This is a genomic window from uncultured Phocaeicola sp. (assembly GCF_948499155.1).
GTDB classification, from domain to species: Bacteria; Bacteroidota; Bacteroidia; order Bacteroidales; family Bacteroidaceae; genus Phocaeicola; species Phocaeicola faecalis.
The window spans coordinates 1-57671 of sequence record NZ_CAOOSE010000025.1 but is presented as its reverse complement, the minus strand read 5'-3'; the positions used below and the strand labels follow the sequence as shown (position 1 = coordinate 57671).

Sequence of the window (57671 nt, the reverse complement as noted above, 5' to 3'; positions counted from 1 at the left end):
AGTTTACTTGAGATATACAGGTTATCCCGGTGGACAGAGAGAAATGACTCCTGCCGAGCTGATGAAGAAACCTAACGGTGAAGAAAAACTGTTGAAGAGAGTAGTAAAAGGAATGCTTCCCAAAAACCGTCTGGGAGCACAGTTGCTGGGCAACTTGTATGTTTACGCTGGTAGCGAACACAAGCACGAAGCTCAGAGCCCGAAAACAATTGATATAAACTTACTTAAATAATAAAGAATGGAAGTAGTAAATGCATTAGGCAGACGTAAACGCGCAATCGCACGCGTATTCGTAAGCGAAGGTACTGGAAAGATTACTATTAACAAGAGAGACCTTGCAGAGTACTTTCCATCAACTATTCTTCAGTACGTTGTAAAACAGCCTCTGGCTAAGGTCGAAGCTGCTGAAAAATATGATATTAAGGTAAATCTTTGTGGTGGTGGTTTCACCGGTCAGTCACAGGCTTTGCGTTTGGCTATCGCTCGTGCTTTGGTGAAAATTAATCCTGAAGATAAGAAGGCACTCCGTGCAGAAGGCTTCATGACACGTGATCCTCGTTCTGTTGAACGTAAGAAACCGGGTCGTCCGAAAGCACGTCGCAGATTCCAGTTCAGTAAACGTTAATATCCGGTTTTACTTAGAACTGGTTAAGAAGCGTTTAGTATCTAAACTGCCGGGACTCTACTTTGTAGCAGACTACCCGATGGTTGGTTGAGATAAACAAAAAAGAAAGTAAACGATTTTAAAGAATAACAAAAATGTCTAGAACTAATTTCGATACATTATTGGAAGCCGGTTGCCACTTCGGACACCTTAAGAGAAAGTGGAACCCTGCAATGGCTCCTTATATCTTCATGGAACGCAATGGTATCCATATCATTGACCTCCACAAAACAGTTGCTAAAGTAGATGAAGCTGCTGACGCACTGAAACAAATTGCAAAATCAGGAAAGAAAGTCCTGTTCGTTGCTACTAAGAAACAAGCTAAGCAGGTAGTAGCTGAGAAAGCTGCTTCTGTAAATATGCCTTATGTAATCGAGCGCTGGCCGGGTGGTATGTTGACCAACTTCCCGACTATCCGTAAGGCTGTGAAGAAAATGGCTACTATCGATAAGTTGACTAACGATGGTACCTATTCAAATCTTTCAAAGAGAGAAGTTCTGCAGATTTCTCGTCAGCGTGCTAAATTGGAAAAGAACTTAGGTTCTATTTCTGACCTTACTCGTCTGCCGTCTGCATTGTTTGTTATCGATGTATTGAAAGAAAACATTGCAATCCGCGAAGCTAACCGTTTGGGTATTCCTGTATTTGCTATCGTTGATACAAACTCAGATCCTTCAAATGTAGATTTCGTAATCCCTGCTAATGATGACGCTACTAAGTCAATCGAAGTTATCTTGGATGCTTGTTGCGCTGCTATGGCAGAAGGATTGGAAGAAAGAAAAGCTGAAAAAGTAGATATGGAAGCTGCCGGTGAAAATGCGCCTAAGAATGCTGCCGGTAAGAAGAAAGCTACTAAAGCTCGCATGGACAAAGCCGAAGAAGAAGCTATCAACGCTGCTAAGGCTGCCGCTTTCATGAAAGACGAAGAAGAAGCTTAATATACTATAGTTGAGAGTTGAGAGTTGAAAGTTGAGAGTTACGATATGCAATTCTCAACTCTCTGTTCTCAACTCTCAACTGCTTTTAAAGACATTATTAACAAATTAAAATAAAGGAATATTATGGCTGTAACTATGGCTGAAATTACCAAGCTTCGTAAAATCAGTGGAGCTGGTATGATGGACTGCAAAAACGCTTTGACTGAAGCTAATGGCGATATCGATAAAGCAATGGAAATTATCCGTAAAAAAGGACAGGCTGTTGCTGCAAAACGTTCTGACCGTGAAGCATCAGAAGGTTGTGTATTGGCTAAATCAACAGGTGAATTCGCTGCAATCATTGCATTGAAGTGTGAAACTGACTTTGTTGCCAAGAATGCTGATTTCGTTGCTTTGACTCAGGCTATTCTGGACGCTGCTGTGGCTAACAAATGTAAGACTTTGGACGAAGTAAAGGCATTGCCGTTGGGCAACGGTACTGTACAGGATGCAGTAACTGACCGTAGCGGTATCACCGGTGAGAAAATGGAGTTGGACGGCTACAATGTAGTTGAAGGAGCTTATACTTCTATCTATAACCACCAGGGAAACAACCAACTTTGTACTATTGTGGCTATGAACAAGGAAGCTGAGGCTGCAGCTCACGGAGTAGCTATGCAGATTGCAGCTATGAACCCTATCGCAATTGACGAAGCCGGTGTTCCTGAATCAGTGAAGGAAGCTGAAATTCAGGTAGCTATCGATAAGACTAAGAAAGAACAAGTGGACAAGGCTGTGGAAGCTGCTTTGAAGAAAGCCGGCATCAACCCTGCACATGTAGACAGTGAAGATCACATGGAAAGCAACAAGGCTAAGGGATGGATAACTGACGAAGACATTGCCAAGGCTAAGGAAATCATTGCTACTGTTTCTGCAGAGAAGGCTGCTAACCTGCCCGAAGCTATGATTCAGAACATTGCTAAAGGTCGTTTGGGCAAGTTCTTGAAGGAAGTTTGCTTGTTGAATCAGGAAGATATCATGGATGGCAAGAAGACTGTAAGAGAAGTGTTGAAAGAAATCGATCCTGAATTGCAGATTGTTGATTTCAAACGTTTCACTTTGCGTGCTGAGTAATATTTATGAGAAAGCCCTTGGCTCAGGTTTCTGTGACGAGGGTTATATGGTAGGAAAGAGGGTGCGCACCCTCTTTCCTTTTTTTTATTTCGTCTGTGTATATCCTTCCGCCTTCAACAACTCGATAACCCGCTGTTTGAACTCTCCTTGAATGATGATTTCTCCATCCTTCACAGAACCGCCCACACCGCATTTGGTTTTGAGCAACTTGCCCAATTCCTTCCGGTCATCTTCGGAACCGATAAATCCATTGACGAGGGTGACAGTTTTACCGCCCCGGCCTTTCTTCTCTATACTGACGCGCAATTTTTGCTGCTTTTTATCCGGAGTGGCTGTCTCTTCTTCTTCCTCCTGCTCATAGTTGAAATCGGGATTCGTCGAGTACACCACATTCAGACGCTCTTTCCAATCGTTATTTTTCATGTGAATTTTGCTTAAATGAGTGCTCAAAGATACTACATTTTTTATTCTCAAAAGGCAGTGGTAACAAATAAAAGTGTACTTTTGCACATTACCTAATGATAATGCCAATAGAAACAGATGGATATACGTATGCATAAATTCTCAGATAAAGTGCCTGAGCCTACTTTGCGCAGACTCCCTTGGTATCTTTCTAATGTAAAGCTGATGAAAGAGAGAGGAGAAACGTATGTGTCTTCTACCCAGATATCCAAGCAGATTAATATAGATGCGTCTCAGATAGCGAAAGACCTTTCGTATGTCAATATATCCGGTCGTACTCGTGTGGGCTATGAAATAGATGCGCTTATCGAAGTGCTGGAACGTTTTCTGGGCTTTACGCACATGCATAAAGCATTCCTGTTTGGGGTAGGTAGCCTGGGAGGAGCGTTGTTGCGCGATTCGGGTCTTCACCATTTCGGGTTGGAGATAGTAGGTGCTTTTGATGTGAACCCTGACATTGTGGGAACTGAAATTAATGGTATCCCCATCTATCATTCCGATGCCTTTGAACAGATGATGGAGGAATGTAATGTCAATATAGGAGTATTGACTGTGCCTATCAATATAGCACAGGAGATAACGGATAAGATGGTGGCGGGTGGAATTAAAGCTGTTTGGAACTTTACTCCGTTCCGTATTCGTGTTCCCGAAGATATTGTAGTGCAGAATACTTCACTGTATGCTCATCTGGCTGTGATGTTTAACCGTTTAAATGTAAATCAGGACTAAAATTATATGAAGATATTAGCCGTAGGTATGAATTATGTGGCTCATTGCCACGAGTTGCATGCCGATGAAAACTTACCGAAGGAACCGGTCATTTTTATGAAGCCCGATTCTGCGTTGCTTAAAGATAGCAAGCCTTTCTTTATCCCGGATTTCTCTCAACAGGTAGATTATGAAACAGAACTGGTGGTTCGTATCAACCGTCTGGGAAAAAACATAGCCGAACGGTTTGCACATCGTTATTATGATGCGGTGACGGTGGGGATTGACTTTACGGCACGCGATCTTCAGCGCCGGTTTCGCGAAGAGGGCAAACCGTGGGAGTTATGCAAGGGGTTTGATAATTCGGCTGTTATCGGAGACTTTGTATCGGTGGATAAGTTCAAGGATATTCAGAATTTGAAGTTCCATTTGGATATTGACGGTAACACGGTTCAGCAGGGCAATACGGCAGATATGCTTTTTAAGGTAGACGAAATCATTGCTTATGTCAGCCGTTTCTTTACGTTAAAAATAGGAGATTTACTGTTTACCGGCACACCGGTGGGAGTAGGGCCAGTCAGCGTCGGCCAGCATTTGCAAGGCTACCTGGAAGAAGAAAAACTATTAGATTTCTATGTAAGATGAAAATAAGAGTAGGATTTGGATTTGACGTACATCAGTTGGTGGCAGGCCGTGAGTTGTGGCTGGGAGGAATAAAGTTTGAACATGAATTGGGCCTGTTGGGACATTCGGATGCCGACGTGCTGATTCATGCCATTTGCGATGCATTGCTCGGAGCGGCCAATATGCGTGACATCGGCTATCATTTTCCCGATACGGCAGGTGAGTTTAAGAATATAGACAGCAAGATTCTGTTAGCCAAAACAGTTGATTTGATTGCGGCCAAAGGCTATAAGGTAGGCAACATAGACGCGACCGTCTGTGCTGAACGCCCGAAACTGAAAGCACGTATACCCGAGATGCAGGAAGTCTTGGCACATCTGATGAAAATAGATACGGACGATGTTTCCATCAAAGCAACTACGACGGAGAAGCTGGGCTTTACGGGGCGCGAAGAGGGTATTTCGGCTTATGCCACCGTACTGATAGAAAAGTGATTTTCACACGTACGTGTGCCGTTATACATACGTACGTGTAGCCTTATGCGGATATATGTATGAGCCTATACTGACGTACGTGTGAGGCGATGCATACTAACGTGTTTTTCTTTGTCTTATAAACTCAATCCTAAAGTCAGTAATATCCCGAACAATAGCATATTGCGTGAGGTCTCTCCCAATATGCTGTTCAGTTCTTTGCCTTTGTTGATTCTCACCATCCGTTGCCAAGTCAGGAAATGGGGAAGAATATAGATTTGTGGCAGTATTGCTGCCCATATATGTCCGCTGACGGCAAACAAGAGGCATAACCATGCGGCTGCCAATCCTAAAAACAGATAGAGCATACGCCCTGTTGCCGCGCCCCATCTTACGACCAGCGTTTTCTTGCCGCTTAACGCATCCTGTTCCCGGTCGCGATAATTGTTTACCATTAACAAGGTATCGATAATCATGCCACATACCACAGAGGCGATAGTGACATTCCATGTCCAGTCATGGCACATTACATAATAAGTGCATCCCACAGGCACAAAACCGAAGAATACTATGACCAACACATCTCCCCAGCCATGATAAGCCAAAGGATAGGGACCGGCAGTATATAAAAAGGCGAACAGAATACACAGCAGTCCGACCGGAATCATCTCTGCTCCACTGTAGAAAAGCAGAAGGACTCCAACCGCACATGCCAACATGGTGGTCAGCGCGATACCCCGTTTCATGGCTTGCAATGTAATCCATCCCTGTGCACATGCCCGTTCGGGGCCCAACCGGTCTTCGCGGTCACTTCCTTTTAAATAGTCAAAAAAGTCATTGATAAAGTTGGCATCTATCTGCATCAGAAAAGCAAAGAGAAAACAGAGCGTGGCAGGTATGATTTGAAACCATCCGTCTGATGCTGCCAAGGCACATCCCAGCATGACGGGAACAGCGGCACCTGCCAATGTCTTGGGGCGTGCAGCCAATAGCCATGCTTTTATAGAATTTGTTTTAACAGTTTCCATCCATTTCATATTAAAGATGTGCAAAGATAAACAATTAATTCTCTATCTTTACTTCTCATTAAAAAGAAAAAGACATGAAGAAAGCCGTTCTCTATTTGTTGCTTGCCGCAGCTCTGTTTACTTCCTGCGCCACTGCTTCTCTGTCAAAGTATCGTGGAGTGGGGCGCGTCAAGCAGTATGATTTTTATAGTTATGACGTTCCGTCGGCATTCGACGGATTCCGTATTGGTTTTGCATCGGATTTCCATTATGAAAGTCGCTTCACACGCAAGCGTCTTGACAATGCGATACGTGCATTACAATCTTTAAATGCCGATGTATTATTATTGGGCGGAGACTACGGCAGTCCGAAAGGGGGAAATCTGGACACGTTGTTCACCGCATTGGGAAAAGTGCTTACACCGTATGGCACCTATGGTGTGATGGGAAACCATGATTACAGTTATTGCTATGCGGAGGTGGCGGAGGCCATGAAAAAGAACAATGTGCACTTAATGGAGCATAAAAGCTATAAGTTACTGAAGGACGGGCAACACATTATCATCAGTGGTGTGCGCAATCCTTTTGACCTGAAAAAGAATGGTGATTCACCTTCACAACACTTTTCTGCCGATGATTTTATCCTCTTGCTGACGCATACTCCCGATTATGCCGAAGATACGGACGTATCTAACGCCAACTTGGTTTTGGCCGGACATACCCATGGCGGTCAAGTGAGTCTGTTTAAAAAGTTCTCTCCGGTAAAGCATTCCATTTATGGTAACCGTTTTCTGACCGGCCGGAAAGAAAATAGCGCCGGTGTTCCTATTATTATAACGAACGGATTGGGTACTTCGAGAGTGAATGTTCGTCTGTTTACCCCCAGTGAGGTGGTTGTGGTGGTACTTCATCGGGTAGAGAAAAAATAATCTGAAAAAAGACAGATTCCGATGCAACGTTTTGAAGGGTGTTTGCGTCTAATAGATAAAGAACACAAGATAGAACGCGAAAGCAAACACAAAATAGAACGCGAAAAACGAACACAAGTAAAACACGAAGTACAAACATTAAAAATAAAACAGTATGAAAACTACAGGATTTTTTAAAGTAATGATGGTTATTGTATTTGCCATGGCAAGTGTATTGACAATGAATGCGGCGGAATCTGAGAAGATTACTAATGTGGAGATGGACAATGGTCGAATAAGTGCGAAGGTGGTGTATCAGCAGGAAGGCAACTATCTGACTCCTGATTTCCGCTTTGAGTATGCTTATAATGACAAGAATCAGATTATCGAAAAGAAGGCCTTGAAATGGGATGGCTCGAAATGGATGAATTATTATTGCATCACCGTGACGTATACGGATGCCGAAGCGCATATCCAATATTCCATGTGGGATAAAAAGTCCCGGCACTTCCAACCGACAGAGAAGTATGTTTACGGACTTGAGGAAGCCGGCAAGTTCCTTGCATAGTGTCTTTTAGAATGACTTATCGTATTTGAAATTAGTTATTATACCGAGAATTGTGTGTTTCCCCGTAAGGTATTACAGTGTAATATCCTTGCGGGGTTTTTCCGTTTAAGCGGCTAAACGGACTGTTTAACCACTGAATTGTTCGGTTCAAGGCGGCTCATCTGGAGGAAATGGGAGAATCGATTACATTTGTCTCCCAATAAAAAGTATAAAACATGTTCAACGCTATCCTTCGATTCTCAGTAAAAAAGAAACTCTTTGTGGGGCTGACCACTTTGTTTCTTCTGATTGGTGGAATTTATTCCATGTTGACGCTTCCCATAGATGCAGTGCCCGATATTACCAATAATCAGGTGCAGATAGTGACGGTGTCGCCCACTTTGGCACCTCAGGAAGTGGAGCAACTCATCACGATGCCCGTGGAAATTGCCATGAGTAACATTATGAATGTGACGGAAATCCGTTCTGTATCGCGTTTCGGACTTTCTGTGGTTACGGTCGTCTTTAAAGAAAATGTGCCTACACTGGATGCCCGGCAGTTGGTCAATGAACAGATACAGACTGTGTCGGGAGAGATTCCATCCGAACTGGGTGCACCCGAGCTGATGCCCATTACTACGGGGCTTGGCGAAATTTATCAGTATGTGCTGAAAGTGGCTCCGGGATATGAAGACAAGTATGATGCGATGGAGCTTCGCACCATTCAGGATTGGATTGTGAAGCGGCAATTGTCCGGCATTCCGGGCATTGTGGAAATCAATAGTTTCGGCGGCTATCTGAAACAATATGAGGTAGCGGTAGACCCGGATGTCCTTTTCTCTTTGAATATCACAATCGGAGAGGTTTTTGAAGCTCTGAACAAGAATAATCAGAACACCGGAGGCAGCTATATAGAAAAGGTGAACCGTGCTTATTATATTCGTTCCGAGGGTATGATAAACCGTATTAAGGATATTGAACAGGTAGTCGTAGCCAACCGTAACGGGATTCCCATTCATATAAGTGATATCGGAGCAGTGCGGTTTGGCGCGCCCAAGCGCTTCGGTGCCATGACGATGGACGGTGAAGGAGAGTGTGTGGGCGGCATTGCCATGATGCTTAAAGGGGCCAATGCCAATGTAGTGACCGGAGAGTTGGAGAAAAGGGTGGAGAAAATACAGAAGATATTGCCGGAAGGTGTCAGTATTGAACCTTATTTGAACCGTTCGGCTTTGGTCAATCGAAATATCTCGACTGTCATACATAATCTGATAGAGGGGGCTATTATCGTATTTATCGTACTGATTATATTCTTGGGCAATGTGCGCGCGGGGCTTATTGTCGCTTCTGTCATTCCGTTGGCCATGCTGTTTGCTTTTATTATGATGCGGCTGTTCAATGTCTCTGCTAACCTGATGAGTCTGGGAGCGATAGACTTTGGTATTGTTGTCGACGGCTCCATTGTGATACTCGAAGGTATCTTGGCCCATCTATACGGACGGAAGTTCCGTGGGCGTACCTTGTCCGCCGAAGAAATGGATGCAGAGGTGGAGAGGGGGGCCTCGGGTGTAGTGCGTTCGGCTACTTTTGCCGTGTTTATCATCCTTATCGTATTCTTCCCTTTATTGACGCTGACCGGTATCGAGGGTAAATATTTCACTCCGATGGCTAAGACATTGGTATTCTGTATTATCGGTGCATTGTTGCTGTCGCTTACTTATGTGCCTATGATGGCTTCTTTGTTTCTGAAACATCATATTGTAACGAAACCGACTTTTGCCGACCGTTTCTTTGAGAGGCTGAATAAGCTCTATTCCCGGGCTTTGCATGTTTGTCTGAAGTTTAAATGGGGGACGGTGGCGGCTGCTTTTGCAGCATTGGCTTTTTCATTGTTCCTGTTTACCCGGTTGGGGGCGGAATTCATTCCTACTTTGGATGAAGGGGATTTTGCGATGCAGATGACCTTGCCGGCAGGCAGCTCGTTGAGCGAAAGTATTGCCGTATCCGATGAGGCAGAGAAAGTTTTGAAGGAAAAGTTTCCCGAAATAAAACATGTGGTGGCAAAGATTGGTACGGCCGAAGTGCCTACCGACCCGATGGCGGTTGAAGATGCCGATGTGATGATTATCATGAAGCCGTTCAAGGAATGGACAAGTGCTTCGAGCCGTGCCGAGATGGTGGAAAAGATGAAGGAGGCGTTGGAACCTTTGTCAGAACGGGCCGAATTTAATTTCTCACAACCCATCCAACTTCGTTTCAATGAATTGATGACGGGGGCGAAGGCTGATATTGCAGTGAAACTGTATGGCGAGGATACACATGAACTTTATGAGAAGGCCAAGGAAGCGGCGAAGTATGTGGAACAAGTGCCCGGAGCGTCTGATGTCATTGTGGAGCAAACAATGGGACTTCCGCAGTTGGTTGTGAAGTATAATCGCGGAAAGATAGCCCGTTACGGCATCAATATAGAAGAACTGAATACCATTATCCGTACGGCGTATGCCGGAGAAGCGAGTGGGGTGGTATTTGAAAATGAGAGGCGTTTTGACTTGGTTGTCCGGCTGGATCAGGAGAAGGTGGCTGATTTGAACTTGGATAAACTGTTTGTGCGTTCGGGTGAGGGCATCCAGATACCGGTCAGTGAAGTGGCTACCATCGATTTGGTAAACGGGCCGTTACAGATAAACAGGGATGCGACCAAACGACGTATTGTCATCGGGGTCAATGTGCGCGGTGCTGATATCCAGCAGGTGGTGCAGGAGATACAAAAGACGTTGGACCGGAATATCAAGTTGAAGCCGGGATATTATTTTGATTATGGCGGACAGTTTGAGAACTTGCAGAATGCTATTAACACCCTGTTAATAGTGGTTCCGGTGGCATTAATGCTTATCCTGCTGCTTTTGTTCTTTGCTTTCAAGAGTGTAACTTATACGCTGGTGGTCTTTTCTACGGTTCCTCTTTCGTTGATTGGCGGCATATTGGCGTTGTGGCTACGCGGACTGCCTTTCAGCATTTCGGCAGGAGTGGGCTTTATTGCCTTGTTCGGTGTTGCCGTGCTGAATGGTATATTGATGATTAACCATTTTAATGATATACACAAACAGACCATGTATCCTTTATCTACCAACAGAGTCATTGCTCGGGGCACGCCTCATTTGCTGAGACCTGTTTTTCTGACGGGCTTGGTGGCTTCGTTGGGTTTTGTACCGATGGCGGTTGCTACTTCGGCCGGTGCGGAAGTACAGCGGCCGTTGGCGACGGTTGTCATTGGCGGGCTGATTGTTTCTACGGTATTGACGTTGCTTGTCATTCCGGTCTTTTATAAGATTGTAGGAAGTGCCGCCGCCTGGAAACGCGCTTGTGCCGGCAAGAAGTTTTTCTTTTTCCTGCTGTTACTGGCTCTGCTTCCCATTCCGATGAGAGCGCAGCAAGTGGTCACTTTGGAGCAAGCCATCGAATTGGCTAAGCAGAATCATCCCCGGTTGAAGACGGCTGCCGCGGCTATCCGTCAGGCCAAGGCAGGGAGGGGCGAAGTGCTGGAACTGGCTCCTACCGAGTTCTGTTATTCTTGGGGACAACTGAATGGAGAGATTAAAAAAGACAAGCAGTGGGAGGTAAGTCAGAATCTGGGTTCATTGCTGACACCCTTTTATAAGAATGTATTAGTCAACCGACAAATAGCGACAGGCACTTTTTATCGCCGGATTGTAGAGAAGGAAGTAGTGGCTGAAGTGAAGCGTGCGTGGGCCTATTATCTTTATGCCTATAATCTTCGTTCCTTGTACAATGACCAGAATAAATGGGCTGAACAGTTGCAGCGCATCGGCGAGTTGCGTTATCAACAGGGCGAAATTACGTTGCTGGAAAAGAATATGGCCACCACGATGGCTGCCGATTTAAAGAACCGGCTTTTTCAGTCTCAGGAAGAAGAAAAGTTGGCTTTGGCACGTTTGAATTGGGCATGTTATGCCGATTTGTCCATTGTGCCGGCAGATACCGCTTTGGTACAATTCCCGGCAGATATTGAGGCTCCGACTTACTCGGAGGCGCATTTGAGATATTTTCAGAGTCAGGCAGGTGAAGCGAAAGCACAACTCAATATAGAGCGCAGCCGTTTCTTCCCCGAACTTTCTTTGGGATATGTGCGTCAGGATATCTTGCCTTTGAAGGGGTTGAACTCATGGATGGTCGGTGTGTCGTTTCCCATTTATTTTTTACCTCATCACAGCAAGGTGAAGCAGGCAAAGGCGGCTGCTTTCATTGCCCGGACGGAGGCGGAGGCAAATACGCGTAACCTATATAATAAGGTATCTGAGGCGATAGCTAACCTGCGCCGCCAGTCCGAGAGTCTCCGTTATTATACTTCTTCTGCTTTAAAGGAGGCGGATGAACTGATGAAAGTGGCAAGCTTGCAGCTCCGCCACAGCGAAACGGATATCACGGAATTTATTCAGGCCGTCAATGTGGCGCGGGACATTCGTCGCGGATATATTGAAACGGTCTATCAATATAATATAGCAGCTTTGGAATACGAACTATTTAAATAAGAGATAACAATGAAAAAGATAACATTTCCCATCATGCTGGTTTTGCTGGCGGCATGTAGTTCAAACAATGAATCCCGGCAAATGGAAGAAACGCTTACCACGGTGGTAACTGCCGATGAAGTGGTGCCCGACACTGTGCAGGTGGATGCGGTCACTTCTGCCACTTCCAAGCCCAATCAAGTCTCCTTTAACGGTACGATGGTTATTCCTCCGCAACGCATGGCCACGGTTTCGCTTACAATGGGCGGAGTAGTGAAAAGCACTTCTTTGTTGCCAGGTGAGTCGGTGGGTAAGGGGACAGTTCTCGCCACTTTGGAGAACCCGGAATTCATAGCCTTACAGCAGACTTATTTGGACAGTCATGCCCAGACTGAGTATCTGGAAGCCGAATACCGCCGTCAGAAAGCTCTTTCGGCCGAACAAGCGGCTTCTCAAAAGAAGTTTCAACAGAGTAAGGCCGATTATTTGTCTATGAAGAGCCGGATGGAAGCTGCTGCGGCCCAGTTGGAATTATTGGGTGTGAGCCCCTCAACGTTGTTGGATGGCGGTATCCGTCCTTATCTACAAGTCAAGGCTCCCATTGCCGGCTATGTGGCAGATGTGGAAATGAATGTGGGCAAGTATATGAATGCCGGCGATGCTCTGTGCGAGATAGTCGATAAGAGCCATACGCTGTTGAGGCTGACTACTTATGAGAAAGATTTGGCGGATATGAAAATCGGAAGTCCCGTCCAGTTCCATGTCAACGGCATGGGAAAGACAGTCTTTAAAGCCACTTTGATTTCTATCGGTCAGAAAGTGGACGAGGATACGCGTTCGGTGGAAGTCTATGCGCGGGTAGATACGGTGAACAGTCAGTTCCGGCCGGGTATGTATGTGACGGCAAGGATTATGAAATGAATGAATTAACTTGTATCTTTGCAGTATAAAGGCAGAAAGAATGAAGAATCGCTATACATTATTTATAATTGTGGTGTCCATCTCCGTGGCAGTCCTTATCCACTTCCCGGAGTTGGTTTCCCTTCTTGATATTCTTGAAGGGGCAACGCTGTTCCCGGAAATGGAACCCATTGATGTGGCGAGTGAAGTGTGTTTCACTTTCATCTCCCTCATTATTCTGTTTGAAGTAAATACATTGCTTTTCCACTTTAACCAGCCGGCGATAAAGATTACATGGCAGAAAATGCTTTTTTCGCTTGTACTTACTTGGATACTGAGCAGTCTGTTGGGCAAATGCTTTGTCTTTCTGCATCACACGTTCGATATTCCTGCCATCGATGCCATGGTGCATCACTATCTTCATCCGTTGCGCGATTTCATGATGACCTGTACAGTGTCGGGCAGTTGCTATATTGCTTATCTCATTCGCCGCCAACAAGAGGTAGTGGTCGAGAACCAACAGTTGCAGGCAGAGAATATCCTCAATCAATACGAAGTTCTGAAAAACCAGTTGAATCCGCACATGCTCTTCAACTCACTCAACACGCTTCGTTCGCTGGTGCGTGAGGATCAGGACAAAGCACAGGAATATATCCAGGAACTTTCCCGTGTCCTGCGTTATACACTGCAGGGCAATGAATCGAAGAGTGTAAGTCTGAGAGATGAAATGGAGTTTGTTTCCGCTTATATCTTCTTGTTGAAAATGCGTTTTGAAGACAATCTTTCTTTCGATATCCGTATCGACAGACAATATGATAATCACCGGCTCCCTCCCATGGCGGTGCAAATGCTGATAGAAAATGCCGTGAAGCATAACGAGATAAGCGACCGTCGTCCTTTGGCCATTCATGTATATACCGAAGGAGAGGAATTAGTCGTTACCAATCCGGTGCAGCCCAAACTGACCGCCACTGCCGGAACAGGTGTCGGGCTGGCTAATCTGGCAAAACGCTATCATCTGCTTTATAAATGCGAAATACAAATCACGGAGAATGAATATTTCACAGTGCGTATTCCCTTAATTCCGAATGCTTTATGAGAGCTATCATTATCGAAGACGAAAAAGCGGCAGTCCGAAACCTGAAAGCACTGCTGCAGGAGGTGAATCCCGGGATAGAGGTGGAGACTTCGCTCGACAGTATTGCATCGTCATTGGACTGGTTTCATACTCACCCCATGCCCGACTTACTGTTTATGGACATCCATTTGGCCGATGGTTCGGCTTTCGAGATATTCGACCGTTTCGAGATTACTTGTCCCATCATCTTTACCACAGCGTATGACGAATATGCGCTACGTGCTTTTAAAGTAAACAGTGTGGATTACTTGTTGAAACCTATCGGTAAAAACGATGTGGAGCAAGCTCTCCATAAGTTGGAACATCTGCATACCCCCGAACATGGAAGTGCAACCGGAGAGAGTTCCTTGTTGCAGTTAATCCGTTCGTTGAAAAGACAGGAAAGTTATAAAACCCATTTCCTTGTTCCGATAAAGGGTGATAAATTGCTGCCCATATCCATTGATATGATTCTGCTTTTCTATATTCAGGACTGTAAGGTGAAAGTGGTGTTGGCGGATGGCAAGGAGTACAATTTTCCCAAAACGCTGGATGAAGTGGCGGAGTGTGTCAATCCTTCTTTATTCTTTCGGGTGAACCGTCAGTTTCTTGTTTCGCGTGAGGCAATAAAGGATATTGATTTATGGTTTAACAATCGTCTGTCTCTCAATCTGCGTTGCAACGTTTCGGAAGAGAGGGTGTTGGTAAGCAAAGCCAGAGTGCAAGAATTCAAGGATTGGTTTTCGAGCATTTAGGTCATCCGAAGAATAGGTGGGGAGGGTAACCCCAAACAATGCCCATTGTTTGCGAAAGTTGTTACTACAGTTTGAAGAAACTGTCACTACTGTTTTAGAAAGTTCTCTTGAGGTTTTTGATGGCTCGTAATCCGTTCATTGACCGTATCCGAGTTGGAATAGTTTATTTTAGGTATGAGGGCATGAGAACATCAGCGTATCAAACTTTTTATTGATTGAAGACAGATGCTTATCCCCGCTAATTTTCTATTGTAGGTAACTTATAAACTCGTCCGGATAAAACACATATATATGTATAGGCTTACGCGTATATACGTGTAGCCGGATGCCTACGTGCACATTTAAAAAACAGACAGTTCACGCTGGATGCTGCCAAAAGACCTTGAGGTTCTCAAAAAAGCTCGGTATGTTTTCAAAAAACCTCACCATCTTTTTAAAAAAGCTCGGTGTGTTTTTCACGTAGGGACAAATTGCATCCCCCTCCCCTCACTAATCCGGTCATTCCTTCTTCTCCGTTCATCCTTACATTTTAATTGGAATATACAGATAATCAACTGCTTAAGAATGACAGGACATCCCTTCATCCTCATTTCAGCCGTGCTTTCCACGTCCCTTCACAATCTGCCTTCAGTAATTCCCTGTGTATTTTTTACACATCTTTTGAGCCTACCGCTTTCTGTAGGGGCAGACCCGTGTGTCTGTCTGAGAACAGTTCACTTTAAGCTATCGGGCGGACACATGGGTCCGCCCCTACAGTAAATGAAGGCGTTATAGAAAAAGTTAAGTGTCCGTTTTTACAAACGAAAGGAGGCAGAAGGGGCGGTTCCGGGATGCCCGTTCACTGCCGTAAGTTGCATCAGTAGGGCGTTTCAACGACTAATGAAAGGAGGAAGAAAGAAACAGATTTCTGCTTGTAGGGCGAAAAAGCGCAGTCGCTTTTTATGGATTCAGTTATTGAGAGACAAGTCATTTGTTACTTTTTATCTTGTCAGCTGTTCATCGACCGCCGGATAGAGGAAATACCTTACATCTTTTCCTTCCGTCAAAGCCCGGCGGATAAAAGTAGAACAGATGAAATGATATTCATTTATTAGGAAAAATGGTAGATATTTTGTTTCTTTGTAAAAGAGATAAAGACTGAATTATGAAAAAGAACAAGGAAATAGTGTTGAATGCAATTAGAAGTACTTTGAGGCAGATAGCTCCTGTGGGAACAAAAGTTGTTCTTTTTGGTTCGCGGGCTCGTGGAGATGCTCGCGATGATTCAGATTGGGATATTTTAATCATACTCGACAAAACAAAATTGGAGGCGGACGACTATGATAATATTTCATATCCACTCAGAGAATTGGGGTGGAGATTAAAGGAATGCATTAATCCGGTGATGTATACTCTTAAAGACTGGATGAAGTATAGTTTCTCGCCTTTTTATCACAATGTAACCAATGAAGGAATAATATTACTATGAGTATGAACATGGATGACATAGAAGCGATTGTTTTTTATCGTAAGCAGAAGTCTCGTACGACACTGAAAGAAGCAGAAGATATGATAGATAGTTCTCATTGGAATTTAGCTATCCAACGGTTGTATTATGCATCATTTTATATGGCATCTGCTTTATTGCTGAAGAATAAGATTTCTGCTCAAAGTCATAATGGTGTGGTTAGCCAATTAGGTTTCCATTTTGTGACTACGGGAAAGTTGGATAAAAGTGAAGGTCGATTATATTCACGTTTGTTACAAAATAGAATAACCGGTGATTATAATGATTTTTTTGACTTTACAGAAGAGGATGCTGTTGCATTGTTAGAACCAACCCGAAAACTTATAAATAAACTCGAAAAATTAATAGAAGAGAGCGAGTAGAACCATTATAGTTATTGTGTTTCTATCTCGTAATCCGTTCATTGACCGCCGGATGCAGGAAATACCTTACATCTTTCCCTTCCGCCAAAGCCCGGCGGATAAAAGTAGAACTTATTTCCAATAAAGGAGTATCGACCAGCTGTACCGAGGGAGGAAGCAGGGAGGAATCAATCGTGTATCCGGGGCGCGGATAAATCATAATCCGATGGCGTTGTACTATTTCGTCGGAGTGATACCAACGCGGAAAGATAGCCCAATTATCAGCCCCGATAATAAGCGTAAACTCACGCTCGGGATGGGCGGACTGTAAAGCATCGAGCGTATGTATCATATAAGAAGGGCGGGGAAGATGGAACTCAAAATCAGAAGCGCGGAATTTGGGATAATCTGCGATGGCAAGTTGCACTAACTCCAGCCGCAGACTGTCATCCCATAAATCCGTTTGTTCCTTTAAAGGATTGTGTGGAGAAACCAGAAACCATATTTCGTCCAGTTCACCATATTCACAAAGGTAATTGGCCAAAGCTAAATGCCCGATGTGAATAGGATTGAATGAACCTCCGAATATTCCTGTTCTTATTTTGTTCTCTTTTGCCATACTTTAAAGTTCCAAATCTGTATGATGGCAACGATAACCATAATGCCGGCAATGATATGTTTCTGCATGGAGATGGCCATTACAGCCACGGCCAAGGCGGTCAGCCCGATAATGACACAGAGTATCATCATCCGTAGGGCTAATCTTTTGGGGTCTTTGATTATCATCTGTTTATTTTGCAATAAAGTCTTGAATTACTTTCAATGTCTCTGCTTTGGCTTTCTCCAACTCGTCGTTTACGATTACCACATCAAACTTGTCGGCAAAGCTCAGTTCAAACTCTGCTTTGGCAATGCGGCTTTCAATCACTTCCGGTGCGTCTGTCCCCCGGCCTACCAGTCTGTTGCGAAGTTCTTCTATGCCGGGAGGTTGGATGAAAAGTGATAAAGCCTGTTCACCGTAAAACTTTTTAATGTTGCAACCGCCTACTACATCTACATCGAAAACCACATTTTGTCCGGCTTCCAACTGCTTCTCCACCTGCGCTTTCAGTGTGCCGTAAAAACGGTTCTCGTACACTTCTTCGTATTCCAGAAACTCATTGTTGGCAATGCGCTGCTTGAACTCTTCGGGGGTGAGGAAAAAGTACTCCACTCCGTGCTGCTCTGTGCCGCGGGGCGGACGGCTGGTGGCAGAGATAGAAAATGCCAGATTCAGGTCCTGTGTCAGCAAATAATTGATAATCGTCGATTTGCCGGAACCGGAAGGGGCTGAAAATATGATAAGCTTACCTTTTCTCATTTACATAACGTTTAATACTTGTTCTTTGATTTGTTCCAACTCGTCCTTCATCTGCACTACGATGTTCTGCATCTCTGCATGGTTGGACTTGCTGCCCGTGGTGTTTATTTCACGTCCCATTTCTTGGGCGATGAAACCGAGCTTTTTGCCTTGTCCGTGGCCGCCTGCCATTGTCTCGCGGAAATAATTCAGGTGGTTGGACAGACGCTGTTTCTCTTCGTTGATATCAAGTTTCTCAATATAGTAAATCAACTCTTGTTCCAGGCGGTTCTTGTCATAGTCCACGTTGATGGTCTTTTCGAGTGCATCCGTAATGCGCTCACGGATTTTTGTCACACGCTCCGTCTCATACGGCTCGATAGACTTCAACAAACGTTCGATGTTGTCGATTTTCTCATTGAATTTCTTTTCGAGTGCCGCACCTTCCTGCTTGCGGAAATCTACCAGATGAGCGATAGCTTCTTCCACCACCTTGCGCACCGCTTCCCATTCTTCTTCAGACAGTTCCTGTGCATCGTCTTTGCTCATGATGTCCGGCATACGGAGCAAGGTAGACATGTAATCTGTCGGCGGGTATGTGTATCCGAGTGCTTCGGCTAAGGTTCTCATCTGTTTGTCATAGCTCTGTGCCAGTCCGATATTGATTTGTGCAGCTGTATCGGACACCTCTTTCTCTATCCATAAACTGAAATCCACCTTTCCCCGTTCCAGTGATTTGGAAATCATGTTGCGAATTTCTATTTCCTTTTCGCGGTACAGTGGTGCAATGCGTGTTGATAAATCCATAGCCTTGCTATTCAGTGATTTAATCTCTACGTTAATTTTTTTATCTCCGAATGCGACAGTTGCTTTGCCGTATCCGGTCATTGATTGTATCATAACTAATGTGTTTTTTTGCAAAAGTAGTGTTTTTATGGAAATGAAGTATAAATAAAAGTGTATATTTGCACATTATATTATATAAGTATAGCATTATGTCGTGTATTTTGCATATTGAAACATCAACAGAGGCCTGCTCTGTTGCCGTTAGCGAAGATGGGCTGGCGGTGTTCTCCAAAGAGGACTTGAAGGGACCTTCACATGCTGTTCAGTTGGGCGTGTTTGTAGATGAGGCGTTATCGTTTGTGGACAGCCGCGGTCTGCCGTTGGATGCAGTAGCCGTCAGTTGCGGTCCCGGTTCATACACCGGTCTGCGCATCGGCGTCTCTATGGCGAAGGGTGTTTGTTACGGACGTAATCTGCCACTCGTAGGGCTTCATACGTTGGAGGTGTTGTGTGTACCGGTCTTGTTGTATCATGACTTGCCCGAAGACGCATTGCTTTGTCCGATGATAGACGCACGCCGCATGGAAGTGTATGCCGCCGTTTATGACCGTGCACTGGAAGTGAAGCGTGAAATAGCGGCCGACATAGTAGATGAGAATTCCTATCTGGAGTTCCTGGATGAACATCCTGTTTATTTCTTCGGCAACGGAGCCGCCAAGTGCCGTGAGAAGATTACACACCCCAATGCACACTTTATCGATGAAATCTACCCATTGGCAAAATGGATGTTCCCATTGGCTGAGAAAGCGATTGCGAAACAGGACTTCGAGGATGTGGCATACTTTGAACCTTTCTATTTGAAAGAGTTTGTTGCTTCTAAACCCAAGAAGCTTTTATAATTTATAAATCAAAATCATATATTTATATACATGGAGTATAATACCCAACAACGAAGATTACCCCTTCCCGAATATGGAAGAAGTGTGCAGAACATGGTAGACCATGCTCTTACCATCGAAAATAAAGCTGAACGCCAGCGTTGCGCCAATACAATTATTAATATCATGGGCGGTATGTTTCCGCATCTGCGCGATGTGCCCGATTTTAAACATAAGCTGTGGGACCATTTGGCTATCATGTCCGATTTCAAACTGGATATTGATTATCCTTACGAAATAGTGAAGAAAGAAAGCCTTGAAGTGAAACCGGAGGTATTGGCTTATCCGCAGAAACGCATCCGTTACCGCCATTATGGACACATATTGGAGAATATGGTGAAAAAAGCGGTGGAGTATCCCGAAGGGGAAGATAGAAAGCATCTGATTTCATTGATTGCCAATCAAATGAAAAAGTGCTTTGTCAACTGGAATAAAGATAGTGTGGAAGACCAGAAGATACTGGACGATCTTCGTGAATATTCCCAGGGAGCTATCAACCTGTCTCCCGATGACTTGCAGCTGTGCGGACAACGCACGTATGTTCAGCGCAGGCCACAGCAAAACAACGGACAGCGCAGAATGCAACAGAATAATAATCAGAGAAGAAAATATTAATTCTTAAAACTTCGATATCATGGCTTCGTTTGTAATAGAAGGTGGACATAAGCTACACGGCGAAATTCATCCGCAAGGCGCTAAGAATGAGGTTCTGCAAATTCTTTGTGCCACATTATTGACTTCTGAAGAAGTTACAGTGAATAACATTCCCGACATTCTGGACGTGAATAACTTGATTCAGTTATTGCGTGAAATGGGGGTCAAGGTATCGAAAACAGGGATTGATTCTTATACTTTCAAGGCCGACTCGGTGGATTTGAACTATCTGGAGAGTGATGACTTTCTGAAAAAGTGCTCCAGCTTGCGTGGATCGGTCATGCTGGTTGGTCCGTTAGTGGCGCGTTTCGGCAAAGCACTGATATCAAAACCCGGAGGGGATAAGATAGGCCGCCGCCGTCTGGATACTCACTTTATCGGCATTCAGAAGTTGGGGGCCTGCTTTGATTATGACGACGAACGCAGCATTTTTACTATCGGAGCTAAAGAACTGAAAGGGGCGTCTATGCTGCTGGATGAGGCTTCGGTGACCGGTACTGCCAATATTGTGATGGCAGCGGTTCTGGCAAAAGGCAAGACTACTATCTATAATGCCGCTTGTGAACCTTATGTGCAACAACTTTGCCGTATGCTGAACTGCATGGGGGCAAAGATAACGGGCATCGCTTCTAATTTGCTCACCATCGAGGGAGTGGAATCATTGCATGGATGCAGTCATACGGTGTTGCCTGATATGATTGAAGTAGGCAGTTTTATTGGTATGGCGGCCATGACCGGCAGTGAACTTACCATAAAGAATGTATCTCATGAAAACCTGGGTATCATTCCCGAGAGTTTCCGCCGTTTGGGTATTAGGGTAGAGCAGCGTGGGGATGATTTGTTTATTCCCGAACAGGAGCACTATCAGATAGAGTCGTTTATCGACGGTTCCATCATGACGATTGCCGATGCTACTTGGCCCGGACTGACACCCGACTTGCTGAGTGTGATGCTGGTAGTGGCTACGCAGGCAAAAGGCAGTGTGCTGATTCACCAGAAGATGTTCGAAAGTCGATTGTTCTTTGTAGATAAACTGATAGATATGGGGGCTCAGATTATATTGTGTGACCCTCACCGTGCAGTGGTTATCGGCCATGACCGTGGTTTTCAGTTGCGCGGCGGAAACATGACTTCGCCTGATATACGTGCGGGTATCGCTTTGTTGATTGCGGCAATGAGTGCCGACGGTATCAGCCGCATTCACAATATAGAACAGATAGACCGGGGATATCAGAATATAGAACAGCGATTGAATGCCTTGGGAGCGCGAATCACAAGAATTTAAAGTTATGATTAAGAAAAACGAAGTTTTTAAGATAGGGCTTTTTAATAAACCTCACGGAGTAAAGGGAGAACTTTCTTTTACCTTTACGGACGATATATTCGACCGTGTGGATTGTGAATATCTGGTATGCCTGCTTGATGGCATTTTCGTTCCGTTCTTTATCGAAGAATACCGTTTCCGCTCCGACACTACCGCTTTGGTGAAACTGGAGGGAGTGGATACATCCGAAAAGGCCCGTATGTTTACGAATGTGGAAGTTTATTTTCCCAAGAAATATGTGGAGGAGGACGATGAGACGGACGATATCCCCACTTGGAACTTCTTTATCGGATTTAAGGTGAAGGATGTCCGTCATGGCGATTTGGGTGAGATTGTGGCGGTGGATGACAGTACAATGAATGTGCTTTTTGCGATAGAAAAGGATGGAGAGGAAATTCTGCTTCCTGCCCACGAAGAATTTATTCGCAAACTGGATAAGAAGAAAAGACTCCTGACGGTGGATGTACCCGACGGACTGCTATAATATATATTAAGGTACGCGCGCGTAATAATGAAGAAAAAGAGAAGAAAAGCATTTTGGCATAATATTAAGTTTAAGTATAAACTGACTATTACCAATGAAAATACGCTGGAGGAAGTGGTGGGTATCCACGTTTCCAAGCTGAATGGTTTGTCATGGTTGCTTTCTGCCGTGACGGTTATCTTTCTGGTTGCCGCCATTATTATTGCCTTTACCCCGCTGCGTAACTACCTGCCCGGATATATGAACAGTGAGGTGCGAGCCCAGATAGTAAGCAATGCCTTGCGTGCCGATTCTTTACAGAAGATGCTGGAACGGCAGCAGTTGTATATCATGAATATTCAGGATATCTTTAGCGGAAAGGTACAGGTGGACACGGTGCAATCCATTGATTCGCTGACAGCTATCCGTTCGGACTCATTGATGGAACGTACCCGCCAGGAAGAGGAATTCCGTAAGCAATATGAAGAATCGGAACGTTATAACCTGACGGCTGTCAATAATAACCCCACAGCTTCGGGCTTGATATTCTATCGTCCTACACGCGGTATGATGTCTTCCAACTTTGACCCCGATAACAAACATTATGGAGTAGACATAGCGGCCAATCCCGATGAAAGTGTGCTTGCCACATTAGACGGAACGGTGATTCTCTCGACCTATACGGCAGAGACGGGTTATGTGATACAAATACAGCACGGACAGGATTTTGTATCCGTGTATAAACATTGCGGTTCGTTACTGAAGAAAGAGGGGGATACGGTGAAAGGGGGCGAAGCCATTGCCTTGGTAGGCAATACAGGTGAAAAAACAACCGGCCCGCATCTTCATTTCGAATTGTGGAACAAAGGGCGTGCCGTCGACCCTTCGAAATACATTGTATTTTAACAGATTATGAAAAAACAAATAGCTATATTAGGCTCAACGGGCTCTATCGGTACGCAGGCTTTGCAAGTGATAGAGGAACATCCCGATTTATACGAAGTTTATGCTTTGACAGCCAATAACCGGGTAGACTTGCTCGTCGAACAGGCCCGTAAGTTTCTGCCGGAAGCAGTAGTGATAGCCAATGAGGAAAAATATACCCAGCTGAAAGAGGCATTAAGCGATTTGCCTATCAAGGTATATGCCGGTGCAGATGCGCTTTGCCAGATAGTAGAGTCGCAACCTATTGACATCGTTCTGGCTTCGATGGTGGGGTATGCGGGTTTGCGGCCTACCATGAACGCCATAAAGTCGGGGAAGACCATCGCTTTGGCCAATAAGGAAACTTTGGTTGTGGCCGGTGAACTGATTAATGCATTGGCCAATCAATACAGGACACCGATTCTTCCTGTCGATTCAGAGCATTCGGCCATTTTCCAATGTCTGGAAATGAATACTCCGGTGGAGAAGGTGATATTGACCGCTTCCGGAGGACCGTTCCGCACTTATACGATGGAGCAGTTACAACAAGTGACTAAAGTGCAGGCCCTGAAGCACCCCAACTGGGAAATGGGGGCGAAAATAACCATTGACTCTGCTTCGATGATGAACAAAGGTTTCGAAGTGATTGAAGCGAAATGGCTCTTTGGAGTCCGCCCGGAACAAATAGAAGTAGTGGTTCATCCACAGTCGGTTATCCACTCTATGGTACAGTTTGAAGATGGCGCAGTGAAAGCCCAACTGGGTATGCCTGATATGCGCCTGCCCATTCAGTATGCTTTTTCATATCCGGAGCGTGTGAAGTCGTCTTTTGAACGTCTGGACTTTGCCAAAGTTACCGACTTGACATTTGAACAGCCCGATACCAAACGCTTCCGCAATTTGGCCTTGGCGTATGAGGCTCTGCATCAGGCAGGAAATATGCCCTGTATCGTTAATGCGGCAAATGAAGTGGTGGTGGCTGCATTCCTGAAAGATAATATTTCTTTCTTGGGCATGAGTGATGTTATCGAGAAGACAATGGGAAGAGTGGCTTATATCAAGGAACCTTCTTATGAGGACTATGTGGCAACCGATGCAGAGGCACGCCGCATAGCCGAAGAACTGATTATAAATAGTAAATAATAAAACAATAAATAAAATTAGATGGAAACATTTTTAATTCGTGCTCTCCAACTGGTAATGAGTTTGTCGTTACTGGTCATTATCCACGAGGGGGGACATTTCCTTTTTTCGCGCCTTTTTAAAGTAAGAGTAGAGAAGTTCTACATATTCTTTGACCCGTGGTTCTCTTTGTTTAAGTTTAAACCCAAGAACAGTGATACCGAATATGGTATCGGATGGGTACCTTTGGGCGGTTATGTGAAAATTTCAGGTATGATAGACGAGTCTATGGATACCGAACAGATGAAGCAACCGGCACAACCGTGGGAATTCCGTTCCAAACCGGCATGGCAGCGTTTGCTTATTATGATTGGCGGGGTGCTGATGAACTTCCTCTTGGCTATCTTCATTTATTCTATGATTCTGTTCCATTGGGGAGACTCTTATATTTCATTACAGGATATGACTTATGGTATGAAGTTTAACGAACGCGCTCAGGAAATCGGCTTCCGCGATGGTGATATCTTGCTGCGTGCCGACGAACAGCCATTAGAACGCTTCGGTATGGATATGTTGCGTAGTGTGGCCGAAGCGCGTACGGTGACTGTGCTTCGTGACGGGCAGGAAAAAGAAATCTATATGCCCGAAATCAGCCTTTTGGATATTGCTAAAGAAGAACCGATGTTTCTTGATATATTGCGACCGAATGTGGTGGATTCTGTGATTGCCGGTGGTCCGTTGGCGATGGCTGGAGTGCAGAAAGGAGACACCATTTTAGCTGTTGATAATATGCCTGTCGGCAGCTGGAATGAATTTACTGAAAAATTGGAAGGCTTCCGTTCGGATGCCGAAACCAGCGGAGCGGAATATGCCGAGTTTTCCTTGGTTTATTCGCACGGAGGGGTGCGTGATACAGCTGCAGTCCGTACGGATTCTTTGTTTATGGTAAGAGCAATTTCCACGCCGCTTGATTATAAGGTCACTACCCGTCAGTTTAATTTCTTTGAGTCCTTCCCGGCAGGAGTCAAATTGGGAGTGAATACGTTGAAAGGTTATGTGAACGACATGAAATATGTCTTCACCAAGGAAGGTGCGAAGAGTGTAGGTGGTTTCGGAACGATTGGAAGTATCTTTCCCACGGTATGGGATTGGCATCGTTTTTGGGAGATGACAGCTTTCTTGTCTATCATTCTGGCTTTTATGAACATCCTTCCTATTCCGGCTTTGGACGGCGGGCACGTTTTGTTCTTGCTTTATGAGATAGTGGCACGTCGCAAGCCGAGTGATAAGTTTATGGAATATGCACAGATGGTGGGTATGTTCTTGTTATTTGCATTGCTTATTTGGGCTAATTTCAATGACATCATGCGCTTCGTGTTTTAAACAGGGCGAAGACTTTCCTCATACATCCCCCGGTGGTTGGGTTTAACCTGACGGCCGGGGGATTATTTTTTATCCTGATAGAAGGGCCATATAAGGGGGGTACCTCCGCATACGTTTCGAACTTCCTAACTCGTTTCATTAGCCGGACTAAGCCTTTTCGTCCTTTCGATTATGCCTGTCCGTAAGTCGAATTACTACAGTCTCCGGCAGTGGACTGTATAGTCCATTGTAGTGGACCGTACAGCCCATTACGGTAGACTGTAGAGCCCACTGCCGCAGTCTGTAATAATCTTCCGTTTAAAAGGCCTTGGCTGAGCCTATGACACGGCTTACTCTTCCCTTTGTTTTGATATGATTGTTAAGGAATTGTGAATCAACCTGAAAGCCCTGTGGGTGATAAGCGTGAACTGTGAGTTACAATGCCGGTACCAGGTCAAGTGGTCGCCTGATATACTTCATTTACAATGCCTTGAAAGAATCTGTATTTTTACATTGTAATATTGGAATTTTCTCACAATATGGAGCCCACACACTTTTTGACTTGAGTCGGGACTAATGCATTTGCAGAATCATTCAACGTCAAAATCAAAGCGTTCAGAGGAGTGAGGGATATTCCATTCTTTATTTTTAGATTATGCAAACTATCTGCTTGGATTTGACATGCCCACAGGGGGCGGATTGACCCGAAAGGAGGAGGAAATGGAAGAGGGGATAAAATAAAAAAAGAGCGATAGTTCTTTATTTCGAACCCGCCCACGTCTTGAAGAACCCCCCTCATAAAATATGGGGTTCTTTTCATCTTTCTCGTCGTTGTCGTTGTTGTTATCCCTCTGCTCTTTTACTTAAAAAACAACTCTTTTAATACCTATAAAACTAAATTCCTGAAAACTTGCAATTCTTTCAAACCTTAAATTAATCTCTAATACCTTTTTTAGTATCCTTGTTTAAAACAATCTCTTTTTATTTACCTAAATCTAATACCTTTTCTAATCTTTACCTTATTACTTAATACCTTAAAAGAATTCATTATTAACTTAACTGGTAGTTTCACAACCACATTGCAAAGGTACGGCTTTTCTTGAAAATAGCAAGCATACGCATGCCGAAAAACATAAAACGGCCCATTTTCATGATATAAATCAAGAAAATGGGCCATTTAGGTTTCTTTTGTGTTATCGTACACAGATGATACGTTGGTTGCTGCTGCCCCTGAATTCTAAGTAAGGAGAGTATAAATCCTGCTCGAAACGCCCGTCTACCAATACATCGATAAAGTCTATTGCTGATTTTAACAAAGGTGAGGCTTCTATTTGTTCAATCGTGTAGCCTGTGTAGCACCAAATGTTTAATCCGGTAGCTTCTTTTATTTGTTGGGACAAAGCACGGAATTCTTTTGGAGAATAGAGGGGGTCGCCTCCCGAAAATGTAACGCCGTCCAACAATGGGTTGGCATTAATCTCGCAGATGATTGCTTCTATCTTTTCCTGGGTCAATGGGGTGCCGGCTTCTGGAGCCCATGATTCCGGGTTTTGGCATCCCGGACAGCGGTGCCGGCATCCGGCCAAATAAATGGAGTAGCGGATGCCTTCACCGTCGACTATGGTTTCGGGGTAAGTAAATAGCAAGTTCATATCAGGTTATCCGTGTTTCACGCGGTCACGTTCCTCTGCGCGTTTGGCTGAGTTCCAAGTGCTGAGGTCGCCCGTCAGGTATCCGGTAATGCGGCGCATACGCAGAATGTTTTCGCTTTGGCAAACCGGACATTTGTCATAAATCACTCCTTTGTAGCCGCAGGCATGACAAGTATCTACCGGATGGTTGATAGAGCCATAGCCGATGCCTTCGTCATGCATTACTTTTACTATCTTGGTAATGGCTTTGATATTTTTCTGTGCTTCACCGTCCAACTCTACATAGGTGATATGGCCGCCGCGTGTGATGGCATGGAACGGAGCTTCCCGCTTGATTTTATCAACAATGGTAATGGGCTCTTTTACGTCTACGTGGAAAGAGTTTACGTAATAATCATTGTCTGTTACGCCGGGGATATTACCGTATTTGCGTCTGTCCATGCGGGTGAAGCGTCCGGAAAGCCCTTCGGCCGGAGTTGCAAGAACAGAAAAGTTCAGTTGGTACTTTGCTTTATAGGCGTCAGCCACTTCGTTAATTTCCGATACAGCTTCGTATAGTGTATCCCATGCTTGTTGGCTGTGCCCGTGACTTTCACCGTAAAGAGCCATCATTGCATTGTGTCCGCCGATAAATCCAATGCCTAATGTACCTTGTCGCAATACATCGCCCACTTGGTCGTTGGGAGCGAGTTTTCCTCCTCCTTTCCACACATCGTTGCCCATCATAAATGGGAATTGACGTGCCAGGGCGGTGCGCTGGTATTGGTAACGACTGTAAAGTTGTTCGGCGATAAGCTCGGCCATTTGGTGAACGCTTTGTATAAACAGTTCTTTAGCCGTACGTTCGATGGCTTCTTTCTTTCCGGATTCTTCCATGCTTTCTGCTTTGATACGCGCTTCGATAGCCAATCGGGGCATGTTCATCGTTGTAAACGACAGGTTTCCGCGTCCCAAAGATGTTTTCTCTCCGGCTACATTTTCATATACGCGTGTGCGGCATCCCATGGTTGCGAGCTCATAGCGATAGCGTTTCGGGTCATTGGCGTCCCATTTCTCATTCTGATTATAAGGGGCATCCAAAAACATGAAGTTTGGGAAGAGTGCTTTTGCCGTGGTACGGCAAGCCTTTAGAAATAAGTCGAAGTTAGGTGCCTCGAATTGGATGTTGCCGGCTATGGCATCGTCGAAGTTGGCCATTGCCTTTTTGTAATCTTCTTCCGAATAAGAAACGCCATCCTTTATCTTAAAAATCTGGATGGGGAATACCGGCACTTCTCCCCGGCTGCCGAGGCCTTCAATTGTAGCTTTCAATAGTTCTTCTATTACCATACGCCCTTCTGCCGAAGTGTCTGTCCCATAATTGATAGAACTGAACACCACTTGATTTCCGCCACGGGAGTGCATCGTATTCAGGTTATGGATGAATCCCTCCATTGCCTGATGAGTGTCTTTGCGGGTCATGGCCAATGCTTTCTCTTCTATTTTTTTCAGTGCATCCTCATTGGGCTCTTTGCCTTCCACTTCGCGGTAAAAATCCGTCAGAGTCTGCAAATGTTTGAGATGAGTCTTGCGTACCCCTTTTGCCATAAAGAAATCGAAAGCCGGTATAGCCTGACCTCCGTGCTGTTCGTTTTGGTTAGTCTGGAATATGATGGTTGCCAATGTTGCGTAGCTCTGGATAGACTGGGGGGTGCGGATGCTGCCGTTCTTGGTGCGGAATCCGCGTTCGAACAAGTCTTTCAGGTCATATTGGATGCAAGTGGTGGTCTTGGTCGGATAATAATCCAGGTCATGAATATGTATATCACCTAATTGGTGCGCCTCGGCAAATTTCTTCGGCAATAGATATTTATATGTATAGTCTTTGGTTACTTCCGATGCAAAGGTCATCATCTGCCCTGCCGGAGTATGGCTGGACATGTTGGCATTGCTGAGGTTGACATCGTTTTTGTCAATAGCCACAATACCGTCCATGATATGTTTCATTTGGGTTTTACGGTCACGCTCCGTATTTCTCCATTCGCGGTAAATAATATATTTCTTGGCCACTTCAGGGCGTACCTTCATCAGTTCCTTTTCCACTAGGTCTTGAATCTCTTCGACACTGATGGTAGGAGAGGTGAAATTGCTGATTACCCGCATAGTGATATCAGCAATAAGTTTCTCTTCATTGTCTATTCCGGTTGCATGGAATGCTTTGCCGATTGCATTTTTAATTTTACTGATAGAGAAGTCTTCCCGCTTCCCATCTCTTTTGATGATACAAATCTCAGCGTAATTCATTGTTTGAAAATTTAATTGTTTTAAATAAAAGAACTAGTTGTCCCATGAGGCAGGTTTTCTGACTTATCTCTCCCCTGAAACGCCTTCCCGCAATGCTTCGCAGTGGCATCTTGTTTCGGTTCTACGAGAATTACAGCAGCGGGTACTGTCGCCGATTTTCACAGCATTCCCTTTTCGGAGCGGTTAACTTCACCTTCATTGGACGACTGCAAAGATATAACATTTTGGAAAACTTCTCTCTTAAAAAACGAAAATAAGTTTCCCGAAATGGATAACTTCTTGATGATAGGGACGTTATAGAATGTACCACAATGCTATCATGTGGCAGATGGTTCCACCTAATACAAAGAGATGGAAAACAGAATGCATATAGGGCAGTTTGTGGAAAGAATAAAATACAGTACCGGTGATGTATGAGATACCTTCGGCAATGAGCCAATATATAAATAAGGAAGGTACATGGTCACATAAAGGCTTGAAGGCAACAAAGATGCTGCATCCCATTGCTACATAACAGATTGTTTCCAGATAACTGTGTTCCTTCAGTCTGCAAAAGCAGAGCGTGGTTCCGACGAGTGCACACAGCCACACAAAACAGAATATTCCCCATCCCCAATAACCTGCTTCGCGCAAACTGACCAGCATGATAGGAGAATAACTGCCTGCAATGTGCAGATAGATGGCAGCGTGGTCGAATTTGCGCAATACTTCTCTGTGTCGGGTACCCGGCCGGCTGGAATGATACCAGGTGGAAGTGATATACGAGGCAAGCATGCCGAACAGATAGAGCCACATTCCTCTCACTGCCCACATGTCTCCACTTTGCAAGGCAGTATGCAGCAAATACCCTCCGCCCATGATACCTATCAATATACCAATGCCATGTGACACGGCATTCGCCCATTCTTCCCCTTTAGTGTAGTGTATTGCCAATTTATTTATAAGTTTTTAGGTGTCAGCTTCATCTGTTTTGCTTTTTCCAGCATGAATTCAAAAGCGGCATCGTGTTCGTTTGGAATCACGCCATCCAAAATAGCATCTTTGATGGCACTTTTCAGACTGCCGATTTCACGGCAAGGCTTCATGTCAAATATGCGCATGATTTCTTCTCCGTCTACCGGCGGTTGGAAATTACGTATGCGGTCTTTCTCTTCCAAGTCTTTTAGTTTCTGACGCACTAGCTTGAAGTTATCCAGAAACTTCTGTTTCCGCGCTTCATTTTTTGAGGTGATATCTGCTTCGCAGAGCATCATAAGATCGTCAATGTCGTCTCCGGCTTCGAACAACAGACGGCGTACGGCCGAGTCGGTCACCACATCATCGGCAATCACGATAGGACGCATGTGCAGGCTGACCAGTTTCTGTACATACTTCATCTTTTCGTTCATCGGCAATTTCATTTTGCGGAAAATATCGGGAATCATCTTTTCGCCGATGAAATTATGATTATGGAAAGTCCATCCGATGCGGGGTTCCCATCGCTTGGTCTTGGGCTTGCCGATGTCATGCAGCAGGGTAGCCCAGCGCAGCCATAAGTTGTCGGTATGTTTGGCTATATTATCCACCACCTCCAGCGTATGATAGAAATTGTCTTTGTGTGCACGGCCATTTCTTACTTCTACGCCTTGCAATGCCGAAAATTCGGGAAATATGAGTGGCAATAGTCCGCAACGGTCCAGCTCAATGAAGCCTTTAGATGGGATGGGGGCAAGCAAAATCTTGTTCAGTTCGTCGGCGATACGTTCTTTCGAGATGATATTGATACGTTCCTTGTTACGCGACAGCGCCTCAAAGGTTTCGTCGTCAATATAAAAATTGAGTTGGGTGGCAAAACGGATACACCTCATCATGCGAAGCGGGTCATCGCTGAAAGTGATGTCCGGGTCGAGTGGGGTACGGATGGTACGTTCTTTCAAATCATCCATTCCGCCGAATGGGTCTACCAGTTCGCCGAAACGCTCTTTGTTGAGGCATACCGCCATTGCGTTGATGGTGAAGTCGCGTCGGTTTTGGTCATCTTCCAACGTGCCGTCTTCTACTATCGGCTTACGGCTGTCATGACTGTACGATTCTTTTCTGGCACCGACAAACTCCACTTCCGTATCTCTGAACTTCACCTGTGCCGTTCCGAAATTCTTGAAAACAGAGACATGTGCGCCACGTCCCAGTTTCTTGCCGAAAGCCTGGGCAATCTCTATACCACTGCCCACCACTACTACATCTATATCTTTAGAAGGGCGATTTAAAAATATATCTCGTACATAGCCGCCTACCACGTAGCATTCCAATCCCAATTCATCAGCTGTTTCGGAAATTAGAGCAAATATTTTGCTATTAAAATGTTCTTTCAATTCCATATTCATCTTAAAGAGCTGCAAAAATACGATTTTTTGTCCATGATAGGAGAAAGTAAAGCAATTAAATTGTATTTTTGTCCTCATATAAAACGTTTAAATACATGAAAAAGATAGGATTAGTGGCATTATTTGCCTTATTACTGGCGGCTTGTGATGATGGCGGCGAAAAGAAGGCTCAAGTGCATTTGCAAAATGCGGAAACAGCATTGAAGCAAGAGAACTTTAATGAAGCCAAGTTGCAGATAGATAGTATCCGCATTTTATATCCGAAAGCTTTTGAAGCTAGAAAGCAGGGAATCAAGTTGATGCAGCAAGTCGACTTGAAGGAACAGCAGAAGAGTCTGGTTTATCTGGACAGTATGATGCAGGTGAAGCAGGCTCAGTTGGATTCTGTCAAAGGTAACTTTGTATTGGAGAAAGATACGGCCTATCAGGAAGTAGGCAATTATTTCTATCCTACACAGACGGTAGAAAAGAATATCGGCCGTTCTTTCCTTCGCGGACAAGTGAATGAACAGGGTGAGATGTCTATTACCTCTATTTATTGTGCCGGTGGAAAGTTACATCATGCTGCTGTGAAAGTTAGTGTGGGCGATACTTTTGCCGAGACTCCTGTTTCTAAGGATAGTTATGAGACCACGGATTTGGGGCGTGCCATTGAAAAAGCTGATTATAAAATGGGGGATGACGGCGGTGTTATCGGGTTCATTGTTGCCAATAAAGACAAGAATATCCAACTTCAGTTTATTGGTGACAAGACTTATAAAACAGCCATGCAACCTAATGACCGTAAAGCGATTGCCGAGTTGACCGGTTTGGCGCGTATTTTGTCGGGTATGGAACAGATACGGAAAGATAAAAAAGAAGCCATGCTGAAAATAGAGTTTGTCACCCGCAAAATGCAGGAAGACAAACCGGAAGAAAATAAATAGGCAGTTCAAGTATTTTGCTGCAGCGATAAACACATGAGGTTTCCGATGCAGCAAAATGCTTTGTCGCACTATCCCTTTTATAATCTTTTCAGAGCCAGCTTAATCACTTTCTCGACTGGGGCGCTTGGTTCTTCCTTCAATATAGCTGCCACTACCTTTTGTGAAGCAGCCTGTGCAAATCCCAGCATAGTCAGCGCAGCCACGGCCTCGTCATGAATTTCGGAATTGGCAGCACTCGCAAACATTTCACTGTTGACTGTTTCCATGCCGGAGGAGGCTATCTTGTCTTTTAAATCGACAATGATGCGTTGGGCCGTTTTCAGTCCGATACCCTTGACTGTCTTCAACAGTTTGTCGTTTCCTGAACTGATTACCCCGCATAACTCGGAAGGAGAAAGAGCCGACAAAATCATTCTTGCCGTATTTCCTCCAATTCCCGATACCGAGATTAGCAATAAAAACAATTCCCTTTCCTGTTTGGTAGAGAATCCGTAAAGCACGTATGCGTCTTCACGGATAGCTTCATAAATATAGAGTTTGGTACGTGTCTGGTTTTGAATGGCCGAGTAAGTGTTCAGCGAGATATTGATTCCATAGCCCACCCCGTTACAATCTATCACAGCCATTGCCGGAGTAACCTCTGCAATGTCTCCTTTAATATATTCTATCATGATTTTTTTGTTTGTAGTTTACAGTTCTTTGCAAAAATAGGATATCTATCTTTTAAATTATAAGTTAGGCAAGAATATTTTTAAATTATTAGGTTTGGAAGAACAAAAGAGTGAGGCAAAATGTTTATTTTTGCACCTAAATAAAAGATAATAGTAAACTAAAACCAATAAAAGATGAATAAAATTAGAGCAGCCGTCGTTGGATACGGAAACATTGGTAAATATGTAGTGGAAGCTTTGGAAGCAGCTCCTGATTTTGAAATCGCAGGTATTGTTCGTCGTAATGGAGCCGAAAACAAACCGGCAGAACTGGAAGCATACGCTGTAGTTAAAGATATAAAAGAATTGAAAGATGTAAATGTTGCTATTCTGGCTACTCCGACTCGCAGCGTAGAAAAATATGCGAAAGAGATTCTCGCTATGGGCATCAATACGGTAGATAGTTTTGATATCCATACACAGATTACCGCACTTCACCGTTCGCTGGACGAATCGGCCAAAGCAGGCAATGCCGTTGCCATCATTTCGGCAGGATGGGATCCGGGAAGTGACTCGGTGGTACGCACCCTGTTGGAAGCCATTGCTCCGAAAGGCATTACTTATACCAATTTTGGTCCGGGCCGCAGCATGGGACACTCTGTAGCCGTTCGTGCCATTGCAGGTGTGAAAGATGCGCTGTCTATGACTATTCCTGTAGGTACAGGCATTCACCGCCGCATGGTTTATGTGGAACTGGAAGAAGGAGCGGATTTCAAGACTGTTGAAGCGGCTGTCAAGAACGACCCCTATTTTGTCAATGATGAGACACATGTCATCCAAGTACCTTGTGTAGACGACTTGAATGATGTAGGTCATGGCGTTAATCTGGTTCGTAAAGGTGTATCGGGCAAAACTCACAATCAGTTGTTTGAGTTTGATATGAAGATTAATAACCCGGCCCTGACAGCTCAGGTACTGGTATGTGTAGCACGTGCCACGATGAGACAGCAACCGGGATGCTATACAATGATTGAAGTTCCGGTTATCGATTTGATGTATGGCGACCGTGAGGAACTGATTGCACATTTGGTATAATATTCAGTATAATGTTCAAGGATGAATAAAATGCCTATCATCTTTGAATGAAACACCCCCTTTCAGTTGTATATAAATAGCGTATTTTTGTAAATAAAGTACAAATAACTTAATAATAATGACAATGAAAGGGCGTGTTTTTTATTTTTTTATGTGTGCATCGGTGTTTTCGTCATGTTCTGACCACAAGGATATCTATAATCCTGATAATTCTAACAAGCAGTATGAGGAGAATTGGACGAAGAAGTTTGGCGATATAGATTTGAATCACACTTGGAATGTTGCTACACTGGCTGATGTCAGTGTCCATCTGGACGAAGACGCATCGGTCGATTTCTTCTATATTGATGGAGTCAAAAATTATAATCTGGCTCACTATGAGTTGAAGGCAGGGATTTCTTCTTTTTCTATGGATGTTCCTCAAGGTATAAAAACCGTTTACGCTGTGAAGAGTGGAGGCAGAAACAATCGGGAACTGGCTGTTCCGGTGGGAGATGATGGTCGGATTGATGTTGTATTCCGGACTGTTGCGAATCCTAGAGGCTTGGTTGAGTCTTTAAGTCCGCAACCAAGGCAGAAAGTTAACTTGCTGAATGCCGCGGATTATACAGGGTTTGCTGATGCGTATTATGCAGCTAATGAATGGAAAATCCTTGGAAACATAGGGAGCGCCCAAGTTGATTATTTACAAACGGACTTGAGCGGGTATCCCTATACTCAGGCTATTCTTGAAGAGTTGAATAAAGCTGAGGGTAAGGAATCTGTGTTGTCTAAATATGCAAATGATTTTTCGGCAAAGACTACCAATGCTGGCGAAATCTCGTTGGTCGTATTGTCACTGCAAACTTCGGCAAATACGGCAGTCGGGTATTTTTATACATCAGAAAATACAGAAGCAGCTATGAAGGCTGCCCCCAAGTATATTTTAATGCCGGGGATAAAACAGTTTGGTAAAGGAGCGACCCTTAATCTCACCTATTATGGTATGAATGGCGATGAGACACCGACATTTACTTTCCCAAAAGATTTGTATGTCCACTTTTTCTTGTTGCGGGGGGCCGGCAACAATGACTTGCTAATACCGGGTAATAAGAATGAGAAACCCAGTCGATATGAAATAAATGGTCTTTATCAATTATATTCGTCTGGTGAATTGAATACGGTGGCTTCTGGGAAAGGCGGATTTAAGGAAGTGTCAGTTCTGGCTAATTTCTCTACTTTTGGTTCCGGACTGGAAGATGGCGTGAATATTTTGTCTTTTGAAGATTGGCCGCGAGGTGGAATGGTGGATTGGAACGACTTTGCATTTATGTTAAACGGTCCTTTCAAGTCATTCAAAAGATTCCAGGAAGAGTTTGACTGGACGGTTGTTTTCGAAGATTTGGGAGATACGGATGATTTTGACTTCAATGATGTGGTGCTGGGAGTCAAGCATTTGAAGAAAGGACAAATATTTTCTGATGGAACAAAAGTTATCACTTCTTCGGCACTTGAAGTATATCTTTGTGCGGCGGGGGGTATGTTGCCTGCTTCAGTGCAATATGATGGGAAAACGATTTGTAATGAAGTCCATCAGGCTTTCGGAGTGTCCACAGGGACAATGGTCAACACGACCGGTCTGACCAAGGACTATGTCTCATTGGCGCATATTGAAAATGTCGATCCGAACTTTTCTCTGACCAACGATGCTAATAAATTCAGCATTGTAGTAAATGGGAAGACAAATGTCTCATTCCCCCAAAAAGGGGCAGTTCCACAGGCCATTTGTGTAATGGGTACTTGGGCATGGCCCACAGAACGGACCAGTATAGCGGATGCTTACACAGGCTTTACCGACTGGGTGGCTAATCAGTCTGCTAACCCCGATTGGTATAAAACGCCCAATGCCGGAAAGGTGGTTACAGAATAAAAGCAGATGATTAGATATGGCTGTTATTTGTAGGGTGTTGGCCCTTCAAAAATAGTGCTTCCATGTCTTGAATGTGATATTAATGCATATAATTCAAAATCTCTTCTCCGATTTATTTCGGGGAAGGGATTTTTTTATTTCCTTTGCGCTTATATAATAAACAAAGAAATAAAACAATGATAGCTAGTATTCTGTGGGATGTAGATCCCGTATGGTTTAAGGTTGGCAGCTGGGAAGTGCGTTGGTATGGCTTGATGTGGGGGCTGGGATTTGTCTTGGCTTATGAGATTGTAGGTCGGCTTTTCAAGAAAGAAAAGTATCCCGATGACTGGGTAGACAAACTTTTTGTTTATTGCATTGTCAGCACGGTGATAGGTGCCCGGTTGGGACATTGTTTATTCTATGAATGGGATTATTATTCGGTGCATCCGGTTGAGATATTAAAAATTTGGAAAGGCGGGCTGGCAAGTCACGGAGGAGTCTTTGCCATTATTCTCGCTCTCGTTTGGTACTCTAAGAAGGTGACGAAGAAAAGTGTCTGGTGGTTGTTCGACCGAATGATTCCGGCAGTTGCAGTGGTGTGCTTCTGCATCCGTTTTGGCAATTTGATGAATTCTGAAATTTATGGATATCCCACTACTTTACCATGGGGCTTTGAGTTTGTGCGTTCGCGTGAATGGCACCAGTTATATGAAGGCTTGCCCTGTCATCCAACCCAGATTTATGAAATGCTCTATTGCTTGGTGGCGGGCGTCACTGCATGGGTGATGTATCATAAATACCATTTGCAGAATCGTGTGGGACTGATTACCGGGGTGAGTCTGCTCATTTTCTTTGGCTCACGTTTTGCATTGGAGTTTATGAAGAACCCGCAAGTGGTGGAAGAAACAAATATGACTTTGAATATCGGGCAGTGGCTGAGCGTACCTTTGATATTATTGGGAGCGTATCTCATCTATAAAAGTAAAACGGCCAAAGCGTAGATGTCGGTAGATTAATCAAAAGTATAGGTGAATTATTCAAGTGAAAATAAATGCTTGAAAACTAGATGCTTATGTGCTAATTTAAAGGCTTTTCCTTTGCTTAATCATTTTTATATTTCATATCTTTGTACGAAATATGATTAACTTGAAACAGGCTATTATGAAAAAAAGCATCTTTTTATTATTATGTATCTCTGTATTGTTTTCTTGTACAAAGAAAGAAGACTTCTTTGACCCTCATCACATCGACGAAGAAGCAAAAGAGAATTTTCCGGTGGAGAACATTGACCCTAATCATAATTGGGAAATGGCAGGTGTAGGCAATATGACTGTCTCTATAAAAGATGGTACGGGGGAAACCTATAAAATACAGGTTTGTACCGATAATCCTTTAAATATTGATAATAGTGCACGATTATTATCTGAACAGACAATCAAGGATGGTGAAAGCAAATCTTTTTCTTTTGACATGCCTTTAGCACAAGATTATTTGTTTGTGGTAAAAGAATCTGCAGATTATTCAAGAGTGGTTATTCCTACAGTGCTTGAGAATGGTAAATTTACTGTCAATATAGGTAGTGGAACAAGAAGTCTTCGAGGTTTTTCCGATGCTCAACCCAAAGCTCTTTCTATAAATTATTCATTGAGCAACGATGCCTTTAATTGTCCTGACAATGCAAAACAGATTTCACCAGCAAAAGATGTTTGGGAAATTATGACGTTAACTGTAACCGGGAATTGTTTTATAGATTCGCCGATGACTTGCGAAAGGATAACCATGGAACCTAATTCTCATCTTTATATAAAAGCAGGCGGAAGTTTAACAGTTGAAGTCTCTAAAGGCAATTCTAAGCAGATATATTACTATAATGACTTTCTTGCTTTAAAATCGACTGAATCTATTAGTATATTAGCCGGTGGCTCTTTAATTTGTAAAACGCATCGTGGTATAGACCTTTCCGGTGGAAATCTATATAATCAAGGTGAACTAAAAGTTATAAATGGAAAAATAGATAATTACGCTCCAACCAGTGGTATCATTATGAGCTCAGGAAGTGTTTATAATGAAGGTAGTATCGATGTGAAAAAAGAAGATATTTCTATCAGTGGTGGACAATTTATTAATGCAGCAGGCGGTAAGATCAGTACTATGGATAATGATCTTGATTTAAAAGTTACCTCAAAAGGTGAGTTCCATAATCAGGAAGATGCATTTGTTGCAGTTGATGATACGGAAATCAGCGGAGGTGTTTGGCTTAATGAGGGCGAATACAAGACAACGGAAATGGATATAACAGGTAGTTCTGCTAAAATTCAGAATAATTGTAAATTATTGGTCGGAATTGACCATCAAGGTGATGGCGAGTTTGAATTAAACTCTTCTGTGACGTTTGAAAACTCCGGTTATGTGGAATGTAAAGAGGCAGAGTGGGGACAAGGTCGTATCTTAATGACCTCCGGCGCTATCTTTAAAGTTAGCGGAAAGGCTGAATATTATTCTAATTTTACAATAGAGGGACCAACTACAGGGAAGGATGCTTATTTAATAATGGAGCAGGCAAAATATAAAGAAAGTAGCGGTTCTAATAATGAGTATAAAGGTAATTTGACAATTGTATGTGATAATTATTTTAGTAATTCTAAAGCAGATTTACCTCTTCCTATTAATAAACCTATTGCGGGTTCGAACTCAATCAAAATAGAGCTGCCTACTACAGAATGCAGTGATGGTCATCATCAGGAAGTTGTTCCTCCAACTCCTGTTGCAAGACAAGTCTATACATACGTTTTTGAAGATATGACCCGTGAAGCCGGTGACTTTGACTTTAATGATGTGGTGTTGAAAGTAACGGTTCCCGATGAGTCCGGTAAGGCAACAGTGGCCTTGTTTGCGGCCGGTGCAACTAAGAATTTGTGGGTAGGATATAAAAACAACGATTTGTTTGGAGAGGTTCATACAGCTATGGGATGTGAACCCGGAACTTTAATAAATACCGGCAGTGGTCCCAATGTCGCTCCTGTAGAAAAGGAAATCACTATCGCCGGTACATTAATACAGAATGGAGATTTTTATATATATGATGAAAATAAGATAGAAATACATATTGCTTCTATGGTAAGTCCGGAATCTACTTATCCTCCTTATGGCCTCTGTATTCCCGGTGACTGGGAGTTCCCGAAAGAACGCAATAAGATAACCGGTCTTTATCGTTACTTTGAAAACTGGGTGCAAGATTATACTGTTTGTACCAGATGGTATGAAGAACATATGCAGGAGTTCAAATCAGCCTGGGATGCTGCTAATGGCGAATACCCTTATGCTGATAAGTGATTTTAAAACTAAACATAAGTCTGCATAGATAATGAATATATTTGGCTGATTTAATAAAAAACTACCATTTCGAAGAAAAGGGCTAAAAGCGGTCATGTTGACAACTTTTAGCCCTTTTAAGTTGATGGTCTGTGTCGAGATGGGATGATTTCATTCAAAAGTATTGGTAAATCAATCAAAAACTTAAGAATCAGTGAAATACCTTCTTCATTTTTGTTTTATAATAATATAATATTTACTTTTGTTCACTCTAACACTTATTATGATATGAAGAAATTATTGATTCTAGGGATGGTACTTGCTGCATTTGCTTCGTGCACAGACCATAAAAGTTTGTTCGATTCAGAACGAGTAAAGGAAGAAGCAAAAGAAAACTTTCCGGTGAAGGACGTTGACCCTAACCAAGATTGGAACATGATGGCAGTACGCACCTTGGATGTCACTATGGATACGAACACCGGAGCTAGTTATACTGTAAAAGTATTGACTGATAATCCTTTTAAGGCAGACAACGATGCGCGGATACTTGCTGAGGCAGAGGTGAAAGACGGTACTACAGTGAGTTTGAAATTTGATGCCCCATCAGCAATGCAATATGCTTACGTGATGCGCCAAATGGGGGATAAGGATTTTGTGGTGACCGTTGCAACCCTTAAAAATGATAAGTTTGTAGCTGCTTTCGGACGTTCTACAGCCCAGCGTGCGGCTTCTGCACGTGCTACTAATATTGAAATAGATAATTTGCCTGATAATGATAAGGACTTTATTTGTCCGAGTGGTGCTAAGGGAGTGACAAAAGGCGATATTGGCAAACATTTGAAAGCTGGTTCTTATTTCATCTCAGAGGATGTGACTACAGATAAGATAAATTTTGCGGACGGTGTTGTATTGTATATAACGTCCGGGTTTACTTTCACACTAACCGCTGATAAAGTTGACAAAGGAACAATCATAGTATGTGCCGACGGTACATTAAATATTGAAAGAACCGAAGAAAATGACAAAACCTTTACTTTAAAAGGCTCTATCTATAATAAAGGAACTGTCGATATTCACGCAGATGAGTTTAGCATGCAGAATAAAGAAGCCAGGCTTATTAACTATGGAGCAATGCAGGTAGCAGCTGATTTTGAATTTAAAGCAGGCGAGTTCTATAATGGAGAGGATGGACGGTTTTCGGTCGATGAAACATCGATAGATAGTAATAGTACTGATGGCGCCAATGAGCACAAATCAAGTGCTACATGGGTAAATGATGGCTATTATACTTGTTATGAGTTTGAAGTCTCTTCAGGGTATCAACTTCAGAATAATTGTAATTTATATCTTGGTGAAAGCTTTGAACTGGAAGGCAATAATGGCAAGGATGTTATCTTTAATAATAGTGGGTTTATTTTTAGTGAGGAAAGTGCTAAATTAAAAAATGCAACTTTAAATATGGCCGGTAAAAGTATCTTTAAAACTCAAAGTCTGGAATTTGAGAATAGTGTTCGGCTGAACAGTGATGCAAGCGTACAGGATAAGGACAAGCCTTTGCTGCTGTGTGTTGAAGGAGCCTCTTATGATGATGATAAGGGGGAACTTACAATGAGCGGAGTTACCAATGTGACATGTGGAAATGACTTTTTTGAACCATGGTCCGCCTCCGGTCATGCATTATTGGTGAATGCAACAGTCGGGGACAATGCGCAGGGTTGTAATCCGGAGTATGAGAATGGAGCACCGGATGTAGAACCGGATTTGGGTATTGTGACTTATGCATTTGAAGATATTACCACTACTGTCGGCGACTATGATTTTAACGATGTGGTGCTGAAAGTAACGGTTGTGAAAGATGAGGAGGTCACAGTTGCATTGGCGGCTGCCGGAGCAAGCAAAGAACTGTCTGTCGGTTGTAAGGTAAATGGTCGGGATAATGTGTTGTGGGGCAGTGTGCATGAAGCTTTAGGGGTATCGGCTGGTACAATAGTCAATCCCGGTCCTTCTACATGGGAAGAGATGCCTAAACAAACAATAAAAAACATAGAAAGTCTCGCTGACGTAGTCTTTTATATTTATGAAAAGAATAACCCGGATTTAAGAGTTTATATTTCACAGGATGACCCTGAATTTATAAAGGGTGATGTGCCTTTTGCTTTATGTATTCCTACAGACTGGGTATATCCGGCAGAGCGCCAGATGATTAATGAGAAATATGGAGACTTTGGCGCGTGGGGAGCTCATAGAGATTCACATCAAGATTGGTATAAAACACCGACCAAATAAGAGGGGGGGGATAACCTTCTTGCGAGAAGGGTGTGTCGAAACGCTCATAAACTAAAAATCACCCTCGCCACAGACAGTTGTAGCGAGGGTGATTTCGATAAAAGGGAAGTTTTGACATCTTCCTTGTTTTCATAAAAATCAAACCTGCGGAAAGAGGTATGGCGGTGTATTAATTAAGCCTCCGGCATTGCCCTGTACATCACGTGCGGAGTCCGTCCCTCTCTTGTTATCCTCTTGTCGTTGTACCATCGGCGCAGTTCGATGCCCGCCTTTGTCTTCAGCAGTCCCGTAAGTTTACAATACTCCTTGCAGTTAATGACGGAATGTTCCTTCAGATAGGCCGTCAGTAATGCAAAGCGTTCTTCTTCCGAATATTGGGAGGAAGAAATCCGGAAACCATATTCCGCGCGTTCTAATTCGCCTTTGGCACGTATCTCTTTGCGAAACTGCCGGGTAGGTTTGAACTTCACGTTGTCAAAGTGTACCGATGCAGCGCGTATCTCGTGCTTGTCTGTCACCTTGCGACAGGTCAGGGTGGCGGAGAAAGTGCCTAGCTCCCCCAGTCTCACGTTATAACCGTCTGCCAGATAATTGGCGATAATACTTTCCAAATCACAGAACAGGCCTAGAACCGTTCCTTCCTTGATGGTGGAGCGTCGGGCTACGTCCTTAGCTAAATCTGTCAGGTCTTTTGTGCCCGATACTACAATTTGTGGATACAGGGTGGGCTGCTCCTTGTCCCCCTGTATGTCGGGAGACGTCTTGAAATCATACTTTGCTGCCATGCTAATGCTTTTTAATAGGAGAATTAAGTTGTTTATTCCTGAAGGCTAAGGGTTTTCTTCCTAAGGGCTTTTATAATCTGCTGCAATGGATTGTATAGTCTGCTGTAATGGACTGTACGGTCTACTGTAACGGACTGTACAGTCTGTTGGCGGAGTCTGTCTTAGTATTCAGTACAAAAGTACTTAATCATACCGTAAAAACCTATTAATCTGCCGAGAAAAAGAGTTTAGGGGTTGTTAAAGAGAAAAAGAAGAACTAACTTTGTCTTGAACAAAAACAGATGGATTATGGCAAAAGGAATACCTTACGGAGTGTCGGATTTCAGCCGATTGGTAGGCCAGGATTATTATTATGTAGATAAAACGCATTTTCTACCTCTGATAGAAGATATGGCAAACTATCTCCTTTGGGTTCGTCCGCGTCGTTTTGGGAAAAGTGTATTCCTTACCATGATGCGTGCTTATTATGATATGTCGCAAAAAGACCGTTTTGAACAATGGTTCGGCAATCTGTGGATAGGCAAGCATCCCACCAAACTGCAAGGCGTTTATCAAGTGCTTTACTTTGACTTCTCTAAAGCCAATCTGGGCAGGGGAACATTGGAAGATAATTTCAATGATTATTGCAGTGTGCAGTTGAATGATTTCTTCAGTACGTATGCGGAGTATTATCAGAATGAAACGGATTTTGACCGGATAGTCGCTTCCACCGAAGCTTCCACCAAGTTGCATTGGCTGGAGGCCACGGCTCGGCGTTTGGGACATTTGCTTTATTTGATTATTGATGAATATGATAACTTTACCAATGTCATACTGAGTGAACAAGGCAAGAACCTTTTCCGTGACTTGACCCATGCCAGCGGTTTTTACCGGGAATACTTCAAGCAATTTAAAGGTATGTTTGAACGTATTTTTATGATGGGAGTGAGTCCGGTGACGTTGGACGACCTTTCCAGCGGATATAATATTGATTGGAATATCAGTACTGCTCCGCAGTTCAACATGATGATGGGATTCAGTGAAACGGAAGTGCGCGAGATGTTTCGGTATTATCAGCAGGCAGGTAGGTTGGAAGGGGATATCGACGAAATGATTCGGGAGATGAAACCTTGGTACGATAATTATTGTTTTGCTGAGGAAAGTTTAAGAACCGACCCGAAGATATTCAATTGTGATATGACATTGTATTATTTGCGTCATCGGGTGATGTCGGGAGCTTCTCCGAAAGAAATGGTTGATAAGAATATTCGCACGGATTATAGTAAACTCAAGATGCTTGCCCGGCTCGACCATGAAAATCAGGAAGGGGAGGACCGCATGAGCACTATAGAGGAGATAGGGGCGAAAGGAGAAATTCTGGTGAACCTGCATACCTCATTCCCCGCTGAGAAGATTACCCAAACCGATAATTTCCGGAGTTTGCTTTATTATTATGGTTTGCTTACAATGTGTGGAACCAGAGGTGACCGCATCGTGATGTGTATTCCCAATAACTGCGTGCGTGAACAATACTTCGGCTTCCTTCGTGAGTATTACCAGCAGCATGGAGAAATTTATCTGCCTCGTTTGAAAGATTTAATTGATGATATGGCTTTTGACGGAGATTGGAAGCCTTTGTTTGAGTTCATTGCCAAGGCTTACCGTGATAATTCGGCTGTCCGCGATGCCATAGAGGGGGAACGTAATCTGCAAGGCTTTTTTAAAGCATATTTGGCGTTGGCCTCGTATTACTTGGTGCATCCCGAACTGGAAATGAATTATGGTTATTGTGATTTCTTCTTGTTGTCCGACAAGCAGCGTTATCCCGAAACGAAACACAGCTATATTATGGAACTGAAGTATGCGTCGCGTACAGCTACTGAGGCTGAGCTGGAGGAGCAAGCCTGCGAAGGAAGACGGCAGTTGGAACAGTATAGTCGGGACAAAAAAGTGTTGCTCGCCGGCAGTGGAACTGACTTGCATTGCATCTTGCTTCAGTTTAAGGGCTGGGATATGGTGAAATGCGAAGAAATAAAATGCTGATTGCATCGGGGTGAAACTTCAGTCCCGACAGTTTCTTTCACAATTTTCTTCGATGAAATGGCGGTTTTTGGACGCGTGAAGCGTGAAAGGACTTTCGGAATGACTTCTGTTCACTAAGAATGTTACATAATTGAGCACTTTTGTTACAAGGAAACAAGAGTGTTATCCCATGCAACAAATGTTTCAAAAGTGTTGTGAGACAACCCTTACCTTTGCCTCAGAAAAACTTCTAAAAACATTTAATGCTATGAACAAGAATCAGCGAATGAACAGAATGGGCGCGCTCCTTATTATATGGGCAGCCGCTTGCTTGAACAGCCACGCACAACAAGACTCAGCCAAAGTCGTCTCTAACTCGAAGGAAGAAGGCAATCGAAATGTCATGCTGAATGCGGCCAGTGCCAATGGCCCACGTGAAATCTCCATCGGTCTGCCCGGCGGCGATGTGAATGTACTCGAAAACGGTTTGCCCGTGGTCTATAATTCAAATCCCCATAATGTAAACACGCACTGGCGTGGAGACAGTAGCTTGGGGCATACCGGACTGCTTAAAATATCCGAAACTGCCATTACTACCGGAAACATCGGTTATGCTGTGAACTCTTTTACCGAATTGGGACTGAACAAGGCTAAGGATTTCAATGGCGTGCTGAATTATAATACCAATCACTTTGGCAAACAGCAGTTTGATTTCAACTTGAACGGAAGCATCGGCAAGGACTGGTTCTACAGTGGAAGTGTCTATCAGAATTTTGACCCGGGTTCGTTCAAACTTCGCTTTGCACAGTATCAGGACCGCACACAAATCTATAAGTTTGCTTTGACAAAGTTCTACCATGAAGGTCGCGGACAGTTGTCGGCCATCTATCATTACAGTAATAGTCACTGGCTGTCGAATGCCACTACCGGTGCGCCCTTTATTTATGTGGGTGACGGCAGTGTGAAGGAAATTCCCGGATTCGGACTCGGCACTTCTTCCTATCTTCCTAATGTCTCGGACATTGTTTATATGGATATGCGCACAGGTGAGATGAAAAAGACAAGCCTTTATGATGCTACTGCCAGCAAAGGCAATCAATTCACATTGCTGAACCGTTACAAATGGGATAATGGCTTGGAGTGGACTGTGAATATGAAATATGACCATGCACTGGGCTCTTATCTCTACCAGACTCCCATGTCGATGGAGAAGAAAACAGTGGCGGACGGCTACAGCCGGAAGGCATTGGACGGAACGCTGACCCCCTACGAAGGGTATGTGCAGAGCCGTATGTCGTGTTTCAACCGGGGTAGCATCGATGAGTTCTTCTTTACCACCGAACTGTCACGGAAGTATGACAACATGACTTGGCGCGTGGGCTTGAACGAATGGTATTATGATGTGGACTATGCTTCAAACACCACGATGTACGACCATACGGTAGAAGAATATCCTCAGATTCTTTACAGTGCCGATACCAAAGACATTCATCATTATGGTGATACTCCATATTATAATCTGAATCAGAATGCTTCGGAATACTATAAAGGCCATGAAAATAAGCTGGCTCTTTATGCTACTCACGATTGGGATATTACTGATAAATGGAATGTGTATTATGGCGCTCGTTTTGAATACCAGCGTTTGGCAGGAAAGAATCTGGCTGTGTACAATGCAGACGGAAAAGCGGTAGGCCGTTTTGCCAATTATCACATCGGGGCGATTGCAGCCGACGGCACCAAGATTGCCCCTCGCGGTTATAGTTATGATTGGCTCAATATGGCATTCACGGCAGCCGCTACTTATAAGATGACGCAACAGTTTGGTTTCACTGCCGATTTCACTTACAATACCCAGCGTCCGAATATGTCGAACTTTGCACCTGCCGAGATGCCGAATGTAGATAAGATAACCATTCCGTTGGGACGTGCCGGTATCTATTTCAATAATGACTGGCTCAGCCTGACTTCCTTGTTCACTTATATTGCCAAGACAAATAACAACTCGACACTGAATCTGATTAACCCCAACAATGATAAGGATATCAAAGCCGCAGCACTGAGCTATGATATTGAAACCATTGGTTGGACAACAGATGCGGTTGTGAAGCCTTTCAAAGGATTTGATTTCCACTTCTTGTTTACTTACCAGAGCCCGAAATACAAGAAATATGAGACGGGGGTTACTTTCAGTGACGGAACGACTTCGGGCATCAACGCCACCGGTAATATTGTAACCGAAATTCCGAAGGTGCTGATTGAACTGGACCCGAGTTACAACATCACCAAAGACTTGAAGGTATGGGCCAGCTTCCGTTACTTCAGCAAGACGTATGCCAATATTAAGAATGCTTATTACTTTAACGGACGCTGGGAAACCTTTGGCGGCATTAACTGGAATGTGAACAAACATCTTTCTTTAAGCGGAACGGTGATTAACTTCTTGAATCAGACCGGTGCAAAGGGAAGCATTTCGGGTGCGGAACTGGTGGATAAGGAAAATGCTGTCGCTTATAACGGTGCATGGATGGCAGGAAGCTACATCCGTCCGTTCACCGTAGAATTTGCAGCGAAAATAACATTCTGATTTTTTTTATTGAGATTGTCCCACTGTAGGGGCAGACCCGTGTGTCTGCCTGGAAATGGCTTGCTTTGTGCATTCGGGCGGACACATGGGTCCGCCCCTACGGTGAAAAAAACATTCATGTAACATTTATACATAACAATGAAACAAATGTTTCAGCCGGTAAAGCGGGTTTCCACTAACTTTGCCGATACAAAAGAACAATCAAACAAAACTTTTAATACCCTATACTCCATGAAAACAAATTTCGTTAACCTTGCATTAGGTTTGGCCTTTACAGCAGGCGCAGTGTCTTGCCAGTCACCGAAAGACAATCTGACGTTCGAACATCAAGGGGATACCTTGACCATCGTACATATTGCAAATCCGTCTAAATATCTGTTGCTCCCCGTTCAGGAAAGCAGCGATGAAGGACAGGTAAAACTCGATATGGGAAGTGCGGCAGATACGGAAATGGATGTCCGTCTGGCCACAGACAATGTAGAATATTATGTGCCTTTTGCCTTATCGCAAGATGCAAGCGGCGCAACGGTGACTATCCGCAATGTGGCAGCCGATGCCCTATGCTGGGACAGCATTAAGGTCTCGGATACTTTTGATACAACAAACAGAGATAAGTTCCGTCCCGTTTATCATCACACTCCGCTCTATGGTTGGATGAATGATGCCAACGGACTGGTTTATAAAGACGGTGAATATCACCTTTACTTCCAATATAATCCATACGGTTCGGTATGGGGAAATATGCATTGGGGACATTCCGTGAGTAAGGATTTGGTGCATTGGGAGCATCTTGACCCTGCCATCGCAAGGGATACCTTGGGGCATATCTTCTCGGGAAGTGCAGTGGTGGATACAAAGAACAGCGCAGGCTACGGTGAAAATACAATGGTTGCTTTCTATACTTCGGCCAGTGACAAGAACGGCCAGATTCAGTGTATGGCATACAGCACAGACAATGGACGTACGTATACCAAATACGAGAAGAATCCTATTCTGACTCCTTTTGACGGATTGAAGGACTTCCGTGATCCGAAGGTCTTTTGGTATGAACCTGATCAAAAATGGGTGATGGTGGTATCTGCCGACAAAGAGATGCGTTTCTATTCTTCGCAGAACTTGAAGGACTGGGAGTTTATGAGTGGCTTCGGCGAAGGTTACGGAGTACAGCCCAGCCAGTTTGAGTGTCCCGATTTTGTGCAATTGCCTGTGGACGGTGACAAGAACCGTATGAAGTGGGTATTGATTGTCAATATCAATCCGGGGTGTATGTTTGGCGGTAGCGCTACACAGTATTTTATCGGTGACTTTGACGGCAAAGAGTTTAAGTGTGACACAAAGCCCGAAGTGACCAAATGGTTGGACTTTGGTAAGGACCATTATGCTACCGTTTGTTTTTCGAATACGGGAGAACGTACGATTGCCGTGCCCTGGATGAGCAATTGGCAGTATGCCAATATCCTTCCTACCAAACAATACCGCAGTGCCAACTCGCTGCCCCGCGAATTGAGCCTTTATACAAAGGACGGACAGATATATATGGCTGCCAATGCGGTGAAGGAAACGGAGGCGTTGCGTAAAGAGGTGCGCGAAGTGGGTCGTCTGACTGTAAATGGCGAGAGCCGGTTGGAGGAGCTGGTTCCCGATACAGACGGAGCATACGAACTTTCGATGGATATTACTCCGGGCGCGTCGCAGAGGGCAGGTTTCGAGCTGTTGAACAGTAAGGGTGAGAAAGTGAACATTTATCTGGATATGAAAGAACACAGATTGGTGATGGACCGCACGGAAAGCGGCATTACCGACTTGGGCGAGCCGAGCAAATTCAATGTGCACGAAAAGGAGACGGACAATCACCGCATGAAACTCTCTGTGAATTATAAGAATGATTTTGCATTGGGTACTTGGGCGCCGCTCTCTTTGTGCAAAGGCGGAACTTATCATCTGGATGTTTTTGTGGATAAGTGTTCTATTGAGATTTTTGTAGATGGCGGACGCATTGCCATGACTAATTTAGTCTTTCCGGATGAACCTTATAACACGCTTCGTTTTTATAATGAAGGAGGGGAAATGAAAGTGACGGATTTCATGATATATAAATTAGGTTTATAGTAAATAGGTTAGGTGTTCCCATAGGGGCGGACCCATGTGTCTGCCCCTACGGTGAATGAATAAGAACAATGTACAAAAAAACAATAGATAATAAAACCATGAACAACAATAAAAACCTATATGCCAAATTAATCCCGGTGATGCTTTGTTTCTTTGCCATGGGGTTTGTAGACTTGGTGGGCATCGCTTCCAATTACGTCAAGGCCGACTTGAGCCTGACGGATGCGCAGGCCAATATCTTTCCGTCACTGGTTTTCTTTTGGTTCCTTATCTTCTCGGTTCCTACAGGAATACTGATGAATAAGATAGGGCGTAAGAAAACGGTACTTCTGAGTCTTGCTGTGACTTTTGCCTCTTTGCTGATTCCTGTTTTCGGAGACAGTTATGTCACTATGCTATTGTCTTTCTCTTTGCTGGGCATCGGCAATGCACTGATGCAGACCTCTCTGAATCCTTTGTTGAGTAATATTATAGCGGGAGATAAATTGGCCAGTACACTTACTTTTGGACAGTTTGTCAAAGCCATCGCTTCTTTTCTGGCTCCTTATATTGCCATGTGGGGCGCTACACAGGCTATTCCCACTTTCGGATTGGGCTGGAGGGTATTGTTTCCCATTTATATGGTGATTGCGGTGCTTGCCATCGTTTTATTGGGTTCCACTCCCATTGAAGAAGAGCAGCCCGACAAAGCTTCCGGTTTCAAGGCTTGTCTGGCTCTGTTGGGAAAACCGTTCATCCTGCTCTCTTTCGTCGGCATCATGTGTCATGTGGGTATTGATGTCGGTACCAATACCACTGCCCCGAAAATATTGATGGAACGTCTGGGAATGACACTGGCAGAGGCAGGTTTTGCTACCAGCCTTTACTTCATATTCCGTACAATCGGTTGTTTCTTGGGAGCTTTTATCCTGCAGAAAGCTTCTGCCAGGTTCTTTTTTGCTTTCAGCGTAGTGTTAATGTTATTGGCTATGGCAGGCTTGTTTATGTTCCATACCGAAACTATTATTTATATTTGTATCGCCATGATTGGTTTTGGAAACTCCAATGTGTTTTCCATCATCTTCTCGCAGGCATTGTTTGCCGCACCCGAAAAGAAGAACGAGGTGTCCGGCCTGATGATAATGGGCCTGTTTGGTGGCACCGTGTTTCCGTTGGCAATGGGAATTGCCGCTGATGCGGTGGGACAGACAGGAGCTGTAGCAGTGATGACAGTTGGTGTGATTTACTTGTTAATATATACCTTAAAAATAAAGAAATGACCATGAATGATATTATCGTAGGAATGGGTGAGGCACTCTGGGATGTGCTGCCCGAAGGAAAGAAAATAGGAGGTGCTCCGGCAAACTTTGCTTATCATGTATCGCAATTTGGCTTTGACAGCCGTGTGGTGAGTGCGGTGGGAGAGGATAAGTTGGGCGATGAGATTCTAGCCAATTTTGACAGCAAGCACTTAAGTTATCAGATTGCAAGAGTGCCTTATCCTACCGGCACGGTACAAGTGGAGCTGGACCCGAATGGTGTGCCGATGTATGATATAAAAGAGAATGTGGCATGGGACAATATCCCTTTTACCCCGGCTTTGGAAGAACTGGCGAAAAAAACGCGTTCGGTATGTTTTGGTTCGCTGGCACAGCGCAGCGTGGTTTCCAGAGAAACAATTCATAAGTTTCTGGATGTGATGCCCGACGGGGAAGGACAGTGCAAGATATTTGATGTGAATCTGCGTCAGGGATTCTATACGAAGGAGATACTTTGCAGCTCGATGAAGAAGTGCAATATCCTGAAGATTAATGATGAAGAATTGGTGACTGTGAGCCGTATGTTTGGTTATCCGGGTATCGACCTGCAGGATAAATGCTGGATTCTGCTTGCCAAGTACAACTTGAAGATGCTGATTCTTACTTGTGGGGTAAACGGAAGCTATGTGTTTACTCCCGGCGAGGTTTCATTTGTGGAGACTCCGAGAGTGGAAGTGGCGGATACGGTGGGGGCAGGAGACTCTTTCACCGCTACTTTTGTGGCTGCTGTCTTGAAGGGCAAGAGTGTGCCCGAAGCGCATAAGCTGGCAGTGGATGTTTCCGCTTATGTATGTACACAGAATGGGGCGATGCCCCAGCTGCCGGGCAATTTTAGACTATAATGCCCGGAGAGGTTGCCTGTGAAGGTAGCCTCTTTTTGTTTTATAAACTTGTATTATTGACTGTTACCTTTTATCTTTGTTCAAACAATAACGGTGGAAAGCATGAAAAACTATGTTATGTGTATACTGGTATGCATCGGTAGCCTGTTGGTGTCGTCGTGCAGCAGGAGGGCAACGCGTTATCACATCGGTGTGTCTCAATGCAGCGATGATGAATGGCGGCATAAGATGAATAATGAGATGCAGCGTGAAGCACTTTTTTATGATGGAGTGGAGGTGGAGTTCCGTACGGCAAAAGACAATAATCAATATCAAATAAATGATATCAATTATTTTATTGACAAGAAGGTCGATTTGTTAATCGTGGCTCCCAATGAAGCGGCGGCCATCACTCCTTCGGTGGAAAAGGCGATAAAAAGAGGAATCCCGGTAGTGGTGGTAGACCGCAAGACATTGTCGGATAATTATACGGCGTTTGTAGGGGCGGATAATTATAAGATTGGCAATGACGTGGGACATTACATTGTCAGTCGCTTGAACGGGAAAGGGAATATCTTTGAGGTGACAGGGTTGGAGGGGTCTACGCCTGCCATGGAGAGACATAAGGGTTTGATGGATGCATTGGCTGAGGCTCCGGGCATAAAGAGAATCGGAAGTGTGGATGGAGGTTGGTTGCAGAGTCAGGCAAACGAAAAGACAGATTCTGTATTGCGTGCCTGCAAAGAGATTGATTTGCTCTTTGCACAGAATGACCGTATGGCAATCGGAGCTTATCTGGCGGCCAGGCAGCAGGGAAGGGAAAAAGAAATACTTTTTGTGGGAGTGGATGCACTGCCCGGAAAAGATTATGGATTGGAGCAGGTGATGAACGGTGTTTTGGATGCCTCTTTTATTTATCCTACCGGAGGGGATAAGGTGATGCAGGTTGCCATGGACATTTTGGAGAAAAGGGCTTTTGAGAAAGAGAATATACTTTCTACGGCATTAGTGGACAAGACGAATGCCCGCGTGATGCAGTTACAGACCGACCATATTTTGGAACAAGACGGAAAGATAGAGAAACTGAATGGGCAGATTGATGAATTCTGGTCGCGTTATTCGGCGCAGACTATGTTTCTGTATGCTTGTCTGGTTATTCTGATTCTGTTTGCGGCATTGCTGGCCATTATTGTGCGTGCCTATTGGATGAAGAACCGGATGAATGCGGAACTTTCTTCTCAGAAGAAGAAACTGGAGGAGCAGCGTGACCAACTTATCAGTCTTTCAAAGCAATTGGAAGAGGCAACGCATGCCAAACTAGTATTCTTTACGAATGTGTCCCATGATTTCCGCACTCCGCTTACGTTGGTTGCCGACCCGGTGGAACAGCTTTTAGAGGATAAGTCGTTGACTCCGAAACAGCTATCCTTATTAAAGGTGGTGCATAAGAATGTACATATCTTGCTGAGACTTGTCAATCAGATTCTTGATTTCCGTAAGTATGAAAACGATAAATTGGAATTGGTAAGAGCCAATATGAATCTACGGGTGCAGTTGCAGGAATGGAGCCATTCCTTCCAAACGTTGGCTTTGAAAAAGCATATTCATTTTGTATTGGAGGTGAATGATGACCAGGCAGATTATCTGATGGCACTGGATGCCGAGAAAATGGAACGTGTCTATTTCAACTTATTGTCCAATGCGTTTAAGTTCACACCGGAGAATGGAACTATTACGGTTACACTCTCTACTTTGGTGAAGGAGAGAGGTGGAAGATATGCCCATCTGGTGGTTGCTGATACCGGTTCGGGAATCTCTGTCCGATATATCCGGCATATCTTCGACCGTTTTTATCAGATTGACGTAAACCATGCAGGTTCGGGCATCGGACTTGCCTTGGCAAAGGCTTTTGTCGAACTGCACGGTGGAGAGATAACGGTGGACAGTGTGGAAGGAAAAGGAACTGTATTTACAGTGGATATCCCTATGACAGTAGTGGAAGAGCCGTCGGCAGGCCTCGTGCAGGAACCGCGCATCACACAGCAGACGGTGGTGGAGGAGCTGGAGGATATGGAAACAGAAGAGCAGATTCCGGATGAGAATAAGGAATGTATCTTGATAATAGATGACAACGCGGATGTGCGTGACTATGTGAAGTCATTGTTGCAAGGAGAATATACGGTGATAGAGGCTCCTGATGGGCATGCCGGCCTGAAGAAAGCCATGAAATATGTGCCTGACGCCATAATCTGTGATGTAATGATGCCGGTAATGGACGGACTGGAATGTTGCAGAAAGTTGAAAACAGAATTGCAGACTTCCCATATTCCGGTGATGCTGCTCACCGCTTGTTCGCTGGATGAACAGCGGATACAGGGATTTGAGTGTGGGGCGGACTCTTATATTTCCAAACCTTTTAACTCCAAACTGTTGCTGGTACGGCTTCGTAATCTGATGGATAACCATAAGCGGTTGAAACAATTCTTCGGAGATAAGACTACCTTGTCTAAAGAATCGGTAAGTGAAGTAGATAAAGGGTTTGCCAATCGCTTTAGGGCGTTGATAGAAGAAAACTTGGCGGATTCTGAGTTGAGTGTAGAGGAGTTGGGCAGCAAGATGGGAATGAGCCGGGTACAGCTGTATCGTAAAATAAAGGCGCTTACCAATTATTCGCCCAATGAGTTGTTGCGTATTGCCCGATTAAAGAAAGCCGCTTCCTTGTTGGCTTCTTCAGAGAAAACCATCTCCGAGATAACGTATGAGGTAGGTTTTACTTCTCCTTCTTATTTTACAAAATGTTATAAGGAGTATTTTGGAGAAAGTCCTACGGACTTCTTGAAACGAAGAGGGTAAATTGTAGGGGCAGACCCATGTGTCTGCCTGAATGGTACAGCAAATGTATCGGGCGGACACATGGGTCCGCCCCTACGATAAATAATTTAAATCAGCGTCGACAAGTCTTTCTCAGCTACGAAAGAGAGATTATTCAGAATAATCACTTCTCTTGCTCTGTCGGGATTATCTGTGCGGAAAATCAATATGCCTTTGTTTCCTAACAAGAAGGAATACAGATAAGTGATTCCTATTTTGGCTTCACTGAAAATGGTGATAGCGTCTGCTGCCCGTCCCGGCTGATTATCCAGTGTGATGGCGAACACATCAGAGAGCGCCACGGATATTCCAGCCTCTTTCAGCGTTTCGTATGCGCGTTTGGGTTCCGAGCAGATGATACGGTAAATGCCATATTCCACTGTATCGGCAATGGTGGAAGCAATCAGTTGTATGCCTGCTTCTTTCAATAAGTTCAATACTTTCTGTAATGTCCCCGCTTTGTTTTCAATGAAGACAGATAATTGTTGGACGGTCATAATTTTATCTTTTTAAAAAGTTTTACGTAAGTCTTTTACTCTCACTGCCTTGCCTTCCGATTTGGGCAAAGAGCCTTTCGGGACAAGTTTTACTCGCGGAGTAACCAGAATTTCATCTTTCAACTGGCGTGTAATCTCGCGGGTAAGGGCTTGCAAACGACCATAGTCGTCGGTAAACAACTGGCTGAGTTCCACTTCGATAGTCATCTCATCGTTTGATTCCATTGTTTCGAGTGTAATCAGATAGTCGCTGCCCAGCTCCTTAAATTGCAACAATACTGTTTCGATTTGTATCGGGAAGATATTAACCCCTTTCAGGATAATCATGTCATCACTGCGGCCTTTCATTCTGTCCAGACGTTTATGATGGCGTCCGCACGGACATTCTCCCGGAAGAATACGAGTGAGGTCGCGAGTGCGGTATCTCAACATCGGCATGGCTTCGCGGTTGATGGTGGTCAACACCAGTTCACCTACTTCACCATCGGGCACGGGTTCCAGCGTATCGGGGTTAATGATTTCAACGATATAATAGTCTTCCCAAATGTGCAGGCCGTTTTGCTCCTGACACTCAAAGGCTACGCCGGGGCCGCACATTTCGGACATTCCGAAGGAGTTATATGCTTTGACTCCCAACATCTTTTCGATGCGGCGGCGTTGTTCTTCAGAGTGAGGTTCTGCCCCGATAATTAATGTCTTGAGTCTGGTATCCCGACGCGGATCGATGCCCATTTCTTCCATCACTTCGTACAGGCGGGCTGCATAGCTGGGAATGGCATGCAATGCGGTGGTTCCGAAGTCAGTAATGAACTTTAATTGTCTTTTGGTATTGCCGGCAGCAGCAGGAACGGTAAGCATGCCCATACGTTCCGCTCCGTATTGAAATCCAAGTCCGCCGGTAAACATTCCATAGCCGGAGGAGTTTTGGAAGATATCACCGGGGCGTAAGCCTACCATGTAGAGGCAGCGTGCAACGGCGTTGGCCCATTCGTCAAGGTCTTTCTGTGTGTGAAGAATCACGGTCGGGTTACCGGTTGTGCCACTGGACGAGTGCAGGCGGACTGCTTTTTCCAAAGGAACGGCAGCCATTCCAAAAGGATAAGTATCGCGCAGGTCTTGTTTGGTTGTAAAGGGAATCTTGCGTAAGTCATCTAGTGAGCGGATATCTTCGGGTTTCAGATGGTTCTCTTCAAAGCGTTTCTTGTAAAAAGGAGAATTCATGCAGTGGCGGACGGTCTTTTGCAAACGTTCCAACTGTAGTTTCTCAATCTCGGGACGTGTCAGCGTCTCCATTTCCGGGTGTAAATACATAGTATCTTTCATGCTTAGTTGGTTATCAATTGCACAAAAGTAGAAAAAAATCTTATACGGTTGACAAATGGGAGAGAAAATATGTATCTTTGAACGCTTAATGAAAGATGATAATATGAAAAAGCTGATAAGTATATTGATTGGTATAGCAAGTGTGGTTGGCGTGCAGGCGCAAGATATGAAGACATTATTTGTCTCGATGCCGGATTCTATTGCACCATTGCTCACGAAGGTGAACCGGGAAGATTGCATTGACTTTCTTGCCAGTAACATGAAAGCGGAAGTGAAAAACCGTTTCGGAAAGACGGCGGAGCTGAAGAAACTGACAGATGGCTATCTGCAACTGCAAACGACTTCAAGAAGCACGCTGGAGATGAAATTGCTTCCGTTGAATGATTCGGTGAAAATCGTGTGTATGGTGAATACTGTGTGTGCATCCGCTTGCGATAGTGAGATACGCTTCTTCTCTACTCAGTGGCAAGAACTTCCCAAACAGGATTATGTGCAGTTGCCGCCCGTTGAAGCGTTTTATCTTCCAGTTGATTCTTTGAATGGAGATTTTCCTTTGTTGCGTGAAAAAGCCGACATGGAACTTTTGAAAGTTACGCTCTCACCGGAGAATACCACCTTGAGTTTTACCTATACCACTCCCGATTATCTGGCAAAATCAGAAAGAGAAAAACTGGCTGCTTATATAAAGAAAGAGCCGGTGGTGTATGAATGGACAGGCGGAAAGTTTGTCGGGGGAAGATGAAAGGATTACATGTGTGGACACAAATAAAGGCTGTAACTCGGAGGAGTCACAGCCTTTATTTTGTAACTTGAATGAAGTTATAAATTACTTTTTCATGCGGTTACCATAACGGCTCATGAACTTATCAACACGACCTGCTGTATCCACCAATTTAGACTTACCGGTGTAGAAGGGGTGTGATGTGCTGGAGATTTCAATTTTCAGCAGCGGATAAGTTTCACCTTCGAATTCGATGGTTTCCTTAGTTGCCACAGTTGACCGAGACAAGAACATATCACCGTTTGACATATCTTTAAATACAACGGGACGATAGTTTTCTGGATGAAGACCTTTTTTCATTTTGATATATGTTTTTATTGTTATTATTTTACTGTTTTGGTAACAACAATGTGTAATGGTTCAATTTTGGACTGCAAAGATAGGTCATTTCTTTGAAAGAGAAAAACTTCGGCCGTATTTTTTTTGTTTTTCATCTGTATTTTATTGTTTGCCCATATTGCAAGGTCGACATTACAATATAATCTGTTTGAGATGTTTAGCATAGATATAAGTTAATAAAACCATAATTAATAAGATAATTTTAGAGCGAAAATGCCATAGTTAGAACATTTATGCTTAATTTTGCAGTGGAATTTAATTCACTAACAATTATAAATATTAGAACAATGGTTAAT

The 57671-nt window shown here is 44.0% G+C and carries 50 protein-coding genes, 2 pseudogenes and 1 riboswitch (1 of these 53 running past the window's edge); of the genes and pseudogenes, 36 read left to right on the top strand and 16 right to left on the bottom strand.

Annotated elements, in window-relative coordinates:
- The 4 genes from rplM to tsf all read left to right on the top strand — a co-directional run.
- Positions 1–232: the 3' portion of a 50S ribosomal protein L13 gene (gene rplM, locus QYT14_RS15240; RefSeq protein WP_288325424.1), read on the top strand. It extends 230 nt beyond the left edge of the window; only the last 232 of its 462 coding nucleotides appear in the window; the start codon falls outside the window, past its left edge; the stop codon is at positions 230–232.
- Positions 233–238: 6 nt separating this feature from the next.
- Complete coding sequence (gene rpsI / locus QYT14_RS15235) at positions 239–625, top strand: 30S ribosomal protein S9 (protein ID WP_288325423.1); 387 nt, start codon at positions 239–241, stop codon at positions 623–625.
- Positions 626–759: 134 nt separating this feature from the next.
- Positions 760–1602: a 30S ribosomal protein S2 gene (rpsB, locus tag QYT14_RS15230; RefSeq protein WP_237039902.1), complete on the top strand. Its 843-nt coding sequence runs from the start codon at positions 760–762 to the stop codon at positions 1600–1602.
- A 123-nt stretch (positions 1603–1725) separates the two neighbouring features.
- Entirely contained in the window at positions 1726–2715 is a 990-nt protein-coding gene (gene tsf, locus QYT14_RS15225) for a translation elongation factor Ts (protein WP_237039903.1), read from the top strand.
- 84 nt (positions 2716–2799) lie between these two features.
- Here the strand turns inward: tsf and QYT14_RS15220 are convergent, their stop codons facing one another.
- The gene (locus QYT14_RS15220; RefSeq protein ID WP_237039904.1) at positions 2800–3138 is read right to left on the bottom strand and encodes a translation initiation factor; all 339 of its coding nucleotides are present in this window, start codon (positions 3136–3138) and stop codon (positions 2800–2802) included.
- Between the two features lie 117 nt (positions 3139–3255).
- On the opposite strand from QYT14_RS15220, the gene QYT14_RS15215 reads away from it, so the two are divergent.
- The 3 genes from QYT14_RS15215 to ispF are packed head-to-tail and all read left to right on the top strand — an operon-like array spanning position 3256 to position 5003.
- Positions 3256–3906: a redox-sensing transcriptional repressor Rex gene (locus QYT14_RS15215; RefSeq protein WP_237039905.1), complete on the top strand. Its 651-nt coding sequence runs from the start codon at positions 3256–3258 to the stop codon at positions 3904–3906.
- A 6-nt stretch (positions 3907–3912) separates the two neighbouring features.
- Positions 3913–4530, top strand: coding sequence for a fumarylacetoacetate hydrolase family protein (locus QYT14_RS15210; protein WP_237039906.1), 618 nt, complete (start codon positions 3913–3915; stop codon positions 4528–4530).
- On the top strand, positions 4527–5003 hold the full coding sequence (ispF, locus tag QYT14_RS15205) for a 2-C-methyl-D-erythritol 2,4-cyclodiphosphate synthase (RefSeq protein ID WP_237039907.1): 477 nt from the start codon (positions 4527–4529) through the stop codon (positions 5001–5003). The genes QYT14_RS15210 and ispF overlap by 4 nt, the downstream gene beginning before the upstream one ends.
- A gap of 116 nt (positions 5004–5119) precedes the next feature.
- On the opposite strand, the gene QYT14_RS15200 is transcribed toward ispF, so the two are convergent.
- The gene (locus QYT14_RS15200) at positions 5120–6010 is read right to left on the bottom strand and encodes a 1,4-dihydroxy-2-naphthoate polyprenyltransferase (RefSeq protein WP_288325422.1); all 891 of its coding nucleotides are present in this window, start codon (positions 6008–6010) and stop codon (positions 5120–5122) included.
- A gap of 74 nt (positions 6011–6084) precedes the next feature.
- Between QYT14_RS15200 and QYT14_RS15195 the strand changes: the two genes are divergently transcribed.
- From QYT14_RS15195 to QYT14_RS15170, 6 genes are all read left to right on the top strand, one after another.
- Complete coding sequence (locus QYT14_RS15195) at positions 6085–6918, top strand: metallophosphoesterase (protein ID WP_237039909.1); 834 nt, start codon at positions 6085–6087, stop codon at positions 6916–6918.
- Between the two features lie 154 nt (positions 6919–7072).
- Positions 7073–7465 carry a DUF3836 domain-containing protein gene (locus QYT14_RS15190; RefSeq protein ID WP_288325421.1) on the top strand — a complete coding sequence of 131 codons (393 nt, stop codon included), beginning with the start codon at positions 7073–7075 and terminating at the stop codon, positions 7463–7465.
- Positions 7466–7680: 215 nt separating this feature from the next.
- Positions 7681–11994, top strand: a complete 4314-nt coding sequence (locus QYT14_RS15185; protein WP_288325420.1) for a CusA/CzcA family heavy metal efflux RND transporter — start codon at positions 7681–7683, stop codon at positions 11992–11994.
- 9 nt (positions 11995–12003) lie between these two features.
- The gene (locus tag QYT14_RS15180; RefSeq protein WP_288325419.1) at positions 12004–12894 is read left to right on the top strand and encodes an efflux RND transporter periplasmic adaptor subunit; all 891 of its coding nucleotides are present in this window, start codon (positions 12004–12006) and stop codon (positions 12892–12894) included.
- Between the two features lie 40 nt (positions 12895–12934).
- Positions 12935–13972 (top strand): histidine kinase, encoded by a 1038-nt coding sequence (locus tag QYT14_RS15175; protein ID WP_288325418.1) that lies wholly within the window; start codon positions 12935–12937, stop codon positions 13970–13972.
- Positions 13969–14745, top strand: coding sequence for a LytTR family DNA-binding domain-containing protein (locus QYT14_RS15170; protein ID WP_288325417.1), 777 nt, complete (start codon positions 13969–13971; stop codon positions 14743–14745). The genes QYT14_RS15175 and QYT14_RS15170 overlap by 4 nt, the downstream gene beginning before the upstream one ends.
- A gap of 980 nt (positions 14746–15725) precedes the next feature.
- Here QYT14_RS15170 and QYT14_RS15165 read toward each other — a convergent pair.
- Positions 15726–15812: pseudogene (locus tag QYT14_RS15165) on the bottom strand (nicotinic acid mononucleotide adenylyltransferase); the annotation flags it as partial.
- 77 nt (positions 15813–15889) lie between these two features.
- Here QYT14_RS15165 and QYT14_RS15160 point away from each other — a divergent pair.
- Both QYT14_RS15160 and QYT14_RS15155 read left to right on the top strand, forming a co-directional pair.
- Entirely contained in the window at positions 15890–16213 is a 324-nt protein-coding gene (locus tag QYT14_RS15160; RefSeq protein ID WP_288325416.1) for a nucleotidyltransferase domain-containing protein, read from the top strand.
- Between the two features lie 8 nt (positions 16214–16221).
- Positions 16222–16614 carry a HEPN domain-containing protein gene (locus QYT14_RS15155; protein ID WP_288325415.1) on the top strand — a complete coding sequence of 131 codons (393 nt, stop codon included), beginning with the start codon at positions 16222–16224 and terminating at the stop codon, positions 16612–16614.
- A 22-nt stretch (positions 16615–16636) separates the two neighbouring features.
- Here QYT14_RS15155 and nadD read toward each other — a convergent pair whose 3' ends face one another.
- The 4 genes from nadD to QYT14_RS15135 are packed head-to-tail and all read right to left on the bottom strand — an operon-like array spanning position 16637 to position 18832.
- Positions 16637–17212 carry a nicotinate (nicotinamide) nucleotide adenylyltransferase gene (gene nadD / locus QYT14_RS15150; RefSeq protein WP_288325414.1) on the bottom strand — a complete coding sequence of 192 codons (576 nt, stop codon included), beginning with the start codon at positions 17210–17212 and terminating at the stop codon, positions 16637–16639.
- Complete coding sequence (locus QYT14_RS15145) at positions 17191–17379, bottom strand: hypothetical protein (protein ID WP_288325413.1); 189 nt, start codon at positions 17377–17379, stop codon at positions 17191–17193. Before QYT14_RS15145 ends, nadD begins: the two co-directional genes overlap by 22 nt.
- Positions 17380–17383: 4 nt before the next feature.
- The gene (gene gmk / locus QYT14_RS15140; protein WP_288325412.1) at positions 17384–17953 is read right to left on the bottom strand and encodes a guanylate kinase; all 570 of its coding nucleotides are present in this window, start codon (positions 17951–17953) and stop codon (positions 17384–17386) included.
- Positions 17954–18832, bottom strand: coding sequence for a YicC/YloC family endoribonuclease (locus tag QYT14_RS15135; RefSeq protein WP_288325411.1), 879 nt, complete (start codon positions 18830–18832; stop codon positions 17954–17956).
- A 95-nt stretch (positions 18833–18927) separates the two neighbouring features.
- On the opposite strand from QYT14_RS15135, the gene tsaB reads away from it, so the two are divergent.
- The 8 genes and pseudogenes from tsaB to QYT14_RS15095 all read left to right on the top strand — a co-directional run.
- Entirely contained in the window at positions 18928–19617 is a 690-nt protein-coding gene (gene tsaB / locus QYT14_RS15130) for a tRNA (adenosine(37)-N6)-threonylcarbamoyltransferase complex dimerization subunit type 1 TsaB (protein WP_288325410.1), read from the top strand.
- Positions 19618–19647: 30 nt separating this feature from the next.
- A complete protein-coding gene (locus QYT14_RS15125) occupies positions 19648–20271 on the top strand; it encodes a DUF4290 domain-containing protein (RefSeq protein WP_237039920.1) in 624 nt (207 codons plus the stop codon).
- A 19-nt stretch (positions 20272–20290) separates the two neighbouring features.
- Positions 20291–21595: a UDP-N-acetylglucosamine 1-carboxyvinyltransferase gene (gene murA / locus QYT14_RS15120; protein WP_288325409.1), complete on the top strand. Its 1305-nt coding sequence runs from the start codon at positions 20291–20293 to the stop codon at positions 21593–21595.
- A 4-nt stretch (positions 21596–21599) separates the two neighbouring features.
- On the top strand, positions 21600–22118 hold the full coding sequence (rimM, locus tag QYT14_RS15115; RefSeq protein WP_237039922.1) for a ribosome maturation factor RimM: 519 nt from the start codon (positions 21600–21602) through the stop codon (positions 22116–22118).
- A gap of 27 nt (positions 22119–22145) precedes the next feature.
- The gene (locus QYT14_RS15110; RefSeq protein ID WP_237039923.1) at positions 22146–23003 is read left to right on the top strand and encodes a M23 family metallopeptidase; all 858 of its coding nucleotides are present in this window, start codon (positions 22146–22148) and stop codon (positions 23001–23003) included.
- A 6-nt stretch (positions 23004–23009) separates the two neighbouring features.
- Positions 23010–24164, top strand: coding sequence for a 1-deoxy-D-xylulose-5-phosphate reductoisomerase (locus QYT14_RS15105; RefSeq protein WP_288325408.1), 1155 nt, complete (start codon positions 23010–23012; stop codon positions 24162–24164).
- 21 nt (positions 24165–24185) lie between these two features.
- Entirely contained in the window at positions 24186–25526 is a 1341-nt protein-coding gene (rseP, locus tag QYT14_RS15100; protein WP_237039925.1) for an RIP metalloprotease RseP, read from the top strand.
- A gap of 551 nt (positions 25527–26077) precedes the next feature.
- Positions 26078–26185: pseudogene (locus QYT14_RS15095) on the top strand (transposase); the annotation flags it as partial.
- Between the two features lie 513 nt (positions 26186–26698).
- Here QYT14_RS15095 and nrdG read toward each other — a convergent pair.
- From nrdG to QYT14_RS15075, 4 genes are all read right to left on the bottom strand, one after another.
- On the bottom strand, positions 26699–27157 hold the full coding sequence (gene nrdG, locus QYT14_RS15090; RefSeq protein ID WP_237039926.1) for an anaerobic ribonucleoside-triphosphate reductase activating protein: 459 nt from the start codon (positions 27155–27157) through the stop codon (positions 26699–26701).
- A 6-nt stretch (positions 27158–27163) separates the two neighbouring features.
- Positions 27164–29440, bottom strand: a complete 2277-nt coding sequence (locus tag QYT14_RS15085) for an anaerobic ribonucleoside triphosphate reductase (protein ID WP_288325407.1) — start codon at positions 29438–29440, stop codon at positions 27164–27166.
- A gap of 30 nt (positions 29441–29470) precedes the next feature.
- Positions 29471–29652: riboswitch (cobalamin riboswitch) on the bottom strand.
- 82 nt (positions 29653–29734) lie between these two features.
- Positions 29735–30373, bottom strand: coding sequence for a hemolysin III family protein (locus tag QYT14_RS15080; RefSeq protein ID WP_288325406.1), 639 nt, complete (start codon positions 30371–30373; stop codon positions 29735–29737).
- Between the two features lie 5 nt (positions 30374–30378).
- Positions 30379–31881, bottom strand: coding sequence for an HD domain-containing protein (locus QYT14_RS15075; protein WP_237039929.1), 1503 nt, complete (start codon positions 31879–31881; stop codon positions 30379–30381).
- 17 nt (positions 31882–31898) lie between these two features.
- Here QYT14_RS15075 and QYT14_RS15070 point away from each other — a divergent pair, with 17 nt between their 5' ends.
- Positions 31899–32729: a hypothetical protein gene (locus QYT14_RS15070; protein ID WP_237039930.1), complete on the top strand. Its 831-nt coding sequence runs from the start codon at positions 31899–31901 to the stop codon at positions 32727–32729.
- Between the two features lie 77 nt (positions 32730–32806).
- On the opposite strand, the gene ruvA is transcribed toward QYT14_RS15070, so the two are convergent.
- A complete protein-coding gene (gene ruvA / locus QYT14_RS15065; protein WP_237039931.1) occupies positions 32807–33400 on the bottom strand; it encodes a Holliday junction branch migration protein RuvA in 594 nt (197 codons plus the stop codon).
- A gap of 174 nt (positions 33401–33574) precedes the next feature.
- Here ruvA and QYT14_RS15060 point away from each other — a divergent pair, with 174 nt between their 5' ends.
- The 5 genes from QYT14_RS15060 to QYT14_RS15040 all read left to right on the top strand — a co-directional run bounded on the left by QYT14_RS15060 (position 33575) and on the right by QYT14_RS15040 (position 41963).
- Positions 33575–34474: a diaminopimelate dehydrogenase gene (locus QYT14_RS15060; protein WP_288325405.1), complete on the top strand. Its 900-nt coding sequence runs from the start codon at positions 33575–33577 to the stop codon at positions 34472–34474.
- A 118-nt stretch (positions 34475–34592) separates the two neighbouring features.
- Positions 34593–36383, top strand: coding sequence for a DUF4842 domain-containing protein (locus QYT14_RS15055; protein WP_288325404.1), 1791 nt, complete (start codon positions 34593–34595; stop codon positions 36381–36383).
- Positions 36384–36559: 176 nt separating this feature from the next.
- Positions 36560–37366 carry a prolipoprotein diacylglyceryl transferase gene (gene lgt, locus QYT14_RS15050; RefSeq protein WP_237039934.1) on the top strand — a complete coding sequence of 269 codons (807 nt, stop codon included), beginning with the start codon at positions 36560–36562 and terminating at the stop codon, positions 37364–37366.
- A gap of 160 nt (positions 37367–37526) precedes the next feature.
- Positions 37527–39698 carry a DUF4842 domain-containing protein gene (locus QYT14_RS15045; protein WP_288325403.1) on the top strand — a complete coding sequence of 724 codons (2172 nt, stop codon included), beginning with the start codon at positions 37527–37529 and terminating at the stop codon, positions 39696–39698.
- A gap of 267 nt (positions 39699–39965) precedes the next feature.
- On the top strand, positions 39966–41963 hold the full coding sequence (locus tag QYT14_RS15040; protein WP_288325402.1) for a DUF4842 domain-containing protein: 1998 nt from the start codon (positions 39966–39968) through the stop codon (positions 41961–41963).
- Between the two features lie 173 nt (positions 41964–42136).
- Here the strand turns inward: QYT14_RS15040 and QYT14_RS15035 are convergent, their stop codons facing one another.
- The gene (locus tag QYT14_RS15035) at positions 42137–42748 is read right to left on the bottom strand and encodes an HU family DNA-binding protein (RefSeq protein WP_237039937.1); all 612 of its coding nucleotides are present in this window, start codon (positions 42746–42748) and stop codon (positions 42137–42139) included.
- Between the two features lie 288 nt (positions 42749–43036).
- Between QYT14_RS15035 and QYT14_RS15030 the strand changes: the two genes are divergently transcribed.
- From QYT14_RS15030 to QYT14_RS15005, 6 genes are all read left to right on the top strand, one after another.
- Positions 43037–44770 carry an ATP-binding protein gene (locus tag QYT14_RS15030; protein WP_288325401.1) on the top strand — a complete coding sequence of 578 codons (1734 nt, stop codon included), beginning with the start codon at positions 43037–43039 and terminating at the stop codon, positions 44768–44770.
- A gap of 247 nt (positions 44771–45017) precedes the next feature.
- Complete coding sequence (locus QYT14_RS15025) at positions 45018–47336, top strand: TonB-dependent receptor (RefSeq protein WP_288325400.1); 2319 nt, start codon at positions 45018–45020, stop codon at positions 47334–47336.
- 231 nt (positions 47337–47567) lie between these two features.
- On the top strand, positions 47568–49445 hold the full coding sequence (locus QYT14_RS15020; RefSeq protein WP_288325399.1) for a DUF4980 domain-containing protein: 1878 nt from the start codon (positions 47568–47570) through the stop codon (positions 49443–49445).
- A 98-nt stretch (positions 49446–49543) separates the two neighbouring features.
- Entirely contained in the window at positions 49544–50704 is a 1161-nt protein-coding gene (locus tag QYT14_RS15015; RefSeq protein WP_237039941.1) for an MFS transporter, read from the top strand.
- Positions 50705–50706: 2 nt separating this feature from the next.
- On the top strand, positions 50707–51585 hold the full coding sequence (locus QYT14_RS15010; RefSeq protein WP_288325398.1) for a carbohydrate kinase: 879 nt from the start codon (positions 50707–50709) through the stop codon (positions 51583–51585).
- Positions 51586–51687: 102 nt separating this feature from the next.
- On the top strand, positions 51688–54417 hold the full coding sequence (locus QYT14_RS15005; RefSeq protein ID WP_288325397.1) for a substrate-binding domain-containing protein: 2730 nt from the start codon (positions 51688–51690) through the stop codon (positions 54415–54417).
- An 86-nt stretch (positions 54418–54503) separates the two neighbouring features.
- Here QYT14_RS15005 and QYT14_RS15000 read toward each other — a convergent pair whose 3' ends face one another.
- Both QYT14_RS15000 and QYT14_RS14995 read right to left on the bottom strand, forming a co-directional pair.
- Complete coding sequence (locus QYT14_RS15000; protein ID WP_237039944.1) at positions 54504–54932, bottom strand: amino acid-binding protein; 429 nt, start codon at positions 54930–54932, stop codon at positions 54504–54506.
- A 12-nt stretch (positions 54933–54944) separates the two neighbouring features.
- Positions 54945–56243 (bottom strand): phenylacetate--CoA ligase, encoded by a 1299-nt coding sequence (locus QYT14_RS14995; protein ID WP_288325436.1) that lies wholly within the window; start codon positions 56241–56243, stop codon positions 54945–54947.
- 115 nt (positions 56244–56358) lie between these two features.
- Between QYT14_RS14995 and QYT14_RS14990 the strand changes: the two genes are divergently transcribed.
- Complete coding sequence (locus QYT14_RS14990) at positions 56359–56997, top strand: DUF3256 family protein (protein WP_288325396.1); 639 nt, start codon at positions 56359–56361, stop codon at positions 56995–56997.
- An 84-nt stretch (positions 56998–57081) separates the two neighbouring features.
- On the opposite strand, the gene QYT14_RS14985 is transcribed toward QYT14_RS14990, so the two are convergent.
- Positions 57082–57336, bottom strand: a complete 255-nt coding sequence (locus tag QYT14_RS14985) for a type B 50S ribosomal protein L31 (RefSeq protein ID WP_005943009.1) — start codon at positions 57334–57336, stop codon at positions 57082–57084.
- Positions 57337–57671 lie beyond the last annotated feature (335 nt).

Coding starts and splice junctions, on each gene's coding strand:
- rpsI (WP_288325423.1), top strand. CDS start 239: ATGGAAGTAGTAAATGCATTAGGCAGACGTAAACGCGCAATCGCACGC.
- rpsB (WP_237039902.1), top strand. CDS start 760: ATGTCTAGAACTAATTTCGATACATTATTGGAAGCCGGTTGCCACTTC.
- tsf (WP_237039903.1), top strand. CDS start 1,726: ATGGCTGTAACTATGGCTGAAATTACCAAGCTTCGTAAAATCAGTGGA.
- QYT14_RS15220 (WP_237039904.1), bottom strand. CDS start 3,138: ATGAAAAATAACGATTGGAAAGAGCGTCTGAATGTGGTGTACTCGACG.
- QYT14_RS15215 (WP_237039905.1), top strand. CDS start 3,256: ATGGATATACGTATGCATAAATTCTCAGATAAAGTGCCTGAGCCTACT.
- QYT14_RS15210 (WP_237039906.1), top strand. CDS start 3,913: ATGAAGATATTAGCCGTAGGTATGAATTATGTGGCTCATTGCCACGAG.
- ispF (WP_237039907.1), top strand. CDS start 4,527: ATGAAAATAAGAGTAGGATTTGGATTTGACGTACATCAGTTGGTGGCA.
- QYT14_RS15200 (WP_288325422.1), bottom strand. CDS start 6,010: ATGGAAACTGTTAAAACAAATTCTATAAAAGCATGGCTATTGGCTGCA.
- QYT14_RS15195 (WP_237039909.1), top strand. CDS start 6,085: ATGAAGAAAGCCGTTCTCTATTTGTTGCTTGCCGCAGCTCTGTTTACT.
- QYT14_RS15190 (WP_288325421.1), top strand. CDS start 7,073: ATGAAAACTACAGGATTTTTTAAAGTAATGATGGTTATTGTATTTGCC.
- QYT14_RS15185 (WP_288325420.1), top strand. CDS start 7,681: ATGTTCAACGCTATCCTTCGATTCTCAGTAAAAAAGAAACTCTTTGTG.
- QYT14_RS15180 (WP_288325419.1), top strand. CDS start 12,004: ATGAAAAAGATAACATTTCCCATCATGCTGGTTTTGCTGGCGGCATGT.
- QYT14_RS15175 (WP_288325418.1), top strand. CDS start 12,935: ATGAAGAATCGCTATACATTATTTATAATTGTGGTGTCCATCTCCGTG.
- QYT14_RS15170 (WP_288325417.1), top strand. CDS start 13,969: ATGAGAGCTATCATTATCGAAGACGAAAAAGCGGCAGTCCGAAACCTG.
- QYT14_RS15160 (WP_288325416.1), top strand. CDS start 15,890: ATGAAAAAGAACAAGGAAATAGTGTTGAATGCAATTAGAAGTACTTTG.
- QYT14_RS15155 (WP_288325415.1), top strand. CDS start 16,222: ATGGATGACATAGAAGCGATTGTTTTTTATCGTAAGCAGAAGTCTCGT.
- nadD (WP_288325414.1), bottom strand. CDS start 17,212: ATGGCAAAAGAGAACAAAATAAGAACAGGAATATTCGGAGGTTCATTC.
- QYT14_RS15145 (WP_288325413.1), bottom strand. CDS start 17,379: ATGATAATCAAAGACCCCAAAAGATTAGCCCTACGGATGATGATACTC.
- gmk (WP_288325412.1), bottom strand. CDS start 17,953: ATGAGAAAAGGTAAGCTTATCATATTTTCAGCCCCTTCCGGTTCCGGC.
- QYT14_RS15135 (WP_288325411.1), bottom strand. CDS start 18,832: ATGATACAATCAATGACCGGATACGGCAAAGCAACTGTCGCATTCGGA.
- tsaB (WP_288325410.1), top strand. CDS start 18,928: ATGTCGTGTATTTTGCATATTGAAACATCAACAGAGGCCTGCTCTGTT.
- QYT14_RS15125 (WP_237039920.1), top strand. CDS start 19,648: ATGGAGTATAATACCCAACAACGAAGATTACCCCTTCCCGAATATGGA.
- murA (WP_288325409.1), top strand. CDS start 20,291: ATGGCTTCGTTTGTAATAGAAGGTGGACATAAGCTACACGGCGAAATT.
- rimM (WP_237039922.1), top strand. CDS start 21,600: ATGATTAAGAAAAACGAAGTTTTTAAGATAGGGCTTTTTAATAAACCT.
- QYT14_RS15110 (WP_237039923.1), top strand. CDS start 22,146: ATGAAGAAAAAGAGAAGAAAAGCATTTTGGCATAATATTAAGTTTAAG.
- QYT14_RS15105 (WP_288325408.1), top strand. CDS start 23,010: ATGAAAAAACAAATAGCTATATTAGGCTCAACGGGCTCTATCGGTACG.
- rseP (WP_237039925.1), top strand. CDS start 24,186: ATGGAAACATTTTTAATTCGTGCTCTCCAACTGGTAATGAGTTTGTCG.
- nrdG (WP_237039926.1), bottom strand. CDS start 27,157: ATGAACTTGCTATTTACTTACCCCGAAACCATAGTCGACGGTGAAGGC.
- QYT14_RS15085 (WP_288325407.1), bottom strand. CDS start 29,440: ATGAATTACGCTGAGATTTGTATCATCAAAAGAGATGGGAAGCGGGAA.
- QYT14_RS15075 (WP_237039929.1), bottom strand. CDS start 31,881: ATGAGGACAAAAATACAATTTAATTGCTTTACTTTCTCCTATCATGGA.
- QYT14_RS15070 (WP_237039930.1), top strand. CDS start 31,899: ATGAAAAAGATAGGATTAGTGGCATTATTTGCCTTATTACTGGCGGCT.
- ruvA (WP_237039931.1), bottom strand. CDS start 33,400: ATGATAGAATATATTAAAGGAGACATTGCAGAGGTTACTCCGGCAATG.
- QYT14_RS15060 (WP_288325405.1), top strand. CDS start 33,575: ATGAATAAAATTAGAGCAGCCGTCGTTGGATACGGAAACATTGGTAAA.
- QYT14_RS15055 (WP_288325404.1), top strand. CDS start 34,593: ATGACAATGAAAGGGCGTGTTTTTTATTTTTTTATGTGTGCATCGGTG.
- lgt (WP_237039934.1), top strand. CDS start 36,560: ATGATAGCTAGTATTCTGTGGGATGTAGATCCCGTATGGTTTAAGGTT.
- QYT14_RS15045 (WP_288325403.1), top strand. CDS start 37,527: ATGAAAAAAAGCATCTTTTTATTATTATGTATCTCTGTATTGTTTTCT.
- QYT14_RS15040 (WP_288325402.1), top strand. CDS start 39,966: ATGAAGAAATTATTGATTCTAGGGATGGTACTTGCTGCATTTGCTTCG.
- QYT14_RS15035 (WP_237039937.1), bottom strand. CDS start 42,748: ATGGCAGCAAAGTATGATTTCAAGACGTCTCCCGACATACAGGGGGAC.
- QYT14_RS15030 (WP_288325401.1), top strand. CDS start 43,037: ATGGCAAAAGGAATACCTTACGGAGTGTCGGATTTCAGCCGATTGGTA.
- QYT14_RS15025 (WP_288325400.1), top strand. CDS start 45,018: ATGAACAAGAATCAGCGAATGAACAGAATGGGCGCGCTCCTTATTATA.
- QYT14_RS15020 (WP_288325399.1), top strand. CDS start 47,568: ATGAAAACAAATTTCGTTAACCTTGCATTAGGTTTGGCCTTTACAGCA.
- QYT14_RS15015 (WP_237039941.1), top strand. CDS start 49,544: ATGAACAACAATAAAAACCTATATGCCAAATTAATCCCGGTGATGCTT.
- QYT14_RS15010 (WP_288325398.1), top strand. CDS start 50,707: ATGAATGATATTATCGTAGGAATGGGTGAGGCACTCTGGGATGTGCTG.
- QYT14_RS15005 (WP_288325397.1), top strand. CDS start 51,688: ATGAAAAACTATGTTATGTGTATACTGGTATGCATCGGTAGCCTGTTG.
- QYT14_RS15000 (WP_237039944.1), bottom strand. CDS start 54,932: ATGACCGTCCAACAATTATCTGTCTTCATTGAAAACAAAGCGGGGACA.
- QYT14_RS14995 (WP_288325436.1), bottom strand. CDS start 56,243: ATGTATTTACACCCGGAAATGGAGACGCTGACACGTCCCGAGATTGAG.
- QYT14_RS14990 (WP_288325396.1), top strand. CDS start 56,359: ATGAAAAAGCTGATAAGTATATTGATTGGTATAGCAAGTGTGGTTGGC.
- QYT14_RS14985 (WP_005943009.1), bottom strand. CDS start 57,336: ATGAAAAAAGGTCTTCATCCAGAAAACTATCGTCCCGTTGTATTTAAA.